General features: G+C 62.0%; 50 protein-coding genes (2 of these 50 running past the window's edge). 20 read left to right on the top strand and 30 right to left on the bottom strand.

The genetic code is table 11. The annotated features are described in order from the left end of the window. Nucleotides 1-1,404, top strand: the 3' portion of a protein-coding gene (locus ACYAS9_RS08690; RefSeq protein ID WP_463567895.1) for a DUF7844 domain-containing protein. It extends 558 nt beyond the left edge of the window; 1,404 of the gene's 1,962 nt are visible here — the last part of the coding sequence; its start codon lies beyond the left edge, outside the window; it ends in the stop codon at nt 1,402-1,404. Nucleotides 1,405-1,413: 9 nt separating this feature from the next. On the opposite strand, the gene ACYAS9_RS08685 is transcribed toward ACYAS9_RS08690, so the two are convergent. From ACYAS9_RS08685 to ACYAS9_RS08675, 3 genes are all read right to left on the bottom strand, one after another. After that, nucleotides 1,414-1,797: a helicase gene (locus ACYAS9_RS08685; protein WP_463567894.1), complete on the bottom strand. Its 384-nt coding sequence runs from the start codon at nt 1,795-1,797 to the stop codon at nt 1,414-1,416. A gap of 152 nt (nt 1,798-1,949) precedes the next feature. Then, a complete protein-coding gene (locus tag ACYAS9_RS08680; RefSeq protein ID WP_463567893.1) occupies nt 1,950-2,390 on the bottom strand; it encodes a hypothetical protein in 441 nt (146 codons plus the stop codon). A gap of 236 nt (nt 2,391-2,626) precedes the next feature. Beyond that, the gene (locus tag ACYAS9_RS08675; RefSeq protein WP_459745749.1) at nt 2,627-2,902 is read right to left on the bottom strand and encodes an HU family DNA-binding protein; all 276 of its coding nucleotides are present in this window, start codon (nt 2,900-2,902) and stop codon (nt 2,627-2,629) included. Between the two features lie 292 nt (nt 2,903-3,194). Between ACYAS9_RS08675 and ACYAS9_RS08670 the strand changes: the two genes are divergently transcribed. The 5 genes from ACYAS9_RS08670 (at nt 3,195) to ACYAS9_RS08650 (ending at nt 8,247) form a co-directional block, all read left to right on the top strand. After that, on the top strand, nt 3,195-3,755 hold the full coding sequence (locus ACYAS9_RS08670; protein WP_463567892.1) for a chorismate--pyruvate lyase family protein: 561 nt from the start codon (nt 3,195-3,197) through the stop codon (nt 3,753-3,755). After that, a complete protein-coding gene (gene ubiA / locus ACYAS9_RS08665) occupies nt 3,755-4,645 on the top strand; it encodes a 4-hydroxybenzoate octaprenyltransferase (RefSeq protein ID WP_463567891.1) in 891 nt (296 codons plus the stop codon). Before ACYAS9_RS08670 ends, ubiA begins: the two co-directional genes overlap by 1 nt. Before the next feature lie 90 nt (nt 4,646-4,735). Next, on the top strand, nt 4,736-5,425 hold the full coding sequence (gene phoB / locus ACYAS9_RS08660; protein ID WP_056840848.1) for a phosphate regulon transcriptional regulator PhoB: 690 nt from the start codon (nt 4,736-4,738) through the stop codon (nt 5,423-5,425). A gap of 84 nt (nt 5,426-5,509) precedes the next feature. Continuing rightward, nucleotides 5,510-6,796: a phosphate regulon sensor histidine kinase PhoR gene (gene phoR / locus ACYAS9_RS08655; protein ID WP_463567909.1), complete on the top strand. Its 1,287-nt coding sequence runs from the start codon at nt 5,510-5,512 to the stop codon at nt 6,794-6,796. 110 nt (nt 6,797-6,906) lie between these two features. Continuing rightward, nucleotides 6,907-8,247 (top strand): hemolysin family protein, encoded by a 1,341-nt coding sequence (locus tag ACYAS9_RS08650; protein WP_463567890.1) that lies wholly within the window; start codon nt 6,907-6,909, stop codon nt 8,245-8,247. On the opposite strand, the gene ACYAS9_RS08645 is transcribed toward ACYAS9_RS08650, so the two are convergent. The 9 genes from ACYAS9_RS08645 to ACYAS9_RS08605 form a co-directional block, all read right to left on the bottom strand. Continuing rightward, entirely contained in the window at nt 8,244-9,146 is a 903-nt protein-coding gene (locus tag ACYAS9_RS08645) for a peptidoglycan DD-metalloendopeptidase family protein (RefSeq protein WP_463567889.1), read from the bottom strand. The two genes, ACYAS9_RS08650 and ACYAS9_RS08645, sit on opposite strands and share 4 nt — an antisense overlap. A 118-nt stretch (nt 9,147-9,264) precedes the next feature. After that, nucleotides 9,265-14,346 carry a deaminase domain-containing protein gene (locus ACYAS9_RS08640; protein ID WP_463567888.1) on the bottom strand — a complete coding sequence of 1,694 codons (5,082 nt, stop codon included), beginning with the start codon at nt 14,344-14,346 and terminating at the stop codon, nt 9,265-9,267. 127 nt (nt 14,347-14,473) lie between these two features. Beyond that, nucleotides 14,474-15,349, bottom strand: coding sequence for a response regulator (locus ACYAS9_RS08635; protein WP_463567887.1), 876 nt, complete (start codon nt 15,347-15,349; stop codon nt 14,474-14,476). A gap of 252 nt (nt 15,350-15,601) precedes the next feature. Next, on the bottom strand, nt 15,602-16,363 hold the full coding sequence (gene phoU / locus ACYAS9_RS08630; RefSeq protein ID WP_463567886.1) for a phosphate signaling complex protein PhoU: 762 nt from the start codon (nt 16,361-16,363) through the stop codon (nt 15,602-15,604). Nucleotides 16,364-16,433: 70 nt separating this feature from the next. Then, nucleotides 16,434-17,267: a phosphate ABC transporter ATP-binding protein PstB gene (pstB, locus tag ACYAS9_RS08625; RefSeq protein WP_463567885.1), complete on the bottom strand. Its 834-nt coding sequence runs from the start codon at nt 17,265-17,267 to the stop codon at nt 16,434-16,436. A 35-nt stretch (nt 17,268-17,302) separates the two neighbouring features. Beyond that, on the bottom strand, nt 17,303-18,919 hold the full coding sequence (pstA, locus tag ACYAS9_RS08620; RefSeq protein WP_463567908.1) for a phosphate ABC transporter permease PstA: 1,617 nt from the start codon (nt 18,917-18,919) through the stop codon (nt 17,303-17,305). A 106-nt stretch (nt 18,920-19,025) separates the two neighbouring features. Continuing rightward, complete coding sequence (locus ACYAS9_RS08615; protein ID WP_463567884.1) at nt 19,026-21,287, bottom strand: ABC transporter permease subunit; 2,262 nt, start codon at nt 21,285-21,287, stop codon at nt 19,026-19,028. 111 nt (nt 21,288-21,398) lie between these two features. Continuing rightward, entirely contained in the window at nt 21,399-22,388 is a 990-nt protein-coding gene (locus ACYAS9_RS08610; RefSeq protein WP_463567883.1) for a phosphate ABC transporter substrate-binding protein PstS family protein, read from the bottom strand. A 156-nt stretch (nt 22,389-22,544) separates the two neighbouring features. Beyond that, nucleotides 22,545-23,834, bottom strand: coding sequence for an MFS transporter (locus ACYAS9_RS08605; protein ID WP_463567882.1), 1,290 nt, complete (start codon nt 23,832-23,834; stop codon nt 22,545-22,547). A gap of 360 nt (nt 23,835-24,194) precedes the next feature. Between ACYAS9_RS08605 and ACYAS9_RS08600 the strand changes: the two genes are divergently transcribed. Both ACYAS9_RS08600 and ACYAS9_RS08595 read left to right on the top strand, forming a co-directional pair. Further along, nucleotides 24,195-24,593 carry an acyl-CoA thioesterase gene (locus ACYAS9_RS08600; protein WP_459745774.1) on the top strand — a complete coding sequence of 133 codons (399 nt, stop codon included), beginning with the start codon at nt 24,195-24,197 and terminating at the stop codon, nt 24,591-24,593. A gap of 73 nt (nt 24,594-24,666) precedes the next feature. Continuing rightward, a complete protein-coding gene (locus tag ACYAS9_RS08595) occupies nt 24,667-25,566 on the top strand; it encodes a D-hexose-6-phosphate mutarotase (protein ID WP_463567881.1) in 900 nt (299 codons plus the stop codon). Between the two features lie 5 nt (nt 25,567-25,571). Here ACYAS9_RS08595 and ACYAS9_RS08590 read toward each other — a convergent pair whose 3' ends face one another. From ACYAS9_RS08590 to purE, 4 genes are all read right to left on the bottom strand, one after another. Next, the gene (locus tag ACYAS9_RS08590) at nt 25,572-26,105 is read right to left on the bottom strand and encodes a DUF3299 domain-containing protein (RefSeq protein ID WP_463567880.1); all 534 of its coding nucleotides are present in this window, start codon (nt 26,103-26,105) and stop codon (nt 25,572-25,574) included. A 79-nt stretch (nt 26,106-26,184) separates the two neighbouring features. Beyond that, nucleotides 26,185-26,433 (bottom strand): GlsB/YeaQ/YmgE family stress response membrane protein, encoded by a 249-nt coding sequence (locus tag ACYAS9_RS08585; protein ID WP_463567879.1) that lies wholly within the window; start codon nt 26,431-26,433, stop codon nt 26,185-26,187. A gap of 110 nt (nt 26,434-26,543) precedes the next feature. Further along, on the bottom strand, nt 26,544-27,626 hold the full coding sequence (locus ACYAS9_RS08580) for a 5-(carboxyamino)imidazole ribonucleotide synthase (RefSeq protein WP_463567878.1): 1,083 nt from the start codon (nt 27,624-27,626) through the stop codon (nt 26,544-26,546). 9 nt (nt 27,627-27,635) lie between these two features. Continuing rightward, nucleotides 27,636-28,127 carry a 5-(carboxyamino)imidazole ribonucleotide mutase gene (purE, locus tag ACYAS9_RS08575; RefSeq protein WP_459745786.1) on the bottom strand — a complete coding sequence of 164 codons (492 nt, stop codon included), beginning with the start codon at nt 28,125-28,127 and terminating at the stop codon, nt 27,636-27,638. Between the two features lie 320 nt (nt 28,128-28,447). On the opposite strand from purE, the gene ACYAS9_RS08570 reads away from it, so the two are divergent. After that, nucleotides 28,448-29,116, top strand: a complete 669-nt coding sequence (locus ACYAS9_RS08570; protein ID WP_463567877.1) for a zinc metalloprotease — start codon at nt 28,448-28,450, stop codon at nt 29,114-29,116. Here ACYAS9_RS08570 and ACYAS9_RS08565 read toward each other — a convergent pair. Beyond that, complete coding sequence (locus ACYAS9_RS08565) at nt 29,113-30,030, bottom strand: LysR substrate-binding domain-containing protein (RefSeq protein WP_463567876.1); 918 nt, start codon at nt 30,028-30,030, stop codon at nt 29,113-29,115. The genes ACYAS9_RS08570 and ACYAS9_RS08565 overlap by 4 nt on opposite strands. 164 nt (nt 30,031-30,194) lie before the next feature. Here ACYAS9_RS08565 and aspA point away from each other — a divergent pair, with 164 nt between their 5' ends. The 3 genes from aspA to ACYAS9_RS08550 all read left to right on the top strand — a co-directional run bounded on the left by aspA (nt 30,195) and on the right by ACYAS9_RS08550 (nt 34,394). After that, nucleotides 30,195-31,619, top strand: coding sequence for an aspartate ammonia-lyase (aspA, locus tag ACYAS9_RS08560; RefSeq protein ID WP_463567875.1), 1,425 nt, complete (start codon nt 30,195-30,197; stop codon nt 31,617-31,619). Nucleotides 31,620-31,922: 303 nt separating this feature from the next. Beyond that, nucleotides 31,923-33,374 (top strand): alanine/glycine:cation symporter family protein, encoded by a 1,452-nt coding sequence (locus ACYAS9_RS08555; protein ID WP_463567907.1) that lies wholly within the window; start codon nt 31,923-31,925, stop codon nt 33,372-33,374. An 18-nt stretch (nt 33,375-33,392) separates the two neighbouring features. After that, a complete protein-coding gene (locus ACYAS9_RS08550) occupies nt 33,393-34,394 on the top strand; it encodes an asparaginase (RefSeq protein WP_463567874.1) in 1,002 nt (333 codons plus the stop codon). Nucleotides 34,395-34,534: 140 nt separating this feature from the next. Here ACYAS9_RS08550 and ACYAS9_RS08545 read toward each other — a convergent pair whose 3' ends face one another. The 5 genes from ACYAS9_RS08545 to pdxR form a co-directional block, all read right to left on the bottom strand. After that, nucleotides 34,535-35,656, bottom strand: a complete 1,122-nt coding sequence (locus tag ACYAS9_RS08545) for a DUF2314 domain-containing protein (protein WP_463567873.1) — start codon at nt 35,654-35,656, stop codon at nt 34,535-34,537. Continuing rightward, nucleotides 35,656-36,567 (bottom strand): hypothetical protein, encoded by a 912-nt coding sequence (locus ACYAS9_RS08540; RefSeq protein WP_463567872.1) that lies wholly within the window; start codon nt 36,565-36,567, stop codon nt 35,656-35,658. The genes ACYAS9_RS08545 and ACYAS9_RS08540 overlap by 1 nt, the downstream gene beginning before the upstream one ends. A gap of 117 nt (nt 36,568-36,684) precedes the next feature. After that, nucleotides 36,685-37,557, bottom strand: a complete 873-nt coding sequence (locus ACYAS9_RS08535; RefSeq protein ID WP_463567871.1) for a bestrophin family protein — start codon at nt 37,555-37,557, stop codon at nt 36,685-36,687. Nucleotides 37,558-37,667: 110 nt separating this feature from the next. Continuing rightward, nucleotides 37,668-38,879, bottom strand: a complete 1,212-nt coding sequence (locus ACYAS9_RS08530; protein ID WP_463567870.1) for a YeeE/YedE family protein — start codon at nt 38,877-38,879, stop codon at nt 37,668-37,670. An 84-nt stretch (nt 38,880-38,963) separates the two neighbouring features. Then, on the bottom strand, nt 38,964-40,499 hold the full coding sequence (gene pdxR / locus ACYAS9_RS08525; RefSeq protein ID WP_463567869.1) for a MocR-like pyridoxine biosynthesis transcription factor PdxR: 1,536 nt from the start codon (nt 40,497-40,499) through the stop codon (nt 38,964-38,966). Nucleotides 40,500-40,592: 93 nt separating this feature from the next. On the opposite strand from pdxR, the gene ACYAS9_RS08520 reads away from it, so the two are divergent. From ACYAS9_RS08520 to ACYAS9_RS08510, 3 genes are all read left to right on the top strand, one after another. Then, nucleotides 40,593-41,216, top strand: a complete 624-nt coding sequence (locus ACYAS9_RS08520; protein WP_463567868.1) for an FMN-binding negative transcriptional regulator — start codon at nt 40,593-40,595, stop codon at nt 41,214-41,216. Nucleotides 41,217-41,226: 10 nt separating this feature from the next. After that, nucleotides 41,227-41,673, top strand: a complete 447-nt coding sequence (locus tag ACYAS9_RS08515) for a GNAT family N-acetyltransferase (RefSeq protein ID WP_463567867.1) — start codon at nt 41,227-41,229, stop codon at nt 41,671-41,673. A gap of 492 nt (nt 41,674-42,165) precedes the next feature. Next, nucleotides 42,166-42,843 carry a GNAT family N-acetyltransferase gene (locus tag ACYAS9_RS08510; RefSeq protein ID WP_463567866.1) on the top strand — a complete coding sequence of 226 codons (678 nt, stop codon included), beginning with the start codon at nt 42,166-42,168 and terminating at the stop codon, nt 42,841-42,843. Between the two features lie 15 nt (nt 42,844-42,858). Here ACYAS9_RS08510 and ACYAS9_RS08505 read toward each other — a convergent pair whose 3' ends face one another. The 4 genes from ACYAS9_RS08505 to ACYAS9_RS08490 all read right to left on the bottom strand — a co-directional run bounded on the left by ACYAS9_RS08505 (nt 42,859) and on the right by ACYAS9_RS08490 (nt 47,878). Next, nucleotides 42,859-43,137 (bottom strand): helix-turn-helix transcriptional regulator, encoded by a 279-nt coding sequence (locus ACYAS9_RS08505; protein WP_463567865.1) that lies wholly within the window; start codon nt 43,135-43,137, stop codon nt 42,859-42,861. Continuing rightward, nucleotides 43,134-44,459, bottom strand: a complete 1,326-nt coding sequence (locus ACYAS9_RS08500) for a type II toxin-antitoxin system HipA family toxin (protein WP_463567864.1) — start codon at nt 44,457-44,459, stop codon at nt 43,134-43,136. Before ACYAS9_RS08500 ends, ACYAS9_RS08505 begins: the two co-directional genes overlap by 4 nt. 184 nt (nt 44,460-44,643) lie before the next feature. Further along, nucleotides 44,644-46,452 carry a sodium-extruding oxaloacetate decarboxylase subunit alpha gene (gene oadA, locus ACYAS9_RS08495; RefSeq protein WP_463567863.1) on the bottom strand — a complete coding sequence of 603 codons (1,809 nt, stop codon included), beginning with the start codon at nt 46,450-46,452 and terminating at the stop codon, nt 44,644-44,646. Between the two features lie 10 nt (nt 46,453-46,462). Continuing rightward, nucleotides 46,463-47,878 carry an acetyl-CoA carboxylase biotin carboxylase subunit gene (locus ACYAS9_RS08490; protein WP_463567862.1) on the bottom strand — a complete coding sequence of 472 codons (1,416 nt, stop codon included), beginning with the start codon at nt 47,876-47,878 and terminating at the stop codon, nt 46,463-46,465. Between the two features lie 177 nt (nt 47,879-48,055). On the opposite strand from ACYAS9_RS08490, the gene ACYAS9_RS08485 reads away from it, so the two are divergent. Next, nucleotides 48,056-49,006: a LysR family transcriptional regulator gene (locus tag ACYAS9_RS08485; protein WP_463567861.1), complete on the top strand. Its 951-nt coding sequence runs from the start codon at nt 48,056-48,058 to the stop codon at nt 49,004-49,006. On the opposite strand, the gene ACYAS9_RS08480 is transcribed toward ACYAS9_RS08485, so the two are convergent. Next, nucleotides 48,960-49,184, bottom strand: a complete 225-nt coding sequence (locus tag ACYAS9_RS08480) for a PA3496 family putative envelope integrity protein (protein WP_463567860.1) — start codon at nt 49,182-49,184, stop codon at nt 48,960-48,962. The two genes, ACYAS9_RS08485 and ACYAS9_RS08480, sit on opposite strands and share 47 nt — an antisense overlap. Before the next feature lie 211 nt (nt 49,185-49,395). On the opposite strand from ACYAS9_RS08480, the gene ACYAS9_RS08475 reads away from it, so the two are divergent. Further along, nucleotides 49,396-49,713: a hypothetical protein gene (locus ACYAS9_RS08475; protein ID WP_463567859.1), complete on the top strand. Its 318-nt coding sequence runs from the start codon at nt 49,396-49,398 to the stop codon at nt 49,711-49,713. A gap of 94 nt (nt 49,714-49,807) precedes the next feature. On the opposite strand, the gene hexR is transcribed toward ACYAS9_RS08475, so the two are convergent. Both hexR and ACYAS9_RS08465 read right to left on the bottom strand, forming a co-directional pair. After that, nucleotides 49,808-50,674 carry a transcriptional regulator HexR gene (hexR, locus tag ACYAS9_RS08470; protein WP_459745822.1) on the bottom strand — a complete coding sequence of 289 codons (867 nt, stop codon included), beginning with the start codon at nt 50,672-50,674 and terminating at the stop codon, nt 49,808-49,810. Between the two features lie 129 nt (nt 50,675-50,803). Then, nucleotides 50,804-53,296: a putative bifunctional diguanylate cyclase/phosphodiesterase gene (locus tag ACYAS9_RS08465; protein ID WP_463567858.1), complete on the bottom strand. Its 2,493-nt coding sequence runs from the start codon at nt 53,294-53,296 to the stop codon at nt 50,804-50,806. A gap of 253 nt (nt 53,297-53,549) precedes the next feature. Here ACYAS9_RS08465 and uvrD point away from each other — a divergent pair, with 253 nt between their 5' ends. The 3 genes from uvrD to ACYAS9_RS08450 all read left to right on the top strand — a co-directional run bounded on the left by uvrD (nt 53,550) and on the right by ACYAS9_RS08450 (nt 57,275). Beyond that, nucleotides 53,550-55,733: a DNA helicase II gene (gene uvrD / locus ACYAS9_RS08460; RefSeq protein WP_463567857.1), complete on the top strand. Its 2,184-nt coding sequence runs from the start codon at nt 53,550-53,552 to the stop codon at nt 55,731-55,733. 160 nt (nt 55,734-55,893) lie between these two features. After that, nucleotides 55,894-56,733, top strand: coding sequence for a Tim44 domain-containing protein (locus tag ACYAS9_RS08455; protein ID WP_463567856.1), 840 nt, complete (start codon nt 55,894-55,896; stop codon nt 56,731-56,733). 134 nt (nt 56,734-56,867) lie between these two features. Then, a complete protein-coding gene (locus tag ACYAS9_RS08450) occupies nt 56,868-57,275 on the top strand; it encodes an SMI1/KNR4 family protein (protein ID WP_459745829.1) in 408 nt (135 codons plus the stop codon). A 31-nt stretch (nt 57,276-57,306) separates the two neighbouring features. Here the strand turns inward: ACYAS9_RS08450 and ACYAS9_RS08445 are convergent, their stop codons facing one another. Continuing rightward, a protein-coding gene (locus ACYAS9_RS08445; protein ID WP_463567855.1) for a cation:proton antiporter crosses the window boundary here: on the bottom strand, nt 57,307-57,433 show its end. The gene runs 1,637 nt beyond the window's last position; 127 of the gene's 1,764 nt are visible here — the last part of the coding sequence; its start codon lies beyond the right edge, outside the window; the stop codon is at nt 57,307-57,309.

The raw sequence follows: 57,433 nt of genomic DNA, 5'->3' as shown, positions 1-57,433 counted from the left end.
TATGTCGGCCGCCGCGGTGAGCGCGAGCAGAACAACGGCCAGGGCGTGCGCAGCCCGGACAGCTATGAGCTGAGCAGCCCGCTGGAATTCGTTGCGGTCAACATGGAGTATTTTCTCCTCGACCCGGCCTATGCCTGCCGCCGCCCGGCGTTGTATCGCTGGTACAAGGAGCAGTTCGACTGGGCGCCGGCCAAGCAACAAGACTGCCCGACGTATTATCCCTACCTGAACGCCGGCAACGATTTTGGCCGCGAACCGCTGGGCAAGCTGGACCCCGAGCGGGTCTACGCCGTGGATTACCTGCTGGCCGAAGCCAACCAGAACATGATGAGCCGCTGGGGCCACAGCATGCTGCGCCTGGTGATCTGCAAACCGGGCCGGCCGCGTGGCCCGGATTGTCGCCTGGACCTGGACCAGCACCTGGTGCTGTCGTACCGGGCATTTGTCGGCGATGTGCAACTGTCGAGCTGGGACGGCCTGACCGGCGCCTACCCTTCGCGGCTGTTCGTGCTGCCGCTGGCGCAGGTGATCGACGAATACACCAAGACCGAACTGCGCAGCCTGGCCTCGGTGCCGCTGAAGCTGTCACGCCAGGAGATCGACAGCCTGGTGGAGCACTCGGCCGAAATGCACTGGAGCTACGACGGCGACTACTATTTCCTGTCCAATAACTGTGCGGTCGAAACGCTGAAACTGTTGCGCAGCGGCACCTATAACCCTGAGCTGACCGCGCTGGACAGCATTCTGCCCAACGGTCTGCTTGAAGTGCTCAAGGGACGCGGCCTGGCCGACACCAGCGTACTCGACAACCCCAAGGAAGCGCTGCGCCTGGGATACCGCTTCGACTCGTACCGCGACCGTTACCAGGCCATGTTCGCGGTACTGAAGAAAAACCTGCCGATCCAGCAAAACGCTGTCGAGGACTGGCTGCAGCAACCAGCCAGCGAGCGCCGCCAATGGTTCGCCCGCGCCGACCTGCGCACCAGCGCCGCCATCCTGCTGCTGGAGCAGGCCAGCCTGCGCCGCCAGTTACTGCTGGCCCAGGACGAGGTCAAGCAGCGCTACCTGACCGCTCGTGAGCAACAGGACGGGCGTGTGTCACGCGCTACCGGCACCTTGCAGGACATTCTCGCCAACAGCGGCTTTCTCAGCCGCCCGGCCGAGTTGCTCGGCAGTGACGGTTATGGCTTGCCACAAGCCGATGAATGGCAACGACTGGAAGCGCAAAGCAGCGAGCGGCAGAAAAAGCTCAAGCGCCTGACCGGCGACCTCGACAGCGAAGTGCGTGCCCTGCTGGAGCCGGCACGCGCGGCCGAGATCAGCGCCAGCGAAGAGAACCTCAAGCAGATGAGCGAACACCTGCGCGCCCTGCACAAAGCCGCTGGCGGCCTGCAATTGCCTTGAGGTCCTTGATCAGGCGGCGGTTTTTTTCTTCTTTGGCTTGAGATAGCGGGTCAGGCCCTGGAACCAGATCACCAGCGCCGGGTTGCCCTTGATCTGGATGTGCTTGTCCTGAATCCCCTGCATGAACGCCAACTGCTTGTTACTGGCATTCAGGGTCGACAGGCCATAGGCCGCATCCTTGAAGACGATGGTAAACGCAGGATCGCTGGCCAGGCCGCCCGCACTGCGCACGCGCTGGTCGCGCACCATATAGTGCCGCGCCACCTTGCCGTCGGCGGTCTGCAACTGGAAGGTCAGCGCCTTGTCGGCCAGTTGCTGTTGAAAGTCGGGGTTGTTGCGACTGGCTCGGGCCATGAGCAGGCCCAGCGCCCAGAGAAGAAAACGAAATTTCATGAGTACTGCCTCGGCGAACATCCAGAGAAGACAAGCGCCGGCAGTCTAGCGGTTTGACACAGCCATTACCTGCGCTTTTCAGCGCAGATAACCGCCATTTCGTAGCCTCAAGACGCCAGTCGCAGCACAAGGCCACACCTGGCGCCGGACAATCAACGAATGCTGTTGATATTGCCCTTGCTGCCGGTCACTTTCACATCGACCTTCTTGAAGATGAAGTAGTCCTGAACCGTCACTTCATAACGTGGAGCCACGATCAGGTCGGCACCCGACGACTTGACTGCCTTGTAAGCAGCCGCTGCCTTGGTGGTCGAGACCGGGTCTGGCAGACCCAGGTTCAGGCCACCGCCTGCCGAGCCGCCGTAGGTCACGCCATCGGCGTACTGGGTGTCGCCACCGAAGGCCAGGAAGTTGAAGAGAATATTGGTCGAAGATTCGCCCGAGATCGGCCCGCCCACTTTGATGTCGGCCTTCAGGTCGGTCTTGACGGTGCCTTCAAGCGCGGCCGAAGGCTGGCTGACGTTGTAGCTGACGCAGCCGCTGGTGGTTGCGATCAGGGTGATGACAGCAGCAGACATCCATAATTTTTTCATTTTTTTTCCCAAGTGTAATGTGGCGTTCAAGAGGTGCAGCGGACGCGCACTTTAAGGGCAGACACTCAGGAAAAAAGTCAGGCATTTCTGTGAATAAAAGCGTTTTATTACAGATGTTTGTGGGATTTTTCCCACTTTGTCGTAAGCGATTTTGAACATAAAAAAACGGGCATTCCAGATGACCGGAATGCCCGTTCTTTTCGTGCTGCTCGCCCTGCCTCGGGCGAGGAAGCGGATCAGGGATTGACGCTGTCCTTGAGCGCCTTGCCAGGCTTGAAGGACACGGTGTTGCTGGCCTTGATTTTTACCGGCTCGCCGGTTTGCGGGTTCTTGCCGGTACGTGCGCCACGATGGCGTTGCAGGAAGGTGCCGAAGCCAACCAGGGTGACACTGTCCTTCTGGTGCAGTGCGCCGGTGATTTCTTCAAGGATGGCGTTGAGAACGCGAGTGGACTGGTCTTTGGTGAGGTCCGCTTTTTCAGCGATAGCGGCTGCTAGATCTGGTTTACGCATGTACTAAGCCTCTTGTACGGTTTTTTGTTTTTATGTCCCGCGCTACCCAATCCGAGCAGCAATCAGGTACCGCTGCGGCTCCTCGCAGCGGCAGTCGAATCGCAGAATGGCACGGCGCAAAGGCCCGCGCCAGTGGGGGTAGGCTGAATATTCAAATAAAACCGTGCCCTGGCCGACAAAATACCGGGCAATCTCCCCAACGGTACACAAGCGACAGTCGGGGCACGGCAATCCGGGACCGCAGCGGCCATGCTAAGCTCGGCGCCCCAATGATTAGCACCCATGACTTGCCGTGACCCAGCCTACCTCTGCCTGCCTGCCCGATCAGTGGCTCGAATGCGAACGCCTGGCGCCAGTGCCTGAGCCTTTGACGCTCGACTGGCTGTTCAATCAGGACTCCCTGACCCGTCGCCTGACCCGCCTGTCCAGTAACGGCTTCAGTGTCACGCCGGTCTTCGAAGGCTGGCAAAGCCTGCGCGACGATGAATGCGCAGCCCTGGGCCTGCCTGCCGACAGCCAGGGCTGGGTGCGCGAGGTGTACCTGCGCGGGCAAGGCGAAAAATGGGTCTTCGCCCGTAGCGTGGCAGCGCGTGATGCCTTGCTGGGCAGCGGCCTGCACATGGATGAGCTGGGCACCCGCTCGCTGGGCGAACTGCTGTTCAGCGACCCGGCGTTCGATCGCGGGCCGCTGCAGGTGCGCGAGTATCCACGCCAGTGGCTGCCGGATGCCGACCGCATCGATGGCCTGTGGGCACGGCGCTCGTGCTTTAGCCGCGGCGCCCTGAGCATTCTGGTCGCCGAAGTATTTTTGCCCGCTTTCTGGCATGCGCTCCACACCGAGGACCACCGCTGATGTACCTGTCGCTGCTTAAATCCCTCAATCGCCTTAATCCCCGCGCCTGGGACTTCGTCCAGTTGACCCGCATCGACAAGCCCATCGGCGTTTACCTGCTGCTGTGGCCGACGCTCTGGGCGCTGTGGATTGCCGGCAAGGGCAGCCCGTCGCTGGCCAACGTGCTGATTTTCGTGATTGGCGTGTTCCTGATGCGCGCCGCCGGTTGCGTGATCAACGACTTTGCCGACCGCAAGGTCGACGGCCATGTAAAGCGCACCCAGCAGCGTCCGCTGGCCAGCGGCAAGATCACCCCGCGAGAAGCGCTGGTGCTGTTCGCCGTGCTGGTGACCTTGAGCTTTCTGCTGGTGCTGCTGACCAACCCGACAACCATCTGGCTGTCGTTCGGCGGCCTGGCGCTGGCCGCCTGCTACCCGTTCATGAAGCGCTACACCTATTACCCGCAAGTGGTACTGGGCGCCGCGTTCTCGTGGGGCATGCCGATGGCGTTCACTGCCGAGACCGGCGACCTGCCGGCAGCTGCCTGGCTGCTGTACATCGCCAACCTGCTGTGGACGGTGGCTTACGACACGTATTACGCGATGGTCGACCGCGACGATGACCTGAAGATCGGGGTCAAATCCACCGCCGTGCTGTTCGGCGACGCCGACCGCACCATCATCCTGACCTTGCAGGGCCTGGCCCTGGGATGCCTGCTGCTGGCCGGCGCCCGCTTCGGCCTGGGCACGCCTTTTCATCTGGGCCTGCTGGGCGCGGCCGGCTGTTTTGCCTGGCAATGGCACAGCACGCGGACCCGCGACCGGGACGCTTGTTTCAAGGCATTTCTGCACAACCACTGGGCAGGGCTGCTGATCTTTGCTGGCATTGTGGCCGACTATGCGTTGCGTTGAACAACACCGGCGATGGACAGATGTCACACGACTGCAATAATTCCGTTATCTAATGCGCCCCAAGACAGTTAAATGACAAGAGGTTCGAGCATGGTTGGCAGGAGCATTCTGATCGTTGACGACGAAGCGCCCATTCGTGAAATGATCGCCGTTGCGTTGGAAATGGCCGGCTATGACTGCATCGAAGCCGAAAACTCGCAACAGGCGCACGCGATCATCATTGACCGCAAACCCGACCTGATCCTGCTCGACTGGATGCTGCCCGGCACCTCGGGCATCGAGCTGGCCCGGCGCCTCAAGCGTGACGAGCTGACCGGCGATATTCCGATCATCATGCTCACCGCCAAAGGCGAAGAGGACAACAAGATCCAGGGCCTGGAAGTCGGCGCCGACGACTACATCACCAAGCCGTTCTCGCCACGCGAACTGGTGGCCCGGCTCAAGGCCGTGCTGCGTCGCACCGGCCCGACCGACGGAGAAGCGCCGATCGAAGTCGGCGGCCTGCTGCTCGACCCGATCAGCCACCGCGTGACCATCGACGGCAAGCCGGCCGAGATGGGCCCTACCGAATACCGTCTGTTGCAGTTCTTCATGACCCACCAGGAACGCGCCTACACCCGCGGTCAGTTGCTCGACCAGGTCTGGGGAGGAAACGTCTATGTCGAAGAACGTACCGTTGACGTACACATCCGCCGCCTGCGCAAGGCGCTGGGCGATGCGTACGAAAACCTGGTGCAGACCGTGCGCGGCACCGGTTACCGGTTCTCGACCAAGAGCTGAACGCCGTTCCCCGCTCGCACTGCGGTACCGACAAGGATGTACCTTTAATTGAACCCGAACTGGCACGGCACCCTGATCCGCCACATGCTGCTGTTGGTGACCGTCTGCCTGGTGGTCGGCCTGATCAGCGGCGAATATGGCTGGAGCCTGTCGGTCGGGCTGGGCCTGTACCTGGCCTGGACCCTCAAGCAACTGCTGCGCCTGCACGCCTGGCTGAGCAGCCACAAGGCCGACGAACCGCCACCGGACGGCTACGGCCTGTGGGGCGATGTGTTCGACAGCATTTATCACCTGCAACGCCGCGACCAGCGCGTGCGCGGGCGCCTGCAGGCGGTCATCGACCGTGTTCAGGAATCGACCGCCGCCCTGCGCGATGCGGTGATCATGCTCGACGCCGAAGGCAACCTTGAATGGTGGAACCGCGCCGCCGAAACCCTGCTGGGCCTCAAGACCCCGCAAGACAGCGGCCAGCCGGTGACCAACCTGGTGCGCCATCCGCGCTTCAAGGAATACTTCGCTCAAGGCAACTATGCCGAGCCGCTGGAAATCCCCTCGCCCGGCAACGACCGCATCCGCATCCAGATGCTGATTACCCGCTACGGCAACAACGAGCACCTGATGCTGGTACGCGATGTCACGCGTATTCACCTGCTGGAACAGATGCGCAAAGACTTCGTGGCCAACGTATCGCATGAATTGCGCACGCCATTGACGGTGATCTTTGGCTATCTGGAAACCCTGCTCGACAACTGCGAAGAGGTAAACCCGCGCTGGGTGCGCGCCTTGCAGCAGATGCACCAGCAAGGCAGCCGCATGCAGACCCTGCTCAACGACTTGCTGCTGCTGGCCAAACTGGAAGCCACCGACTATCCCTCCGACAGCCAGCCGGTGGCGGTCAACGCCCTGCTCAAGACCATTACCCACGATGCCCAGGCGCTGTCGGGCAACAACAATCACCAGATCACCCTGGACATCGAGAGCGACACGGGCCTCAAAGGCAGTGAAAGCGAGCTGCGCAGTGCGTTCTCCAACCTGATTTTCAATGCCGTCAAATACACCCCCGCCGCCGGCACGATCCGCATTCGCTGGTGGCGCGACATCCGTGGCGCGCACCTGAGCGTGCAGGATTCAGGCATCGGCATCGAAACCAAGCACCTGGGACGCCTTACCGAACGCTTCTACCGGGTCGACACCAGCCGCGCCTCCAACACCGGCGGCACCGGCCTGGGCCTGGCCATCGTCAAGCACGTGCTGCTGCGCCATCGCGGCACCCTGGAGATCAACAGCGTCACCGGCAAGGGCAGCGTCTTTGTCTGCCACTTCGCGCCCGCCCAGCTGGCGGACCTTGACGATGAGTTCGACGATTTCTGATACACGTTGTCATACTTATGCGCAGCCGCTACATTGCCCTGCTCATGGCCTTACTTGCTGAAAGGTCAAACGCCCTCTCTCGATCAAAACGGACACTGTAAAACTCCATCATGGACCCTTCCCCCGCTATCGATCTGGCTTCTATTTTCGCCGATTTCGGCATGATTCTCTTTGCTCTGGTACTGGTACTGCTCAACGGCTTCTTCGTGGCCGCCGAGTTCGCCATGGTCAAGCTGCGCTCGACCAAGGTCGAGTCCATCGCTGGCAAACACGGCTGGCGCGGCAGTATCCTGCGCAAGGTACACGGTCAACTGGACGCCTACCTGTCGGCTTGCCAGCTGGGCATCACCCTGGCTTCGCTGGGCCTGGGCTGGGTCGGTGAACCGGCCTTTGCCCACCTGCTGGAGCCGCTGCTGGCCGCTGCCGGCGTCGACACCCCGGAAATCATCAAGGCCGTGTCGTTCTTTACCGCCTTCTTCATCATTTCCTACCTGCACATCGTGATCGGTGAGCTGGCGCCCAAATCCTGGGCCATCCGCAAACCCGAACTGCTGTCTCTGTGGACGGCGGTGCCGCTGTACCTGTTCTACTGGCTGATGTACCCGGCCATCTACCTGCTCAACGCCAGTGCCAACGCCATCCTGCGCATCGCCGGCCAGGGCGAGCCCGGCCCGCACCACGAACACAGCTACAGCCGCGACGAACTGAAACTGATCCTGCACTCCAGCCGTGGCCAGGACCCGAGCGACCAGGGCATGCGCGTGCTGGCCTCGGCGGTGGAAATGGGCGAGCTGGAAGTGGTCGACTGGGCCAATTCGCGCGAAGACATGGTCACCCTGGACTTCCATGCGCCGCTCAAGGAAATCCTCGCGCTGTTTCGCCGGCACAAATTCAGCCGCTACCCGGTGCTCGACGCCGAGCGCAACGAATTCGTCGGCCTGCTGCACATCAAGGACCTGCTGCTGGAGCTGGCGGACCTTGAGCACATTCCCGAGTCGTTCAACCTCGCCGACCTGATCCGCCCGCTGGAGCGCGTTTCGCGGCACATGCCGCTGGCGCACCTGCTGGAGCAGTTCCGTCAGGGCAGCGCGCACTTTGCCCTGGTCGAAGAAGCCGACGGCAAGGTGATCGGCTACCTGACCATGGAAGACGTGCTGGAAGTGCTGGTCGGCGATATCCAGGACGAACACCGCAAGGTCGAACGCGGCATCCTCGCCTACCAGCCCGGCAAACTGCTGGTGCGTGGCGACACGCCGCTGTTCAAGATCGAGCGCATGCTGGGCATCGACCTTGACCATATCGAGGCCGAAACCCTGGCCGGCCTGATCTACGACTCGCTCAAGCGCGTGCCCGAAGAAGAAGAGCAGATGGAAGTCGAAGGCCTGCGCATCATCATCAAGAAGATGAAAGGCCCGAAAATCGTCCTGGCCAAGGTGCTCAAGCTGGATTAATTACCGCCCACCGCAAAGTCGGGCAGGTTCTGCAGGGGCTGGGCGAACTCGTAAGGGATCGACACCAGCGCCTGGCCAGTATTGCGCTGCACCACAAAGTGCAGATGGGGCCCGGTGCTGTTGCCGGTATTGCCCGAGCGCGCCAAAGCGTTGCCGACGCTGACCCGCTGGCCTTCCTTGACCACCACCGAACCGCGCATCAGGTGCAGGTACACGCCCATGGTGCCGTCCTCGTGCAGGATCCGGACAAAGTTGCCCGAGGCGTTGGAGCCGCGCCCGCTCTGGTCGTTTTCGATCTTGACCACCGTACCGCCGCGCGCCGCGATGATCGGCGTGCCCTCGGGCATGGCGATGTCCATCGCATAACGGCCCTTGATGTCGGTATGGCTGTATTTGCCGCCCGGTCCCTGAGTCAGCCGAAACGGCCCGCCGACCCACGGTAACGGGTAGCGGTAGGCATTGATGGCCAGGTTCGGGGCACCGAGGGTCGAGGTCAGTTTCGAGCTGTAGCGCATGGGCTGACCGGCCTGCTTAGGGCTGAGCACCAGCAACCGCTCGTTGCTGCGCGCCGCCACGGTGCGGCGCAGGGTCGTCGACTCGCCCTCGACGCCCAGCACGTTCTTCAACCCCGACAGGCGCAGCTCGATCTCGACCGGCGCATACAGGTCATTGCGCACATACAGGCTGTCTGCGCCCTTGTCCTTGCGCACATCGAGATGCACCTGGCGCTCGATGCGCTCGACCATGCGGTCCCTGAACACCATCACCGCCGCGCCCGGGGTTGGCCGGTCGCTGAACGACACCACGCCATCGGCGTTGGTGGTTTTATAGATAGTGATTGCCGCTGCGGTCTGGGTAGCCAGCATCAGGGCGCTCAGGATCAACAGGCGTTCAAGCATCGGCATCATCAAGGCGGGTGGGCAATGGGCAGCAAGCCTAGCAGTGTTACTGGCAAATGAGCACTCAACGGTCTCAATCGGGTCATGAACAAGCGTCAATAAACACACGCCATGGCCGTCAGGACAAGGTGTAATCCTTCAGATACGTCACGCTGAACTGCGCCTGAGGAAAATCGAGCTTCAGGCGCGGCAAGACAAACCCGCCACAGGAGCGACATGCGTCCAGCAAGGTAAAGAACCTGATATGGCTCAATGGGGTAGCCGCCATGTCCTGCTTGAGCACGGTCGCAATCAGGCGCTCCGAATCGAGTTGCCGGCCAAACTCGCGCACCACGACCTGATCGGCACTTCTGACCACCGGCAAGCTGGTAAACGCAGGGTCCGGCAGCCGACCGGCCATGCGCGCCCGGGCATCGCGAAAGATCACTCCATTGATGACCTGTTCGCTGCCCCCGGCACTGTCGAGCTGCAACCTGAGGCTTCTGGCTTTCTCGCCGCCCGACAATGCGTAATACACCACCCGCTCCTCGGCCTGGGTATAGACCTGCACGAAAGACAGGTTGGCCCCTTTGATTTGCCCAAGGATATTGCGGATGGCGCGAGGCGTTGAAATCGTGGCCAGGCTCAGTGCCTGCCAGGGCGACGTCGAATCCTGAACCGGCAACAGAGCGTTAAGCACTTCAATAATATGTTGCTGCTCGGGCACCGTGCGCTCGGCAACTTTCTTGAAGTTCGGGATGCTTTGCCTGGCGAGCTCGACGAATTTTTTCTGAATGTCGTCACCTGTCAGAATATTGATCGAAATCCTCATCAGCTCATTCGGCTCTCCCTTGGCGATGCACATCGCGGCATAGTCGTCATAGGTGATGAACTCCTTGCCCCAGGAAACGCGCCACGGTTCACGCTCGGACTCATCGAGCAGATCAAACAGCAACCGGGCAATGTTCTTCTGATCGGTGACCACTCCAGGCCGCTCCCGGACCAGCCGGTATTGCTCGGACAGCCGAATGAATTCATTGATTTCAGCCGCCTCGGTCACACGGGAAAAATGCAGGTCGGTGGTGATCGTTTTCGGCGTAAGCGCTTTGTAAAAGACGCCCGTGTCGGGCTCGATGAAGATCCAGTCCTCGTCCGTCGGCTGCAACCGGATGCCGCGTAACGTACGGGCATCATCGATACCTGTAGCCACCGGCCCAAGCTCGATGACCGGGACATATTCATAAATCGTCGAGGTGTCGAAGCCGGTAAAGTTTTCCGGCAAACCAAACACGCCATCGATGGCCAGTTGGCCCTTCAGAACCGGCAGATAGTCCGGGGATTCAGGCAGCGTGAAAAGCGCCCGCTCCTGCTCCGACAGCGCGACGACCTGCTTGTTTTCCGGTCTGTGTATCGACGCCGAGGCCATCGCCTCGGACGGCTCGGCCCATTTGCAGAACTTGCCTTCATAGACAAAGACATCCGCCTGCAGCACGGCATCACCGGCATTGGCAGACAGCCGCGCCAGGGTGAAAGCGCGTGCATCCATGGCATGGCTTGGGTATTTGCCGGTGAGCTTGGGCGAAAGAGAACCCGCTGTAATGGGCTCGGGGGTTGGCGTGACAAGCCTCACACCCGTCGCGCAAGGCACCGGTTCCAGATTGCGGCGCACCCTGCACAGGTTGCCGATTTCACTCAGGCCCTCGCTGCGCGAAGACAGCGTGGCGACCGACAGCTTGCGCAAGGCGGCATCTGGCGCATTGGCATCCAGATGGTAAACCTGGCCATCGATGAGCAGATCGAATACCCCTTCCTCTCTTTCGATGGCATGCACCCGACACGCCTGAGCAATACGTATTTCATGCATGCCCTCGGCGCCGGAGGTCACCGGCAAGACCGCCGGATAACGCTCAGGGCCAATACTGTCGGCGGCCGACAAGCCTGAAAACTCCAGCGGTTCTGCGTGCGCAATCGGGGTCAGGCGTTTGCCGAACGGGCTGCCGGACTCAGGATCGAGCAGCCTGAAGTCCGGCGCCTCGGCAGTACCGGTATTGCACACAGCCACATCGGGGCGGCCATCCACCACCGCGCGGACGATCAGGCGGGCATCGCCCCTTGGCACCCTGACCGAAGAGAACAGCCGCTTCAGCACCGGCACCTCTTCCAGTAACGTCGCCCAGCCCAGCCCGCCCAGTTTCAACCCCAGCCTGCCGACATCGCGCACTGCAAACACCACGCTCTGCTCTGCCATACCGACAATCAGGCGCCCGACGGCCTTGCCGGTCGACTCGATCACCGACAGCACGCTCATTTCACCGGCGCGCAGCACAATCCGCGCTGTGGAGCCTGCAAACTGGCCAAACGGAATCAACGTAAAAGCGACGTCGACTACGCAGCCGACGATCACCCCCGCAGAATGCTTGCCGGCGGCAAGGTCGCTGATGCAACCGTAGAACGGAAGGGTTAAACGTGCCGCCATGTCCGCGTACGCACGCTCTTGCGCCCAGACCTGCTCCCATTGGGTTTCATGGCGGTGGTTGAAGCGGGTCTGCTCCACAAACGTCGCCAGCAAATGCGCGGCGCCAATGCGGGCAAAGGCATCGAGCCGGGTTTGCTCACTGCCCTGCGGGGAATAAATCAGCTCGGCGCAAGGAATCAACGTGCCTTTGAGCGGGTGTGGATAAACCGTAGAGGCACGAGAGGCTGCGCCTTGCAGATAACCATCGCTGTCGAAGGGCAATAAAGGGGTCACCAAGGCATCGGCTTTGCGCCTGGCATTTCGCCGGTCCTTTTCAACGGTTTCGACGATATTGCCGCTAAAGCCGTGGTCCAGCCTGGGCCTGTAATCAAAGCGCTGAACAACCCGGCGCACGACGCCACTGGCCGGAATGATTTCCAGGAACACTTCGTCAGCAACCGTATGGTCATGAAAATCAGTCCGATGGTCGCCCGGCTGGCAGCGGACAAACAACCCTTGGGCGCCTTGCTCTTTATCGAACAGCACCCGGCTCACTTCGCAGGTCGAGCCCAGCAGCACCGTGCGATTGCCCGGGCTCATTTCGGACAAAAGACGGCTGATAACCGGACCTTGTGCCTCCAGCAGCGCGTGCCGATACAGCTCAAATGCGCTGGCGTAGACCTCGGGTACCGTCGGTTTTTCGGCCATGTAGGCCTCGCCCATCATCACCAGCTCGACAATCGTCGCCTGCGGGCGGCCTGCCGCCAGCAAGCGGTCAAGGGAATAAGTGTCCGCGAGGGTGAAGCCGTGCTCCTGAAGAATGGGCCAATGCTCAACCTTGATGGCAAGGTCCCACGTTCGGCGATCCATCTGCGCCTCGGTCAGCATGTGCTGCGCCAGTTGCTTGCGGTCCGGCGGCCTTATCGACAGCAAGGCATTCAGCTCGCGGGCATGCAGCACTTGCTGGCCCTTGAGGGAGGTCAGCGCCTGACTGATTTGCGCAGCACTGGCCCGATCAATATCCACCGCACCCGCCCATTCAATGGCGCCGTGGGCAGTGGCATAGCGCAGCGCCGGCACGATCAGGGTCCGGGCCCACAAGGCGTGAACACCGGGATCGCTCGATTGCGTCAGGGCCGCACTGACGCTGATGACGTCATCGAAACGCAGTGCAAGCGGCTGCCCCTCGCGCAGGCCTTCAACCAGTGCCACGCCCTGCAACAACGCCACGCTTTGCAGCGACCGCCCGTATGGCAGGTGATCGGGCACGTCTTCGACCAGCAGCTCCGGCAGCGTTTCGCGCAGCAACAGGTAATACAGCAGCGCCAGAGTGCTTGATGAAGCATCGGGCTGGCGGGCCTGAATATCGGCACGAATCCTGGTGCACAGTTCTGCATGGCTGTAATCGGCGAGCCACGCGCCGCGTAATGTGATTGCCAGCGGTTCGGCAAAGGCCGGCGTCGCGCCCAGAAAGTAATCCACCACGGCACGGCCTGCCAGCGCCTGGGTAACCTGCGCCGAGGCGTGTTGCTGCGGCCCGCCGGTGTACCACTGCATGTGCGTCAACAATGGTGTAAACACGGCGGCAAACTGAGTGGTCTGCATCAACATCTGCCAGGTGCGCGCGGCTGGCCAGCGCAGCACGTTCGCCGCGCCGTCGGGCCGGCACAGCACACCGACACCGGCCTGGCGGAACAGCTCATTGGCGTTACGCAGCGGGCTCCAGGTCTCAAGCGCCGGCACCTGCACATTCAGGGTCCGGGCCGTGGGCAACGTCTCCGTCGGCTCAATCCCCAACTGCAGCCCCAACTGCAGCCCCGGCCGCAACAGCAATGTGGCCAGCGCCATGGCCGGCTCGAACTTCAGCCGCGCATGTTGCACATGCAGGGCGCTCGCCAGCGACAGTATCTGCAGGCCCGGCGCCTGACGCGCGCTGGCGATGGCAACCGCCAGCCACTCCTCATCGCCAGGGTTGAGCACATACACCGCGACCTTGCGCAAAAAGCCGGCCCGGCTGTCGATGGACGTCGGCGTCAGGGTATCGAGTTGCAGGCGGCTGTCGGGACACGCGGCCTCGGGAATCGCCTTCAGGTCGGAAAAGATCGCCCGCCATGTCGCGAGCGAAGCCAATGCCTTGGCAAACGCGCCCGACACGGCCTTGTCGTGGTATTCGTCCGGCGGCAGCAGGGGCGCAACCACATCGCACAGCACATCCAGCGCCGGGCGCGTGGCCTCATGGCGCGGTGCAAACAGGCCGTTGTACAGCGCACGACCGTTACTGAGTGCAATCCACTCGCCGATCGGCATCAGGCGCCCGCCACGCTTGAACTGCATCATCCAGTCGCGCACATCCTGCTGCTGCGCACGCGCCGCTTCGCTGGCGATCACCGACTCATCCAGCCAGGCAATGCGTGCGAAAAACCTGTGCATCAGCCAGGGCGTGATTTCGGATAGCGGGGTATCCATCGTATCGGCATACAGCTGCCGGGCTTTTTCGCCTTGATAAAGCTGCGCCAGCTTGTGTTCTTGAGCCGCATCAACCAGCGCGGGGTTGGCGCTACTGAAGCCGATGTCATTGCCCAGCAAGTGAATCAGCACCCGCCTGGCGATATCGAAGTGATTCTGCGGCGAGACAGCCTCGGTGCACGAGGTGCCTTCTGCACAAACAGAGTACGCAACGATACCCAGCGCACGATCAATGTTGAAAAACAGTTGATAGGTGCTGATTGTTTCAATCGTCAGCGGTTGTAGCACGGTGGCAGTCATGGGCAGTTCTTCCAGTCATTGAGAAAGCGACTGGTGGAACGCAATAGACATTACCCGGCCTGTGCAATCGGACAGGCCGGATTCATGACGTAGGAAAGGTCAGCGCACGTTTATGCAGCAGCCGGCATCAGGCGCCGGGGATGAACTGCTTGTGGCTGGTGCCACGCGCAATCAGGCGCGACAGGTAGTCGAGCTTTTGCGTGTCCTGGTCGACGAAGCGGAAGGTCACTTGCAGCCACTCGCTGTCCGGCTTGGGTTCATGGGCCATGATGGCGTGAACATAGCCGTTCAGGCGTGCCACTTCATTGCTTTCGCCCTGTTCCAGGTCCAGCACTGCGCTTTCCAGGATTTGCGGCAGCTTGTCGCTGCGGCGAATCACCAGTTGGCCTTCCTTGAGGGTCAGGCTCTTGATCACGCACGTCTGGTTACCGCTGGGCAGGCGCAACTGGGCCTGGCTGCGGCCATTGAGGCTCTGGCTGCCGACCGGCGCTGCACTGTTGGCGGCTGGCGCTGCTGCCGGGCGAACCACCTCGGCGCGCCCGCCGGTCAGGGCATTGAGCGAGTCGTTCAGCGGCGAACTGGCGCGCACCGGCCCCGTGGACATCACCGCCTCAAGCTTGCCGGCCTTGACCAACGCTTTCTTGACCTTGCCGAGCAGTTGCTCGTTGGTGAACGGCTTGCCAATGAAGTCCGAGACACCGGCCTGGATCGCCTGCACGACGTTTTCCTTGTCGCCACGGCTGGTCACCATGATGAACGGCACGGTCTTGAGGTGATTTTCCTGCTGACGGCACCAAGTCAGCAGCTCAAGGCCCGACATCTCCGGCATTTCCCAGTCGCACAGAATCAGGTCGAAAGACTCGCGACTCAGCATCAACTGGGCCTTGCGGCCGTTTACGGCTTCATCGGTGTGAATACCCGGAAAATAATTGCGCAGCCCTTTTCTCACCAGATCACGAATGAAGGTCGCGTCATCCACGACCAATACACTGACTTTACTCATCGACGCTCCTGCGGACGTATTCACCTGTCGGGTGAACTGCGGTATGCCAGCACGCCCCTGTTCCGGCAAGCATACCGTTGACGCATGGCCAACGGCCACATTGAATGACTGAACCCTTGGTATCGGGTTTTCTACAACACTCATCGAACGGGGTGCGACGAGGCACAAAGCCGGCACCTGATGCCGACGGCAGATAGTAATACCCACAATGCAAAACGCCCAGCGCGTGCTGGGCGTTCAGGGCAGGCAATCTTATTTATCGTCAGTTACGTCAGGAACATGAGGACTTTCGCTGGAATGGCCCTGCACTTCTTCACGCATGCGCTTGAGGCCCAGGTGCCGCACGTCTGTACCGCGCACCAGGTAAATCACCAGTTCCGAGATATTGCGCGCATGGTCGCCGATCCGCTCCAGCGAACGCAGCACCCAGATCACGTTGAGCACCCGCGAAATCGAACGTGGATCTTCCATCATGTAGGTCGCCAGCTCGCGCAGCGCGGTCTTGTACTCACGGTCGATGGTCTTGTCGTACTGCGCGACCGACAGCGCCAGCTCCGGGTCGAAGCGGGCAAACGAGTCCAGTGCGTCGCGCACCATGTTGCGCACCTGGTCACCGATATGGCGCACTTCCACATAGCCACGCGGCGCTTCGCCTTCTTCGCACAACTGGATGGCGCGACGGGCAATCTTGGTCGCTTCGTCACCGATGCGCTCAAGGTCGATCACCGACTTGGAAATGCTGATGATCAGACGCAGGTCGGAAGCTGCCGGCTGGCGACGGGCCAGAATGCGCAGGCATTCTTCGTCGATATTGCGCTCCATCTGGTTGATGCGCTCATCGACCTCGCGAACGCGCTGGGCCAGGCCCGAGTCGGCTTCGATCAGCGCGGTCACGGCATCGTTGACCTGCTTCTCGACCAGGCCGCCCATTTCGAGCAGGTGGCTGCGCACGTCTTCGAGTTCGGCGTTGAACTGTTGAGAGATGTGATGGGTGAGGCTGTCTTTGTGGATCATGCTGGGTGTCCTTGAAACGTCCGGTTGATGCGAAATCGCAGCGGTAGCTCAGGCCTGACAACCCCTGGCCCTAGCCATAGCGACCAGTGATGTAATCTTCTGTGTGTTTTTTTGCCGGATTGGTGAACAACGTGTCGGTATCACCGAATTCGACGAGTTTGCCCATGTGCATGAACGCGGTGTAGTCCGAGACCCGCGCCGCCTGCTGCATGTTGTGAGTCACGATCACAATGGTGTATTTGGATTTCAGTTCGTAGATCAGCTCTTCGACTTTCAGGGTCGAAATCGGGTCCAGTGCCGAACACGGCTCGTCGAGCAGCAGCACCTCGGGCTCGACCGCGATGGTGCGGGCGATGACCAGACGCTGCTGCTGGCCACCGGACAGCCCCAGCGCCGACTCATGCAGGCGGTCCTTGACCTCATCCCACAGCGCGGCGCCCTTCAAGGCCCACTCGACCGCCTCGTCGAGCATGCGCTTCTTGTTGATGCCCTGGATGCGCAGGCCATACACCACGTTTTCATAGACCGTCTTGGGAAACGGGTTGGGCTTCTGGAACACCATGCCCACGCGCCGGCGCAGCTCGGCGACTTCCTCGCCCTTGCTATAGATGTTGTGCCCGTACAGCTTGATCTCGCCCTGCACCCGGCAACCGTCGACCAGGTCGTTCATGCGGTTGAAGGTGCGCAACAAGGTTGATTTGCCACACCCGGACGGGCCGATGAACGAGGTGACTTTCTGCCGCGGGATATCCAGGCCGATGTCGAACAAGGCCTGTTTTTCACCATAGAACAGATTCAGGCCCGCCACCTCGAACGCGACGGCCTCGGGGGCCAGGGGCGAGCCGTCCCTGCTGCGCCCAAGGGCGTTGAGCGTGGCGCCCCGGTTTCGGCTATCGTGCTGCATGCATGGCTCCTGATGGAACGATTGGGTTCATGGGGTCAGTTATCCAGCGCCTTGTACTTCTCACGCAAATGATTGCGGATGGCGACCGCCGACAGGTTGAGCAAGGCAATCACCAGTACCAGCAACAGCGCGGTGGCGTACACCAGGGGCCTTGCCGCCTCGACATTCGGGCTCTGGAAACCGACGTCATAAATATGAAAGCCCAGGTGCATGATCTTCTGGTCCAGATGCAGGTACGGGTAATTGCCGTCCACCGGCAGCGCCGGCGCCATCTTGACCACACCCACCAGCATCAGCGGCGCCACCTCGCCGGCGGCGCGGGCCACGGCCAGAATCAGGCCGGTCATGATTGCCGGGCTGGCCATCGGCAAGACAATCTTCCACAGCGTCTCGGCCTTGGTTGCGCCCAGCGCCAGCGAGCCTTCGCGCAGGCTCAGCGGAATACGCGCCAGCCCCTCTTCAGTCGAGACGATCACCACCGGCACCGCCAGCAGCGCCAGGGTCAACGAGGCCCACAGCAGGCCCGGCGTGCCAAAGGTCGGCGCCGGCAAGGCTTCGGGGAAAAACAGCCGGTCCAGCGAACCGCCCAGCACATAGACAAAAAAGCCCAGGCCGAACACGCCATAGACGATAGCCGGTACACCGGCCAGGTTGTTCACCGCGATGCGAATCAACCGGGTCACCACGCCCTGACGGGCATATTCGCTGAGGTACACCGCTGCCAGCACGCCGAACGGGGTGACGATCACCGCCATGATCAGGGTCATCATCACCGTGCCGAAAATAGCCGGAAAAATACCGCCCTCGGTGTTGGCCTCACGCGGGTCGTCGCTGAGAAACTCCCAGAGCTTCTGGAAATAGAAGCCCAGCTTGGCCGCCACGCCCATGGCGTTGGGCTGGTAGGCATGCACCACCTTGCCGAGGTCGATCTCGATCTGCCGGCCCTCGCCATCGCGCACGGTCAGGCTGTCGCGTGAAATGGCCTGGCGCAGTTCGGCCAAGCGCGTCTCGGCATCACTGTAGCGGGCTTGCAGTGCAGCGCGCTCGACAGCCATGTCAGCCTGAGCGACGGCATCCAGACCGCCGTCGATCTCCAGTTGCCGGCTTTGCAGGCGCAAGCGCTCGAAACCGTTGTTGATGGCGACGATGTCTTTCTTTTCCAGACGGTGCAGCTCGGTGTTCAGCCCCTGCACACGCTGCAGGCGGGCGCGCAGCTCGGGCCAGGCCGCCTCACCGTTGGCCAGCACCCGGCCACTTTCCTTGACGTTGACCAGATAGCCATAGAAGTTGCCCCATTCGCGACGCTCCAGGGTCATCAGCTCCGGCGGCTCTGCGCGCTGGGTCAGCCATTCGCTGACCACCCAGGTGAAGTCGCTGCGGGTCAGGTCGCGGTTGCCGACCTTGAACAGCTCGCGGGTCATGAACGGTGATCCTTCGGCCGCCACCGGCACGCCAGCCCCCAGCACGCGCGCGCGCGGCACCTGCTCGTCCTCGACCCGCTCACCGATCAGCACCTGCGGCGCCTGGCCCGGCACGCTGTACTGCGCGCGCACCAGATCGGCCGGCCAGAAATGCCCCAGCCCGCGCACGGCCAGCAACGCCAGCAGGCCGATGGTCAGGATGACGGCGATGGACACCGCGCCCGCACTCATCCACACGCCCGGTGCGCCGCTTTTGATCCAGCCTTTGAGCGAGCCTTTGGCAGGGGCCTTCAAGGCGCCCTTGTGATAGATCCGGTTCACGTGAGTCCTGGCTCCCTCAAAGCGACGAGTATTTCTTGCGCAGGCGCTGACGAATCAGTTCCGCAAGGGTGTTCATCACGAACGTGAATATCAACAGCACAAGCGCCGCCAGAAACAGCACGCGATAATGACTGCCGCCCACTTCCGACTCCGGCATCTCCACGGCGACGTTGGCCGCCAGGGTGCGCATCCCCTCGAACAGGTTCATGTTCATAATCGGTGTATTGCCGGTGGCCATCAGCACGATCATGGTTTCGCCCACCGCCCGGCCCATGCCGATCATCAGCGCCGAAAACAGGCCGGGGCTGGCGGTCAGCAGCACCACACGGGTCAGGGTTTGCCAGGGCGTTGCGCCCAGCGCCAGCGAACCGAGGCTCAGGCTGCGAGGTACGCTGAAAATGGCGTCTTCGGCAATCGAATAGATCGTCGGGATCACCGCAAACCCCATGGCCAGGCCGACCACCAGCGCATTGCGCTGATCGTAGGTAATGCCCAGTTCATCGTTGAGCCAGGCGCTCATGTCACCGCCGAACAGCCAGCCTTCCAAGTGTGGACTGACCGCCAGCGAGCCCCAGCCCACCAACAGCACCACCGGAATCAGCAAGGCACTTTCCCAGCCCTCGGGCACCCGCAGGCGCAGGGCGTCCGGCAGCCGGTGCCACAAGAAGCCCGCCAGCAGAATGCCCAGCGGTGTCAGCAGCAACAGGCTGAAGATGCCGGGCAAATGCGCCTCAAGATACGGCGCCAGAAACAGCCCGGCGAAGAAGCCGAGGATCACCGTCGGCATGGCTTCCATCAGCTCGATGACCGGCTTGACCTTGCGGCGCATGCCCGGCGCCATGAAATAGGCGGTGTAGATCGCCGCCGCAATGGCCAGCGGTGCGGCCAGCAACATGGCATAAAAGGCCGCCTTGAGCGTGCCGTAGGTCAGCGGCGCCAGGCTCAGCTTGGGTTCGTAGTCGCTGTTGGAAGCGGTCGATTGCCAGACATGCCGGGGTTCGTCATAGCCTTCGTACCAGACCTTGTCCCACAGCGCGCTCCAGGAGATTTCCGGGTGCGGGTTGTCGATCGTGATTGGTTGCAGCATGCCGCCGGCTTCGATCAGCACGCGGTTGGCGCGGGGCGACAAGGTGGCCAGGCCTGCGCTGTCGAGCACTTTTTCGATCAGCAACGTGCGCTGCGCGGTGCTGTGAAACACCCCAAGCCGGCCGCTGCTGTCCAGGGCGACAAAGCCCTTGCGGCGCTGCTCGGCCCTGATCTGCACGATCGGTGCGGCATCCAGATGGAAATCGCGGATGCGCATGAAGCGCGGCTCTTCGTCGGTGTCGCGGGCCATGAACCACTGGCTGATCCCGCCCCTGGAGTCACCGAACAGCAACGACACGCCGCCGGTCAACTGGGTGCTGGCGGTGATCTCGGCGTTGGCGTTTTCCAGCAGTTTGTAGCGGCCATTGAGGGTGCGATCGAGCAGGCTGAACACATCGGCCTGGGCCCGACCGTTGATCACGTATAGCCATTGCTGGCGCGGGTCGATGTACAGCGCTTTGACCTCGGCAGACAACTGCGGCAGCTCGATGCGGCTTTGCTCGCGGGTGACCTCGCCGGTCAGCGGGTTCTCGCCCATCTCCAGCGCCTGCACATGCAACTGCGTGCCGCTGGAGCCGGCCAGGCGCAGGTGGTTGCCATTGACGCTGACCGTGACATGAGTGATGGCCTGGCCCTGCTCGTCCAGTACAAACGGCGCCTCGCCATAGGGCCAGGCAATGGCCGGGGTAATCAGCTTCTGGTTATCGGGATAGGTGATCTGGTAAGCGTGGCGAAACACCAGCACCTGACCATTGGACAGCCCCACCGCAATCAGCGGCGTGCCCGGCTGGTCCTTGCCGAACGAGGTGACGCTCACTCCCGGCGGCAGCGGCAGGTCGACCCGTTTCAACTCGGTGCCGTCGGCCGCATCGAAAAATATCACCTGGCCCAGGTCGGAAACGCGCATGCCGACCTGGTTCTGCTCCTCGATGCTGATCATCAGCGGCTGCCCGGCATCCTTCAGCCAGGCCGGCTGCAAGGGCTTGGCCAGCTCCAGGCTGGCGCCCTTGAACAACGGCGCGACCACCCAGGCCAGATAGAAGAAGATCAGGGTAATGGCGGCCAGCACGGCAAGGCCGCCGACGGCGACATACCAGCCGGTCAGACGGTCCTTGAGCGCCCGCAGGCGGCGCTTGCGCTGCATCGCGGGGGTATTGAAGTCAATGCCTTCGGGAGCTGAACTACGATTCATCTGATCCTGTTCGACGGGTTCTTTGCGCCTGCGCGCTGCATGACAGAAAGATTGCAGAATTTTGACAGCAACATGCCGTTATTTACCCGGCAACGCCTGACCTGCTTCACCTTAGCGGCTGCCAGGTGCTTGCAGGCCAAGATCGGCCAGTGCCTTTACCACCACGCGTTCAGGCAGCGGAATGTAACCATCCTTGATCACCACTTCCTGGCCCTGTCGAGACAGGATCAGCTTCAAAAACTCGGCTTCCAGCGGCGCCAGAGGCTTGTTCGGTGCCTTGTTGACATAGACATACAGAAAGCGCGACAGCGGGTAGCTGCCATTAAGCGTATTGGCCTCGGTCTCTTCGACAAAGTCGCCACCCGCCTCACGGGCCAGTGCGACCGGCTTGACGCTGGAGGTCCTGTAGCCGATACCCGAATAACCAATGCCATTGAGCGAACTGCTGATGGCGCTGACCACCGAAGCCGAACCCGGCTGCTCGTTGACGCTGGCCCTGAAGTCGCCTTTACACAGCGCTTCTTCCTTGAAGTAACCGTAGGTGCCAGACACCGAATTGCGCCCGAACAGCTGGATCTGCTTGCCGGCCAGGTTACCCGTCACGCCGACATCGCCCCAGCGCAACGCTTCGCCCTTGGCGCCGCACAGGCGGGTGGCCGAGAAAATCGCATCGACCTGCTGCAGGGTCAGCCCCTTGATCGGGTTGTCCTTGTGCACGAACACTGCCAGCGCATCGACCGCCACCGGCACCGCCGTCGGCTTGTAGCCGTACTTCTGCTCGAAGGCGGCGACCTCGCCATCTTTCATTCTGCGGCTCATCGGCCCAAGGCTCGCCGTGCCTTCGGCCAGCGCCGGCGGTGCCGTGGAAGAGCCTGCGGCCTGAATCTGAATATTTACGCCCGGGTATTCACGCTTGTAGGCCTCGGCCCACAGGGTCATCAGGTTGGCCAGGGTGTCGGAGCCGATGCTCGAAAGCGTCCCGGAAACACCACTGATACGGGCATACGGCGCAATCGAAGGATCCACGGCCGCCACCGCTTGAGTGGTGCTCGCGAAGACCGCTGCGAACGATAAGGCCGCGATGCAATGCTTGAGTGTCATGCCCCGCGCTCCCGGCAAGTGCCCACCAATCACGCCCTGCTTATAGGGCGGATGACTACTGTATGAACTGATTATGACAATAAGATGAAAAAGGCCACCACCTTGACAGATGACGGCCTTTTTCAGAAATGCCCTACAGGTGCAGCGTCGGGTCGATCAGCGCTTCCTGGCCAGCAGGAAGACGCCGAGCCCGATGCCCAGCACGCTGAGGGCCGCGACATACCACGAAGGCCCCATCGGACTCTGCTTGACCAGCAAGGTCACGATCATCGGAGTCAGGCCGCCGAAAATCGCATACGCCAGGTTGTAAGAGAACGACAGACCCGAGAAACGCACCACCGGCGGGAAGGCCTTGACCATCACATACGGCACCGCGCCAATGGTGCCGACAAAGGCGCCGGTCACCGCATACAGCGGGAACAGCAACTCGGGATGCGCGCTCAGCAAGTGATAGAACGTCCAGGAGCTGACCAGCAGGCCGGTGCTGCCGATGATGAATACCCAGCCCGCACCGAAGCGGTCAGCCAGCATGCCGGCCACCACGCAACCGATGCTCAGAAAGACGATGGCCAGGCTGTTGGCCTTCAGCGCTGTGGCGGCCGGGAAGCCGTAGCCGGTCTGCAGGAAAGTCGGGGTCATCAGGATGACCACGACGATGCCCGCCGACAGCAGCCAGGTCAGCAGCATCGACAGCGCCACCGAACCACGGTGCTCGCGCAATACGGTCTTGAGCGGCACCTCGGCAGCCAGCGCCTTGCGCTGCTGCAACTCGGCGAACACCGGGGTTTCGTGGAGCATACGGCGCAGATAGACGCCCATCAGGCCGAAAACACCGCCCAGCAGGAACGGAATCCGCCAGGCGTAGTCCGAGACCTCGGTGGCGGAGTAAATGCTGTTGATCAAGGTCGCGACCAGCGAACCGAGCAGGATGCCCGCCGTCAGGCCGGCGGTCAGCGTGCCGCAGGCGTAACCCACATGACGGGCCGGTACGTGCTCGGCAACGAACACCCAGGCACCCGGCACTTCACCGCCGATGGCGGCACCTTGAATCACGCGCATCAACAGCAGCAGCATCGGCGCCCAGAGGCCGATCTGTGCATAAGTGGGCAGCAAGCCCATGATCAGCGTCGGCACGGCCATCATGATGATGCTCAGGGTGAACATCTTCTTGCGGCCCAGCAGGTCGCCGAAGTGCGCCATCACGATGCCGCCCAGCGGCCTTGCCAGATAACCGGCGGCAAAAATGCCGAAGGTCTGCATCAGGCGCAGCCACTCGGGCATGTCGGGCGGGAAGAACAGCTTGCCGACGACGGCAGCAAAGAATACGAAAATGATGAAATCGTAGAATTCCAGGGCACCACCGAGGGCTGACAGCGACAGGGTCTTATAGTCGCTGCGGGTCAAGGGGCGCGATGGCGGCGCGGAATTCGGAGTTACAGAGGACATGACAAGGCTTCTCTCGGGTACTTTCTATCTATGAGGGGCAAGCGACGGCAACGCTGACTGCGATGCGGTGGCGCGCAGAAGCGAAAGTCCGGGGCAATCGGTGCGGATGGGCATCAAAATTGCCTGTACGAGTAGTCTTGTTACCGGTACGGGTGCAGCAAGATAGCAAAATGTTGCAAAAAACTCATTGTAACGAGAGATGGCTGTTACAAATCAGGACTCAGCGGTCGTCGCACAGGGTAACGACCGATATACTCCCCGCACGCTGGGGACATTGCGCCAAAACGTGTCTGGGACGTGGTTTTGGCAGAATTTCCCTTTAGCAACTTATGAGAGTCATGGGTCAGAGGCACCCCAGGCATGATCGAGCTTGAACAAGAAGATCCAACCCCGCAGGGCGACCTGGCGTTGCAAATCACTGCATTGCCACGTGAAACCAACGGTTTCGGCGATATCTATGGTGGCTGGCTGGTGTCGCAGATGGACCTGGCAGGCACGGCGATGGCCAGCAAGATTGCCGGCGGCCGGGTAGCGACCGTGGCCATCGACCGTATGGCATTCCTGGTACCGGTGGCGGTTGGCGAACAGCTGACCTTTTACACCCGCACCCTGGAAGTGGGCCGCACCTCGATCAAGATGCAGGTCGAAGTCTGGAGCGACGACCCGCTGACCAGCGAATGGCGCAAGGTGACCGAGGCCGCTTTCGTCTTCGTGGCCATCGACGTCAACGGCCGCACGCGCTCGGTGCCCCGGCGCTGATAGCGATCAGCGGTCACAGCGGCAGCAGTTGGCGCTAAACTCAATGGCTTTATTGCCCTTGAGAGAGCTTCCCATGCCGACGCCCCAGGTTGAATCCGTTACTTTCGATGAGCTGAACTGCTGGCGCATCCGCCATGGCGCCGCCGAACTGCTGGTCGCCCAGCAAGGCGCGCACATTCTCAGTTACCAGGTCGACGGCCAGGAGCCGCTGGTCTGGCTCAACGATGGTGCGGTGTTCAAGCACGGCACGCCAATCCGCGCCGGCATCCCGGTGTGCTGGCCATGGTTCGGTAATCTGGCGCGCAATCCCGACAGCGTGCAGGCCATGCGCAACAGCGCAGAACCCGCCAACGCCCACGGTGAAGTGCGCATCCTGGACTGGCAACTGCTGGGTATCGGCGAAGATGGCGATGCCTTGCTGATCGAATTCATTCTGCCGCAGGCGGAGGGCCAGTTGCCCGGCTGGCCGCACAACGTCGCCCTGAAACTCAGCATCCGCCTGGACCAGGCGCTGAGCGTCAGCCTGGTCAGCTACAACAGCGGCACTGAAACCGTCACCCTCAGCCAGGCGCTGCACACCTACTTCAGGGTCAGCGATGTACGCCAGGTCAGCCTGCAAGGCGTGGACGGCCTGCACTACATCGAAACCCTCGACAACTGGGAAGAGCGCGAGCAATCGGGCGACCTGACCTTTGCCGGCGAAACCGACCGCATCTATCTCGACACCCCGAATGTACTGGCCATCAACGACCCGGGCTTCAACCGGCGCATCCTGATTCAGACCAGCGGCTCGAATTCGGCAGTGGTCTGGAATCCATGGGAGGCCCGCGCCAAGGCACTGCCCGACATGGCCGACGATGGCTGGCAGCGCATGCTGTGCGTTGAAACCGCGAATGTGATGAGCGACGTGGTGACACTGGCGCCGGACGAAATGCATGTCCTGAGCGTCAGCCTGTGGAGTGAAGCGCTCTAAACCGTCTAAAGGTCCGAGTCGACCACGACCCGGACCTTCGAAGCGTCCATGGCATAGGCGGCATCGGCCATATCGTTACTGATCTTCTCGACCTTGAGGGTGCCAACGACCCACAACGGCGTGTAGATGTCGTCCAGCTTCAGGCCTTTGGGGTAGCGCACCAGCACCAGTTGATTGGGCGGCGGTGGCGGCACGTGAATGCAGGCGCCAGGGTAAGGCACCAGGAAAAACAGCGTGCTGTGGCCTTTGGCGTCGGTTTCCAGTGGCACCGGATAACCGCCCAGACGGATGGTCTTGCCGTTCATGGCCGCCACGGTCTTGGCCGAATACATCACCGCCGGCAAGCCCTTGCTCTGCTTGAGCCCGCCCTTGCTGTCGAAAGTGCCCTGATTTTCCGGCGAGTCATGCTCGATTTCCGGCATCGCTTCGAGCGCGCGCTGATCCGATGCCGGCATCAGTTCCAGCCAGTCGGTTTCAGGGAGTTCGGCGCAGGCCAGTGTGGATACCAGCAGCAGGGGCAGCAACAGGAAGCGGCGCATGAAGGGCTCGGCAGAAGGATGGAAAGCCGCGCATTCTAGCCCTCTGCATCACCGAAGCAGAGGGCCGGGACGCCTGGTTTCATGATTTCTTTTTAATGAAACCGTAGATCACCAACAAAATGATCGCGCCGACCAGCGCGCCGAAAAAGCCTGCGCCCTCGCCCGCCCGGTAGATGCCCAAAGCCTGGCCGCCGTAAGTGGCCGCCAGAGAGCCTGCAATACCCAGCACGATGGTCATGATCCAGCCCATGCTGTCATCGCCCGGCTTCAGAAAGCGCGCCAGCAGGCCCACGATCAAGCCGATAACAATAGTCCCGATAATCCCCATAGCGTTTTCCCTCTTCATGAGTTGCACACGCCAACCCCGGATAACGGCGTTGGCTTACCGCTATCTGAGGATGGGGGAGGCAGATGGTTCCGGGGAACGACCGACGGGGATCAGGACTTGACCAGTGCCTGAACCTGTTTGACCTGACGATCCAGAATCGTCAGGTCAGCGCTGCGCACAGTGGCATGGCCGACTTTGCGACCGGCCTTGAATGCCTTGCCGTAGTGGTGCAGGTGGCAATCGTCCACCGCCAGCACCGCTTCGACTGCCGGCACTTCGCCGATGAAGTTGATCATCGCGCTCTCGCCCACCTTGGCGGTGGAGCCCAGCGGCAGGCCGGCCACGGCGCGCAGGTGGTTCTCGAACTGGCTGCACTCGGCGCCTTCGGTGGTCCAGTGCCCGGAGTTATGCACCCGTGGCGCGATTTCGTTGGCTTTCAGGCCACCGTCGACCTCGAAGAACTCGAACGCCAGCACGCCAACGTAATCGAGCTGCTTGAGCACCCGGCCTGCGTAATCCTGGGCCAGCGCTTGCAGCGGATGATCGGTGCTGGCGATCGACAGGCGCAAGATACCGTTGTCGTGGGTGTTGTGTACCAGCGGATAGAAGCGCGCTTCACCATCACGACCGCGCACGGCGATCAGCGACACTTCGCCGCTGAACGGCACAAAACCTTCCAGCAGGCACGGCACGCTGCCCAGCTCGGCAAAGGTGCCGGTCACATCGGCCTGGCTGCGCAGGACCTTCTGGCCCTTGCCGTCATAGCCCAGGGTGCGGGTCTTGAGCACCGCCGGCAGGCCGATACGGGCCACGGCAGCGTCGAGGTCGGCCTGCGACTGGATGTCGGCGAACTCAGGCGTCGGGATGCCCAGGTCCTTGAACATGCTCTTCTCGAACCAGCGGTCACGCGCGATGCGCAGCGACTCGGCACTCGGATAGACAGGCACGAACTGCGACAGGAAGGCCACGGTTTCAGCCGGCACGCTTTCGAACTCGAACGTTACCAGGTCGACTTCGTCGGCCAGCTGGCGCAGGTGATCCAGATCGCCGTAATCGGCACGCAAGTGCTCGCCCAAAGACGCCGCACACGCATCCGGCGCAGGATCGAGAAACGCGAAGTTCATCCCCAGCGGAGTGCCCGCCAGCGCCAACATGCGGCCCAGCTGGCCGCCACCGATAACACCGATTTTCATGGAAAAACCTCAGGCGTTGCGCGGGTCCGGATTGTCCAGGACGGTTTCTGTCTGCTCGGTACGGAACTGCTTGAGCGCGGCATGGAACTGCGGGTGCTTGGCGCCCAGGATGCTGGCCGACAGCAGGGCGGCGTTGATGGCACCGGCCCGGCCGATGGCCAGGGTTGCCACCGGAATACCGGCCGGCATCTGCACGATCGACAGCAGCGAATCGACACCCGAGAGCATGGAAGACTGCACCGGCACGCCCAGCACCGGCAGGTGCGTCTTGGCAGCGCACATGCCTGGCAGGTGAGCGGCGCCACCGGCACCGGCGATGATCACTTCGATGCCACGGCCCTCCGCCTCTTCGGCGTACTGGAACAGCAAGTCGGGCGTGCGGTGCGCAGACACCACCTTGACTTCGAAAGGAATGCCGAGCTTTTCCAGCATATCGGCGGTGTGGCTAAGGGTGGACCAATCGGACTTGGAGCCCATGATCACGCCAACCAGTGCACTCATCGTCGTGCCTCTTCATCGGGCGCCCGCAGGCGCGTCTAAAAACAACAAGCCACGCAGGGCTACCGGCGTGGCTTGTTGTACGAAAAATGACCGGTCGGGCCGGCCAAAGGCCGCGCAGTATAGCGCAAAGTAGGAGAACAAAAGCACCCCGTTTTGCGCCGGACATCGGCGTTGTGCGCTCCTACACGGTGCATCGGCATCGCCTACAGAGGCTGCTGGCTTGAGGCACTGCCAATGTGCGTGCCGATTCGATTAGTTGAGTTGTGAAGCCGGACCTTTCGTCCGGCATTTGCCACGTTCAACGAATGGAATCATGAAGCATGAAAATCAAAGGATTGAGCCTGTTGCTGTGCCTGACATTGCTGGTGTGCAGCGGCATCCGGGCAGCGCCTGAAGAACCCGGCACCGACAGCGTCGATGCCGGCTCACTGCCGCCCATTGTCCTGACTCTGTTCATTCACGACCAGCTCGACCCCAGGGAAGTCGCGGGCATGGGGCCGGACTATATGGAATGGTTCATCAAGGAGGTGACGCACATTACCGGTCGTCGGGTCAGCGTGATTCGCATCACCCGTATGCCGGGCATGACCGACCTCGGCTATCGGCAGGAAGATGGCATGCACGCCATGAGCGAATGGCACAAACGTGTGCTCGATTACATCGAGACCCACAACCTGCCCCTGTCGACCAAACGCCACAAATACATCCTGGTCACCCGCCACAATCTGGCCAAGGATGTCCTGGGCATGTCCTTCGGCAGCCGAGGCGTCGCCATCGCCTCACTCAAGGCCTACAACACCATCGGCCATGAAGTCGGCCACCTGCTGGGTGCGACCCACGAGAATGCCGAGACCAGCTTTGCCCACGGCCTGCCGTGCCGGACCCTGATGTACCCGGAGCACACCGCTCTGATTGCCAACTGCTACGTGTTCAGCGACAAGAACCGCCAGGCCATCGTTGACTACATGAACGACACAAACCAGCCCTAGGCCTGCGCTTCAGGCTGAACCATGCCGCCCTCAAGCTTGCGCCATAGCAGTCGCACATTGGCCTTGCGCACCAGCGCGCAGCGGTACAGGCGGATCTCCAGCGGCACATGCCACTGCGGTCCGCCACACACCACCAGCTCGCCGCGCTCAAGCTCGGCGCGCATGCTCAGGCGCGGCACCCAGGCGACGCCCAGGCCTTCCATGGCCATGCATTTCAGGCTTTCGGCCATGGCGGTCTCGTACACCGTGGTAAAGCGCAGGTTGCTCTGGCGCAGCAACAGGTTCACCGAACGGCCCAGAAAGGCGCCGGCACTGTAGGCCAGCAACGGCAGGCTGGCGCCGGTGTCCAGGTCATAAAGGGGCTGGCCCTGCTCGTCGGCGGCGCACACCGGCAGCATTTCGCTGTGCGCCAGGTGCAGCGACGGGAAGATCTCGGCATCCATCTGCAAGGCGGCATCGGGGTCGTAGAAGGCCAGCATCAGGTCGCAACCGCCCTCACGCAGGGCATGCACTGCCTCACCGACGTTGGTGGCAACCAGGCGGGTGGCGATATTCAGCCCGTCGTTGCGCAGCTGCGCGATCCAGCGCGGAAAGAAACCCAGTGCCAGCGAATGCGCCGCCGCCACCTGAATCACCTCGCCCTGCCCGCCTTCCAGATGGTGCAGATGGCGCACCACTTCACCCAATTGCTCGACCACCGTGCGCGCCGTGACCAGAAACAGCTGCCCGGCGGCAGTCAGCTCAATCGGGGTTCGCGAGCGGTTGACCAACACCAGCCCCAAGGCCGCTTCAAGGCTGCGAATGCGCCGGCTGAAGGCTGGCTGGGTCACAAAACGACGTTCGGCCGCCTGGGAAAAACTGCGGGTCGCGGCCAGTGCGCTGAAATCCTCCAGCCATTTGCTTTCCAGGTTCATCGAGTCCTCCGGACATCGTTGGAGACGCATACAAGGTCAAGTCACATGACATTATGCCGTTGTTGCATGGGGCAGTGTGTAACAGCATTAGTCAAGAATCGCGCAGAGGCCCACTATCGCGCTGTTCCGGCATCATTCATGCCTTTCCTGAGATGAGTTCTATCATGTCCTCGCCTGCATCATCGCGTATCGAAAAAGACCTGCTGGGTGTTCTCGAAGTACCGTCCAATGCCTACTACGGTATTCAGACCCTGCGAGCGGTGAACAACTTTCACCTCTCCGGCGTTCCTCTTTCGCACTATCCGAAACTGGTCGTGGCCCTGGCCATGGTCAAGCAGGCGGCAGCCGACGCCAACCACGAGCTGGGTCACCTCAACCAGACCAAGCACGCGGCCATCAGCGAAGCCTGTGCCCGCCTGGTGCGTGGCGACTTCCACGACCAGTTCGTGGTCGACATGATCCAGGGCGGCGCCGGCACCTCGACCAACATGAACGCCAACGAGGTCATCGCCAACATCGCTCTGGAAGCGATGGGCCATGAAAAAGGCGAGTACAAGTACCTGCACCCCAACAACGACGTGAACATGGCGCAGTCGACCAACGACGCCTACCCGACGGCCATCCGCCTGGGTCTGCTGCTCGGTCACGACGCCCTGCTGGCCAGCCTCGACAGCCTGATCAACGCCTTCAGCGCCAAGAGCGAAGAATTCAGCCATGTCCTGAAAATGGGCCGCACCCAGTTGCAAGACGCGGTGCCGATGACCCTGGGCCAGGAATTCCACGCCTTCGCCACCACCCTGACCGAAGACCTCAATCGCCTGCGCAGCCTGGCGCCGGAGCTGTTGACCGAAGTCAACCTGGGCGGCACCGCGATCGGCACCGGCATCAACGCCGACCCGCGTTACCAGAACCTGGCCGTGCAGCGCCTGGCGACCATCAGCGGCCAGCCGCTGGTGCCGGCCGCCGACCTGATCGAAGCCACCTCCGACATGGGCGCCTTCGTGCTGTTCTCCGGCATGCTCAAGCGTACCGCGGTCAAGCTGTCGAAAATCTGTAACGACCTGCGCCTGCTGTCCAGCGGCCCGCGCACCGGCATCAACGAGATCAACCTGCCGCCGCGTCAGCCGGGCAGCTCGATCATGCCAGGCAAGGTCAACCCGGTGATCCCGGAAGCGGTCAACCAGGTGGCATTCGCCATCATCGGCAACGACCTGGCCCTGACCATCGCGGCCGAAGGCGGCCAGCTGCAACTGAACGTGATGGAGCCGCTGATCGCCTACAAGATCTTCGACTCGATCCGCCTGCTGCAACGCGCCATGGACATGCTGCGCGAGCACTGCATCGTCGGCATCACCGCCAACGAACAACGCTGCCGCGAGCTGGTCGAGCACTCGATCGGCCTGGTCACCGCACTGAACCCTTACATCGGCTACGAGAACTCCACGCGCATCGCCCGTATTGCCCTGGAAACAGGTCGCGGCGTCCTGGAGCTGGTGCGAGAAGAAGGCCTGCTGGACGACGAAGTCCTGGCCGACATCCTTCGCCCGGAAAACATGATTGCCCCGCGCCTGGCGCCGCTCAAAGCTTGAAATCACTGCTGAACGTACATCGATCACCAGGCTGAGGGTCTAGACACCCCTCTTCCTTTTGAGGGTCTGGAGCTGTTGCTTCAGACCCTTTTTTTAAACGCCGAATACCGACTTTCAAGGAGGAAAACCAAATTTCGGCAAGCCGCTTTCGTACACCCCTTACGAAAGCATTCGTCCCAGGGCCGCAGATGAATTTTTAGATACACAAGAAAGCGGCTACAGACGTTGACTATTTGCACCGGTATAGTGCGCCCCCTCAAAAAGTAGCGAGGAAATAATAAGATGCTGGAATTCATGAACCACGTGCTGGAAGTCACCAACGACTTCCTCTCCGGAAAAGTACTGATCGTACTGATCGTTGGCCTTGGTGGTTACTTCACTGTCCGCTCGCGCTTCGTGCAGTTCCGTCACTTCCTCCACATGTTCGCGGTGTTCCGCGACAGCCTGCGCAGCAGCTCCGGTCAACTGAGTTCGTTTCAGGCACTGATGCTCAGCCTCGCCGGCCGTGTCGGTGCGGGCAACATCGCCGGTGTCGGCCTGGCCGTGACCCTGGGTGGTCCGGGCGCCGTTTTCTGGATGTGGGTCACCGCGCTGGTGGGCATGTCCAGCAGCTTCATCGAGTGTTCCCTTGCCCAGCTGTACAAGCGCAAGGACTCTGAAGGCCAGTACCGTGGCGGCCCGTCGTATTACATCCAGCATGGTCTGGGCAAGCGCTGGCTGGGCAAGGTCATGGCGGTTCTACTGCTGGTGACCTTCGGCTTCGCTTTCAACGGCCTGCAATCGCACGCGGTCACCGACTCGCTGAACAGCGCCTTCGGCATCGACCACAAAGTCACCGGCATCTGCCTGGCCGTGCTGCTGGGCCTGGGCTTCATCGGTGGCATCAAGCGCATCGCCGCCATCTCTGACCTGCTGGTGCCGGTCAAGACCCTGATCTACATCGCCGTGACCCTCTACGTCATTGCCATCCAGATCGAACACGTGCCCGGCATGCTGATGACCATCGTCAAGAGCGCCTTCGGCCTCGACCCGGTGTTCGGCGGCCTGATCGGCAGCGCCATCGTCATGGGCGTGAAACGTGGCGTGTTCGCCAACGAAGCAGGTCTGGGCAGTGCGCCGAACGTGGCCGCCGTGGCTCAGGTCGAGCACCCGGTTTCCCAGGGTGTGGTCCAGGCCTTCAGCGTCTTCCTCGACACCTTCGTGATCTGCACCTGCACCGCCTTGCTGATCCTGCTGTCGGGCATCTATGACGTCGGCTACAGCGGCAACGGTATCGTGCTGGCGCAAAACTCGCTGGCGGCTGTCGTGGGTGACTGGGGCCGGATCTTCATCAGCGTCGCGCTGGCGTTGTTCGTGTTCACCTCGATCCTCTACAACTACTACCTGGGTGAAAACAGCCTGCGCTTCCTGGTCGGTGAGAAGGTCAAGGCCATCGTCGCTTACCGCGTGTTCGTGCTGGTGCTGATCCTGTGGGGTTCGATGGTCAACCTCAACACCGTGTTTGCCTTCGCCGACATCACCATGACCCTGCTGGCGTTCGTCAACCTGATCGCCCTGGCCCTGCTGTTCAAGGTCGCCATGCGCATCCTGCGCGATTACGATGACCAGCGTAAGGCCGGCATCAAGACCCCGGTGTTCGACTCCAGCAAGTTCCCGGACCTGGACCTGGACCGCAATGCCTGGCCGGCCAACCCGAACCAGACACCGCAGGTCAAGACCGGCGAAACAGCTGACCCGGTCCCAAGCGCCCGTTAATCGACAAGGAAAAGAACCATGACGCCTGACACTCATCAACCCGCTCTGCGCGTGATGGTTCTTTACACCGGCGGCACCATCGGCATGCAGGCCAGTGCCAACGGCCTGGCACCGGCCTCCGGTTTCGAGGCGCGCATGGCCGCCCAACTGGCTGAACTGCCTGAGCTGGTCGTGCCGCAATGGCGCTTTCGCGAGATGGCGCCACTGATCGACAGCGCCAACATGACCCCCGCCTACTGGCTGCGCCTGCGTGCAGCGGTGATCGACGCGGTGGACGAAGGCTGCGACGCGGTGCTGGTGCTGCATGGCACCGACACCCTGGCCTACAGCGCGGCAGCGTTAAGCTTCCAGTTGCTGGGCCTGAACGCACCGGTGGTGTTCACCGGCTCCATGCTGCCGGCAGGCGTTGCCGACAGCGATGCCTGGGAAAACGTCAACGGCGCCTTGCAGGCTCTGGGCGGCGGTCTGCCAGCCGGTGTGCACCTGTACTTTCATGGTGAACAGCTGCAGCCGACCCGTTGCGCCAAGGTCCGCAGTTTCGGCCGTCACCCGTTCGCCGCGCTGCAACGTTCGCGTGGCGGCGCGCCGGTGACGGATTTGCCTGAGGCGCTGCACTACCGTCAGGCGAAAACCGAAGCGTCGATTGCCATCGTGCCGCTGTTTCCGGGGCTGGGCATCGCCCAACTGGATGGCGTGATCGACAGCGGCGTGCAGGGCCTGGTGCTGGAATGCTTCGGCAGCGGCACCGGTCCCAGCGACGACCCGGCCTTCCTCGCCAGCCTTGCGCGGGCGCAGGACCAGGGGATTGTCGTGGTCGCCATCACCCAATGCCATGAAGGCGGTGTCGAGCTGGATGTGTACGAAGCCGGCAGCCGCCTGCGCGGTGTGGGCGTGGTGTCCGGCGGCGGCATGACCCGCGAAGCGGTAGTGGGCAAGTTGCAGGCCCTGCTGGGCAGCGGCTTGCCGGTGGACGACGTCCGCCGCCTGGTCGAACTCGACCTGTGCGGCGAACTGCGTTAACACTGTTTTTTTGCCTGAACCCGGCCCCGTAGGAGTGAGCGCCAGCTCGCGAAGAGTCCAGTATGACCGACCTGTTTTTATCGTCTGGTCGGCCGCATTCGCGAGCTAACGCTCACTCCTACAAGGTTCGCGTTAAGCGCTCAGAATCCGCGGACGTAGGCCTGCAACTGGTCATGCAGCACAAACGCCAGCAGCAACCCCAGCAGCATCGCCCCCAGATCCAGCGCACGCGATTTACCCAACATCGGGGTACGCTCGCGCAAATGGAAATACCAGGGCCCGGTACACGACACCAGGCCCATTCCTAACAACAGCACCGCCCCCACAAACGGCATCGGGCCGTCGATGCTGACGCCTCGCTGGCCGCCCCAGAAGCTCTGCAACGGCTGCCACACCAGAAAGTACAGCCAGCCCAACGCCGCCAATACCAGCGCCAGGCCAATCGGCCACAGCGGAAAACCTTCTTGCAGCGCATCGATCAACCGTGGCCAGCCGGCCATCTTCGCCAGCATCAGCGGCGTATGACCGTTGCGGTTCGGCGCCTTGGTATCGGCCCCCTGTTTAGCCAGCGCGCGCACGAACTCGAAGTTGCCGGCCAGCACCTCGCGGTGCAGCAGCGTCCAGCCCTCATCGTCGAAATCCTTGACCAGCGTCGGGTCCTGGCGCAGGCCTTCCTTGACCTTGTCCAGCGTGTTGACGCTCATCGGGTGCTCGCTGCGTTCCAGCGTCGCCAGCGCTGCCTGATCGGCCGGGCTGTCGAGGTTACGGCTGAAAAACACCGGCGGGTCTTGCGCCACCAGCGCGATACGCCCGACCTCGCCGAAATCCAGCCCCCAGGCCTGGTCATGCTCATCACGCTCGGCAGGTCCCATGCCGCTGCGCAAGGCATCGACGGTGAAGCCGCCGTAAACCCGGCCGCAGGTCACGTAGATCCAGTCGTTCAAGTCCGCCACCGGCACCGTGACCGGGTCGCCGGCGCGCAGCGAACCGACCCACTGCGGCTCGTTCATCAATACGCCGTGCAGGTTCTGGCCATCGAAATCGATGTCGGTCACCCACATGTTCTCCACCGACGGCGTCGACGGATCGTTTACATCGACTGCAAACGACACCTTGACCGCCGCCAGGTCGAGACCCGGCACAATCCGCCGCCGCTCCCAGGAAATCTCGCGCCAGAGAAACTTGAAGGTCGCCTGGGCGCTGGCCACGGCGGCAGAAAAATCCTCGCTGGCGTCTTGTGTGTAGATGAGTTGCTCAGTCATCAGGCCAGTACCGGTTCGGCAGGTGCAGGTTGCGGATGCTCGTTATGCAGCAGCACATCCAGGCTATTGAGGAACAGGTCATGGCTCATGATCGCGGTAGCCACCGCCGAGAACAGCGGCTTGCCGGCCTCATCCTTGATCACGACCTTCTCGGTCCAGCGGTTCAGGTCGACGCTGCGCAGTACCGACACCGGCACCTGGCGGCCCTGGACTTCCAGGCCATCGCGGCTCAGGTGGATCGGCTGGGTGGTGACCTTGAGGAAGTTGCCGGTGATGCGCTTCATCCACAACTGGCCGGTGCCGATGGCGTTGAACGTCACCTTCTGGCCGGCTTGCAGCGCATTGATCACCACCGGCAAGCGTGCGTTCAGGTACAGCTCGCGCACCTGTTGCTGGAAGTCTTCGAAGCCCTTGAGCGATGCCGTCACCCGGCGGAACGCTTCACTGGCGTTGCGACGGTAAGCGACGTTGGTCACCAGGCCGCTGGTGGCGGTCTGTCCCGAACCGAACAGGTACAGGTCTTCGATCTCGACATACGGCACATAGTCCTTCTGCGAGCCGGTGATCTGCGCGATGCCGTGCTCATAGACCTCGTACACCGGCGTGCGAAGCTTGCGCTGCGAGACATAGATCGCAAACAGGCACACCGCCACAAACGCCAGAAAGGCGCTGGTGCAGTAGATCATCATGCTGTGGCTGGAGAAATGCAGGGTCATGCTGCGTCGGCCGGACGACTCGATGACCACCGGGCCCGTATCGGCCACCGGCAGGATGGTTTGCAGGTACAGGACAAAGGCGGCCAGGCCCAGCATGAAAATGCCGAAGCCCAGGGTAAAAACCAGAAACCCCTTGCCGTGCCTGTAAGTGGCGATCAATTGACCCGGAGCCAACGCAGAAGAGGACGATTGCATGGTGATTTTGCTTCCCTGTAAGACTGTCTGAAGGCCTTTATGAGCCCCGAACGCCGGCTTGGTTCAGCGCTCAGGGCTCTGCGCCGCAGGTTTGTGACCTGCGTCTCAACCGTGTCCTCAGTTGACCCGGCTTTCGATCTCGACACCGTGCCGCATGGAGTCCAGGTTGCGCTCGATGTTCTCGCACAGCGCCTTCATCTGGATTTCATGCTCGCTGGCGCGGAACGGACTCTGCAGATCGGTACCGATCTTTTCGATGGCCAGCAACATGAAGCCCACCACGGTGGAGGCCAGCGGCGTGAACCATTCCAGGGTCTCGACCAGGCCAATCGGTACGATCAGGCAGAACAGGGTGATGAACAGCCGTGGAAAAACCACGTAGGGATACGGCAACGGCGTGTTGGCGATCCGCTCCATGCCGCCCTGACAGTTGGAGATGTCCACCAGCGTCGACTCGATGCGCGCCAGGCGGATGCTGTCCAGGCGCCCGGCCTGGTATTCGCGGGCGATCAGCATCGCCGAGACGCTGAGCAGGTCATTGGGAAAGTTATTGGTCGCATGCCGGCGTTCGAACTCTTCCGGCGAGATCAGCTTTTGTACGTCTTCGCCGCACATGTCGCCCTTGAGGTGCGCCGACAGGCACTTCACATATGCCACATGCCGGTGCAACAACACCGCCTTGACCGGGTTGGGCCCATCGTCGTCTTCGATCAGGGTCAGTACCTGACGGGCGAAGCTGCGCGAACTGTTGACCAGCGCGCCCCACAAGGTCCGCGCCTCCCACCAGCGGTTATAGGCGCTGGAGTTGCGAAAGCTGGTCAGCACCACCAGCGCCGAACCCAGCAGGGTCAGCGGCATGGCCGGGAACGAGTATTTGTAATCGAGGAACAACATGAAATCGACAGTAACGATCACGTCCCAGATCAATAACCAGAACAGCGACCAGCCGACATAGCCAAAGGTCTGGCCGATAAACCTGAGCTTTCCCATGATCATCTTTTGCAAAGGCCACCCCGCTTATCGATAAGTGCGCGGGGCGTCAGTCAAAGCCCCTCGCGATTGCAAGAGACTTTGAATACAAAATGATCAGTTGGTTCGTTTCAGCAGCCGCTGAGTGTCGACTGTGGACGTTCGCCGGGGAAGAAAAACGGCCGCAGCGCGACGCCGATGCAATTGCCCATGTAGGCCGCGATCAGCCACAGCCAGCCATGCAGGCTGCCCGAAGCAATGCCGCTGAAATAGGCGCCGATGTTGCAGCCATACGCCAGGCGCGAGCCATAGCCCAGCAGCAGGCCGCCGATTACCGCCGCGATCAGCGAGCGCCGGGGAATGTCCAGGTTCGGCGCAAAGCGACCGGCAAGCCCTGCCGCCAGTAACGCACCAATCATGATGCCGATGTCCATCACGCTGGTGATGTCCTGCCACACCGGCGCAGCCAGCGCCTTGGCATTACCGGCGCTTTGCCAGAACGGCCAGCTGGCGACATCCAGCCCTGCCGAGGTGGCGATCTTTGCGCCCCACAAGGCGAACGCCGAAGTGATGCCCCATGGCCGGCCAGCCAGTGCCAGGGTCGCATAGTTCAGCAACGCCAGAGCCACTGCGCCCCAGACCAGCAGCCAGGGACCGCGCACCAGCCGTTGCCAGCCGCGATGTTCACTGGTGACCGGGCCTTCAAGCTGGCCATGACGGCGCTTTTCCAGGCGCACCGACACCCAGGCAATCAGGGCAAAAATCGTCAGGTTAAGCAGCAGCGCCGGCACCCAGCCCAGGCTCTTGACCATGGAGATGGCCGGCATGGACGGCAGCGAGAACCACCAGTGCACGTGATGGGTGGCGATCAGCGAGCCGAGAATGAAGAACGCCAGGGTCACCAGCATCCGCGCATTGCCGCCGCCGGCGGTGAACAGCGTGCCGGACGCACAACCACCGCCCAGTTGCATGCCGATGCCGAAGATGAACGCCCCGACAATCACCGAAACCCCGGCCGGCGCCACCAGGCCATTGACCGGCTGGCCGAACAGCGTGCCGGCCGCCAGGGTCGGGAAAAACAGCACCACGGCCACCGCCAGCATGACCATCTGCGCCCGCAACCCGGCGCCACGACGCTCCAGGATGAACACCCGCCAGGCCGAGGTGAAACCGAAGGCGGCGTGATACAGCGTCACCCCGAGCGCGGCGCCGAGCAGCAACAACAGCACCTGGCGCATGCCGACGCTGAGCAGCAGAAACTGCGTGCCCATCAGCAGCAGGAACAGCGCGGCCAGGGGCGCACCCAGCCGGCGGCCCGGCGTGGCCGAAAGCGAATTACTCATGGATTTTTCCAAGCCTGCAAAGAAAGGTCGCGCAGTATAAATACGCTGCCGCTCTGCGGCGCGAAATTAACGTTTTTCCGACAATTACGCCCACGCTTTGCGCAGCCGCACCAGCGCCTCGCTGATCGCCGCTTCCGGCACGGCGGCAAAGCCCAGCACCAGTCCTGCGCGGTCATCCGCAGGCGTGGTCGATTCCGGCAACCAGTAGTCGCTCAGCGGATTGATCTCGACCCCCACCGCGGCCGCCTGGGCAACCAGTTGTTGCTCGCGGGCCAGGCTGTCGACCTTGACCGCCACATGCAGGCCCGCCACCGCACGCGGCATCGGCGCACAACCTGGCAATGACTGCGGCCAGCCGGCCAGCAAGGCGTCGCGGCGGCTCAGGGCCGCGCGGCGCATGCGGCGGATGTGCCGCTGAAAATGCCCCTGGGCGATAAATTGCGCCATGACCGTCTGCGTCACGCCCTCGGAATGGCGCATGTCCAGCGCCCGCCGTTGCCCGAAGGCTTCGACCAACGCCTGCGGCAACACCAGATAACCCAGGCGCAGTGCCGGAAAGACGATCTTGCCGAACGTGCCGACATACAGCACCCGACCCTGACCATCCAGAGCCGCCAACGGTGCCAGCGGCGCGCCGCTGTAACGGTACTCGCCGTCATAATCGTCCTCGACGATCCAGCCATTGCACCGGTGCGCCCAGGCCAGTAATTCCAGGCGCCGCGCCAGGCTCATCACCACCCCGGTGGGGTATTGATGCGAGGGCGTGACATACGCCAGCGTGCAGCCAGTGGCCTCAAGGTCGGTGCAGCACATGCCTTCGCTGTCCACCGGCATGCCCTGCAATTGCGCCCCGGCGATGGCGAAGGCATTGGCGGCGGCGCGATAGCCCGGGTTTTCCACCGCCACCGCATCGCCGACGTCGAGCAGCAATTGTGCACAAAGGCTTATGGCTTGCTGTGCGCCACTGGTGATCACAATTTGCTCAGCGGTACACGCCAGGTCGCGTGAAGAACGCAGGTACAGCGCAATCAGCTCGCGCAGGCGCCGGTCACCGGCAGGCTCCCCGTAACCAAGCTGCTGCAGATCCGGTTTTCGCCAGAAGGCCCCGTACAACTTGCCCCATGTCGCAAAGGGAAACAGATCGAACGCCGGCACACCGACACGAAACGCGCGAGGCTCGCCGCTTCTGGGCGTTGGCAAACGATGCTTTTGCAGACGATCCAGCGCCGTGCTGTGGATAACTTTTTCAGGTGATGGCGCCGGTTTTTTAGAGAGTTTTGTGGATAAACCTGTGGTTAACCTTGTTGATAACCCTGTGGACAACTGAGTGGATAACTGTTTGGTCTGGCTGGGCAAACGCGCCACATAGGTGCCATCGCCCACCCGTCCTTCAGTAAAACCCTCGGCATACAACTGATCGAAGGCACGCATCACGCTGTTGCGCGAGATGCCCAGCGCGGCGGCCAGTTCACGACTGGCAGGCAAGCGCGTGCCGCTGGCCAGCTGCCCGTCGAGAATGCGCTGGCGCAGCCACTGATACAGCTGGCGGCTCAGGCCCTGATTGCGGTCAAGCTGAATGCCGGCCGGGTCGAAAGGAAATACCGAAGGATCAAGAGTCACCTGAATTGGCCTTATCAAATGACTGATTATTGGCTCTTACCAAGAACCAATAGCCTGCCTAGGATTCGCTCATCCGCCAAGGAGAGAATTCGCATGTACGTACCCGCCGCCTTCAAAGACGAAGACCTGCACAGCCAATGGCAGCAGATCGAACACTGCCGCCTGGCGCTGCTGGTGACCCACGGCGAGTCGGGCCTGATCGCCACGCACCTGCCGCTGCTGTTACGCCGCGACCAGGGACCGCACGGCACACTGTACGGCCACCTGGCCAGGGCCAACCCGCAGTGGCGCGAACTGGCAGGCGACACTGAAGTGCTGCTGGTGTTTGCAGGCGAAGATGCCTATGTCAGCCCGTCGTTCTATCCCAGCAAGGCCGAGCACGGCAAAGCCGTGCCGACCTGGAACTACCTGTCGGTGCACGCCTGGGGCCGCCCGCAACTGATCACTGAGGCGGCGCCCCTGCGCGAACTGCTTGGTGCCCTGAGCGAACGCCATGAGGCCGGCCGCGACCAGCCCTGGTCCATCGACGATGCACCGGCCGACTACATCGACAAGATGCTCGGCGCCATCGTCGGCTTTTCTCTGCCCATCGAGCGCCTGCAAGGCAAGCGCAAGCTCAGCCAGAACCGCAGCGCCGCCGACATCGACGGTGTGCGCGAGGGCCTGGCGGCCAGTACCGACCCACACAATCAACGCATTGCTCAGTTAATGAGCTAAAGGAGCTTGCATGACCGACATCCAGATTCGTCCCGTCAGCGCCAACGACCATGCCGCCTGGCTGAAGCTGTGGCAGGCATACCTGCACTTTTACCAGACCGAACTGGCCGACGACGTCACGGCCTCGACCTGGCAGCGCCTGCTCGATAATCAGGAACCGACCCATTCGGCGCTGGCCTGGCAAGGCGACACGGCCGTCGGCATGGTCAACTTCATCTTTCACCGCTCCAACTGGAGCATCGGCGACGCCTGCTATTTGCAGGACCTGTTCGTCGACCCGCAGCAACGCGGCGGCGGCGTTGGCCGGCAGTTGATCGAATACGTCTACGCCCGCGCCCAGGAACAAGGCAGCCACAAGGTCCACTGGCTGACCCACGAAACCAACGCCACAGCCATCAAGCTGTACGAGCGCCTTGCCGAGCGCGGCGGTTTCATTCAATTTCGCAAAGTGCTTTGACCCGATACCTTTAGGAGCCCGCTTGCCGTGGGCCGCACCCGGACGACCGGCTGCGTTAGCAGTCGTAAACTTTCAGCGTTTCATGGATTTCTGTGAGCGCTTCGCACTCAATCGCGGGCAAGCGCGCTCCTACGCCAGCCCACCCACTCAGGAACGTTTCGCAAAGCTCTCTGACACGATACCTGTAGGAGCCCGCTTGACGTGGGCCGCACCCGGACGACCGGCTGCGTTAGCAGTCGTAAACTTTCAGCGTTTCATGGATTTCTGTGAGCGCTTCGCACTCAATCGCGGGCAAGCGCGCTCCTACGCAAGCCTACTCTGGGACGTTTCGCAAAGTGCTTTGACCCGATACCCGTAGGAGCCCGCTTGCCGGCGACCGGCTGCGTTAGCAGTCGTAAACTTTCAGCGTTTCACCGATTTCTGTGAGCGCTGCGCACTCAATCGCGGGCAAGCGCGTTCCTACGCCAGCCCACCCACTCAGGAACGCCGCTCATGTCTGATGCCCTGTTGAACTGGCAACCCGCAAGCCTGCCGACCGTCCAGCCGCTGGAAGGCCGCTTCATTCGTCTGGAAAAACTCGACCCGGCGCGCCATGGCGATGACCTGTGGGCGGCGCTCGAAGGCCCGGCCTCGGACCGCAAGCTCTGGGACTATCTGCCGTATGGGCCTTTTCAGGCACGCGGCGACTTTGATACCTGGCTACAAGGCCACGCCGCCAGCAGCGATCCATGGTTCTACAGCGTGATCGATCGGGCCAGCGGCAAGGTCGAAGGCATCCTCAGCCTGATGTCCATCGTCGCCGCACAAGGCCGCATCGAAATCGGCCACGTCACCTTTGGCGCCGCCATGCAGCGCACGCCCAAGAGCACCGAGGCCATTTACCTGCTGGCCCGCGAGTCCTTTGCCCTGGGCAACCGCCGCCTGGAATGGAAGTGCAACGCCAACAACGCCCGCTCGGTGCGCGCCGCCGAGCGCTTCGGCTTCAGCTTCGAGGGCACCTTCCGCCAGCACATGGTGATCAAGGGCGCCAACCGCGACACCGCCTGGTTCTCGATCCTCGACAGCGAATGGCCGGCCCTGCAACAGGCCTTCGAGCACTGGCTGTCGGTGGATAACTTTGCCGATGGCCAGCAACTCAAGACCCTCGAAGCCCTGCGCAGCGAGGCTTGAAACCTGCGTCGGGCGTCAGCTGATTTGCCGCTGCCGCCTGACCACACCCATCTGCAAACCAAAGGGGCGAAACAGCGCATTCAGCGATTTGAGTGTCGGATTGCCTTCGCCCTGCTCGATCTGGATCAGCGTGCGGACCGAAATCTTGCACAGCCGCGCATAGTCGCTCTGGTGCATCTTCGCGCCCTCCACGCGCAGGCGCTTAACCGCCTCGCCCAGTTGCAGGCTGCCGTCGGCAATGTCTTGCTGGATGCTTTCGATCAGCAGAATGCGGGCATCGATGGACAGCGTCATAGCAGGTTCCAGTCACGTAAACGTTGGTCGAGATGACTCAAGGCAATCGCCGGGTGATTGAAGGCCGCCGCCGGCAAACCGCTGTCGTGCAGCAGGTCCGGCAACGCGCGCAATACCCCGGCGTCCTGACGCAACCGCTCGAAGGCCTGTTGCGGATCGACACTGTTCGCCAGTGCCGCACACGCGCCACGCCAGTCGACTTCACCGGCACGCTCGATGGGCCTGGGCCATTTGCTGCTGCGGGTCACGCCTTCGGCATCCATGACCATGGGCGCAAGGTCATAGATCGGCGCCAGCCTGTAACGGCTGTCTTCACGAATGATCGCGGTGTTGCGGCCATGGTTGTCCGAGTTGCCGAGGATTTTGTTGATCAGGTCACGGCGCAGATAATCGGCCACCAGTTCCGGCACCTCGGCCTGCTGGCCGGCCTGCGTCCACAGCCTGGCCAGGCGTTCGATCACCTGCACATGGTCCATCGGGCTGCCCGGCACCGTGACGCCTGCCAGTGAATACACCGACTCGACCGCCAGCCGCTCGACACCCTGCGCCGTCACCCGGCGGTCGAAGCGCTTCAGCCACAGGCTCGGCTTATTGGCCTGCTCCAGCGCCATGTCGGCAGTGGCCACCGTTTCGATGCCCAACGCCTGCAACGCGCGGTAGTAGAGAAATTCGCAGCGCAAAATGTCCTGGTCATTGTTCAACGCCTGATGACGCGCGAACTTGATGAACCAATGCGCCCGCGCCTGCTCATCGGCCAGCACCGCATCGGGGTACAACAGACCGTCGGGGCCTTGGGTCATCAACAGCTTCGGCGCCTCGCCGCCCGCCCCGGTCGCCCCGCCAATCGCCGCGCCCTGCTCATAGGCGTACTCCAGGAAACGCTGGTCACGGCTGACCACATCCTGCCGCGTAAACCCCAGCGGCCGGTCCTCTTGCAGCGCCGCGAACGATTCCTTGATGCGCAAGTGACCGATCGGCGCCGGCGTGCTGCGGCCCAGCAGATACAGATCGTCACTCATGCCTTCGGGTTTATCGGCGGCAAAAAACTTCAGCAGAAAGCGCTTTGCGGCACCGGCCGGTGCAATGTCATACAAGAAAGCCGGCGCCTGCCTTAACGAAACAGGCTCGAAATCCACTGGCAGGCACGCGCTGACCGCGTTGACGAACGGGCTTTCGAATGCCTGCGGATGAGCATGCACATAGCTGGATTTGTAGGCGATACGGCACGGGCTGCCGAATCCCTTGGCAGGATCGCTGAAGGACAGGCTCATAGCGTCCTGCCAAGTGCCGTCAGTGAAGAGTTGAAGCGTAAGGTTGTACATGCCTGACCTGCATTTTAATGCACTCGGCAAAGGGCTGAGCCGGGCCTATCTGCACTATAGTGCATTTTTCGTAGCATAGCCGGAATACGAAATGCATTTTAATGCAGATCTTTTTTGGCTGACATAAAAAAGGGGAGCAATCATGCTCCCCAATGAGGTTAACCGTTGAATCTGTGCGGGGCTGTCAGCCTTCGATCTCGATCAGGATTTCGCCCGGGTTGACCCGGTCGCCCTTGGCCACATGAATCGCGGCGATCTTGCCGGCAATCGAGGCCTGGACTTCGGTTTCCATCTTCATTGCCTCGGTGATCAACACTGCCTGGCCGACCTTGACTGTGTCGCCTTCCTTGACCAGCACATCGACGATGTTGCCCGGCATGGTGGTGCTGACATGGCCCGGCGCGCTGGCCTGACCGCGCTTGCTGCCGCCGCCGCTGACGAATTCGTTGAGTGGCTCGAACACCACTTCTTCGGGCATGCCGTCGATCGACAGGTAGAAATGGCGCTTGCCTTCAGCCTTGACGCCGACACCGGTGATGTCGACGCGATAGGTCTCGCCGTGCACGTCGATGACGAACTCGGTCGGCACGCCTTCGCCACCGGCGCGGGCCACGCCGCCGGCCTCGGGAATCGGCAGCAGGGCTTCGGGCGTCAGGGTGCCAGCGGCGCGTTCTTCGAGGAACTTGCGGCCAATGTCGGGGAACATGGCGAACGTCAGCACGTCTTCTTCAGACTTGGCCAGGGCGCCGATGTCGGCACGCAGCTTGGTCATTTCCGGCTTGAGCAGGTCGGCGGGACGCACATCGATCAGTTCTTCGTTGCCGATCGCCTGACGCCGCAGTTTGTCGTCGACCGCGCCCGGCGCCTTGCCGTAGCCGCCTTGCAGGTACAGTTTCACCTCATTGGTGATGGTCTTGTAGCGCTCGCCGGCCAGCACGTTGAAGAACGCCTGGGTGCCGACGATCTGCGAGGTCGGGGTCACCAGCGGCGGGTAGCCGAGGTCCTTGCGCACCCGCGGAATCTCGGCCAGCACTTCGCTCATGCGGCTCAGTGCGCCCTGCTCTTTCAGCTGGTTGGCGAGGTTGGAGATCATGCCGCCCGGCACCTGATTGACCTGCACACGGGTGTCGACGGCGGTGAATTCGCTTTCGAACTGGTGGTATTTCTTGCGCACGGCATAGAAGTACAGGCCGATTTCCTGCAACAGCTCAAGGTCCAGGCCGGTGTCGAACTCGCTGCCTTTTAGGGCCGCGACCATCGATTCGGTGCCCGGATGGCTGGTGCCCCAGGCGAAGCTGGAGATCGCGGTGTCGATGTGTTCGGCACCGTTCTCGACCGCCTTGAGCTGGCACATCGCGGCCAGGCCTGCGGTGTCGTGCGAGTGAATGAAGATCGGCAGCGACTGCTCGGCCTTCAGCGCCTTGACCAGCTCGCCGGTGGCGTACGGGGTCAGCAGGCCGGCCATGTCCTTGATCGCCACCGAGTCGCAGCCCATGGCTTCCATCTGTCTGGCCTGGGCCACGAACGCTTCGATGGTGTGCACGGGGCTGGTGGTGTAGGCGATGGTGCCCTGGGCGTGTTTGCCCGAGGCCTTGACCGCCTCGATGGCCACGCGCAGGTTACGCACGTCGTTCATGGCGTCGAAAATACGGAACACATCGATGCCGTTGACCGCCGCCTTGGCGACGAACGCCCTGACCACGTCATCGCTGTAATGCCGGTAGCCGAGCAGGTTCTGGCCACGCAGCAGCATCTGCAGGCGGGTGTTGGGCAAGGCGGCGCGCAGTTGGCGCAGGCGCTCCCACGGGTCTTCCTTGAGAAAACGCACGCAGGCGTCGAAGGTCGCGCCGCCCCACACTTCCAGCGACCAGTAGCCGACCTTGTCGAGCTTGTCGCAGATCGGCAGCATGTCTTCGGTGCGCATCCGGGTCGCCAGCAGCGATTGATGAGCGTCACGCAGGATGGTGTCGGTTACAAAGATCTTCTTGGACATTCTTATCTCCTTACAAGCCGGCGTGGGCGGCGATGGCGGCGGCGATGGCCAGGGCCAGCTCTTCGGGTTTGCGCTTGATCGAGTAGTTGGTCAGTTCCGGGTGCGCTTCGACGAAGCTGGTGTTGAACTGGCCCGTACGGAATTCAGGGTTGCGCAAAATTTCCTGGTAATAGGCGGCGGTGGTCTTCACGCCCTGCAAACGCATGTCGTCCAGCGCCCGCAGGCCGCGGTCCATCGCCTCTTCCCAGGTCAAGGCCCAGACGATCAGCTTCAGGCACATCGAGTCGTAATACGGCGGAATGGTGTAGCCGGTGTAGATCGCCGTGTCGGTGCGCACGCCCGGCCCACCGGGTGCGTAGTAACGGGTGATCTTGCCGAAGCTGGGCAGAAAGCCGTTTTTCGGGTCTTCGGCGTTGATCCGGAACTGCAACGCAAAGCCGCGGTGAATGATGTCTTCCTGCTTGATCGACAGCGCCAGGCCCGAGGCGATACGGATCTGCTCGCGGACGATATCGATGCCGGTGATTTCTTCGGTGATGGTGTGCTCGACCTGCACCCGGGTGTTCATCTCCATGAAGTACACCTCGCCCTCGGCGAGCAGAAACTCCACGGTGCCGGCGTTCTCGTAACCCACCGCCTTGGCCGCGCGCACCGCCAGGTCGCCGATGTAGGCGCGCTGTTCGGGGGTCAGTTGCGGGCTGGGGGCGATTTCGATCAGCTTCTGGTTGCGGCGCTGGATCGAGCAGTCACGCTCGAACAGGTGCACGACATTGCCGAAGCTGTCGCCGAGGATCTGCGCCTCGATGTGCTTGGGATTGACGATGCATTTTTCCAGGAACACTTCGGCCGAACCGAAGGCCTTGGTCGCCTCGGAAATGACCCGTGGAAAGGCCTGCTCCAGTTCTTCACGGCTGTTGCAACGGCGAATGCCGCGCCCGCCGCCGCCGGAGGTGGCCTTGAGCATCACCGGGTAACCGATGCGCTCGCCTTCGACCAGCGCTTCGGCGATGTCGGCCACGTTGCCTTCGGTGCCCGGCGTGACCGGCACGCCGGCCTTGATCATGCTGCGCCGTGCTTCGGTCTTGTCGCCCATGCGGCGGATGACTTCAGCCGACGGGCCGATGAACTTGATCCCGCGCTCGGCGCAGATATCGGCAAGCTCGGCGTTTTCCGAGAGAAAACCGTAGCCTGGGTGCAGGGCATCACACCCGGTTTCAACGGCCAGGTTGACCAGCTTGCGCGGGTTCAGATAACCGGCAAGGGGTTCGGCGCCAATGCTATAGGCTTCGTCGGCGCGTTTGACATGCAGCGCATGTCGATCAGCATCCGAGTAGATCGCCACCGAGCGAATGCCCATCTCGGCGCAAGCGCGCACGATACGGACGGCAATCTCTCCGCGGTTGGCGATCAGAATTTTTTTGATCACTGGCTTTTCCTCGATCATTGGTACAGACCGCATTGTTTTTGTAACAGCACATGTGACGCGTCGACGCACTGCCACCCTATGCGGGATCGGGAATAAACAAAAATCAGTAAAAATTGGGTGAAGCATAAGCAAAGACTTATAGTTGGCCATCACTCAGGCGGGACCAAGGCCAGGTAAATGCGTAAGTCATTGATGCGTATGACATTAAAACAACTTCGTACTTTTAACGAAGTCTGCGATTTGCGCTCTTACAGCCGCGCGGCCGAAGAAATGGCCCTCACGCAACCGGCTGTCAGCTTGCAAATGCGCCAGCTGGAAGAGCTGATTGGCCAGCCACTGTTCGAGTACGTCGGCAAAAAGCTTTACCTGACCGAAGCCGCTGAGGCCCTGCGCCATGCCAGCCGCGATATTTTCGGCCGGCTGGAGAACCTCGACATGCAGCTTTCGGACATGCAGGGCTCGCTGCAGGGCCAACTGAAACTGGCCATCGAGTCGAGCTGCAAATACTTCATTCCGCACCTGTTCGCCGCGTTCAAGCGCCAGTACCCGGAAGTCAGCCTGGCGCTGGCCGTGGTCAATCGTGCGCAGATCATTCGTCGATTGGCAGACAACCGCGACGATCTGGTCGTGATGTCGATGGTTCCGCAGGATATGGACCTTGAGTTTCTGCCCTTCCTGAATAACCCGATCGTGGCCGTGGCGCCGAACGATCATCCGCTGTGCGCGCAGCCGCAACTGGCGCTCAAGGACCTGGAGCCGTGGCCGTTGCTGGTTCGTGAAAATGGTTCAGGCACACGCAAGGCCTGCGAGGAGTATTTCAAGGAGAAGCGTGTTCACTTCAACCAGACCCTGGAAGTGTCCTCCAGCGAAGCCCAGCGTGAGTGTGTGGTGGCGGGGTTAGGCCTGGCCATGCTGACCCGTCATGCCGTCAGCGCAGAGCTGGCCGCCGGCACGCTCACCGAGCTGCCGGTGGCCGAGTTGCCGCTGTACCGCAGCTGGTGCGTGGTTCAGGCGCGCGACAAGCGTCTGTCGCCGGTCGCGCATGCGTTCCTGAACTTCATCCGCACCGAGCGGGCGCAGATCAGCCGGCTGGTCGAGCGTTTCGACGGTCGGAAGAAGACGGGCTGACCTGCCAGTGCTGGTCGGGAAGGCTGTCGAGGTCCAGATAGTCGGAGAGCTTCTGATTCAGACGCCGCTCTTCAGAGTAACTCTCGATCGCACGGCGAAACTCCATGCGGCGCTGGTCTTCCTGCTGACGGCGAGTCTTGACTGAACTGTGCTGCAAATCATCGTAGTGCCGAGCCATTTCCTGTACTCCCAATACGTTGTGCGGGACATACAGAGTGGCCTTGGGCAATGACGAAAACGCGGCAAAAGCGTGACAAGTTGGTGACGATTGACCCGCGATTTCAGGGTTTGAAAAAAATAGATATGTACCGTTTCAAGGCATCGACTCTTCGAGATAGTGGGCTTGCAGGACGCAATGGTCATTCCGGCCACAATCAAGGAGAAACACCATGTGCATGATTAAAAGCGGTTACGCCTACGACAACAGAATGCCAGGCACAGATACCCAGGCTAACAAACTGAGCGTCAAGGCCGTCGTGACGGTAGGTAACACAGCGATCGAACCGGTTCTGGTTCTGAGCGACAAACCCGCTGCGGGCAATACGGTCAATCTGGAGTTGAAGCTGGACCTGGACGGCATTGGCCTGACGGTCCTCAATGACAAGGAAGTGCATTACACGCAACCCAGCGGGGCCGATATCAGCTGCGTGAACATTTTCTTCAATGACAAGATGCTGATCAGCATCGACGTGGAAGTTGTTGTTTGATGCACGCCTGATCGCATGCGCTTTGCCAGAGACCTTCGGGTTTCTGGCATTCAGGCGTGAAGCATGCACCGCTCAGGCAAGGCCTTGAGCGGTGTCAGTCGTCGTGGTTCTTGATCGACTTGGGCGACAACCGCAGGCTGCGCAAGCTGCGTTTGACACTTTTCAGGTGGTTGACCAGGCTCGGCCCACGCGCCATGGCCACGCCCATCGCCAGCACGTCGATGACCACCAGGTGCGCGATGCGCGAAGTCAGCGGGGTATAGATCTCGGTGTCTTCGTGAACATCGATGGCCAGGTTGATGGTCGACAGTTCGGCCAGCGGTGTCTGGCTCGGGCACAGGGTGATCAGCGTGGCGCCGCTCTCGCGGACCATGTTGGCGGTGATCAACAGGTCCTTGGAGCGTCCCGACTGGGAGATGCACACCGCCACATCCGCAGGCTTCAGAGTCACGGCCGACATGGCCTGCATGTGCGGGTCCGAGTAGGCGGCGGCGGTCAGCAGCAGGCGGAAGAACTTGTGCTGGGCATCGGCTGCCACGGCACCGGAGGCACCGAAGCCATAGAACTCCACCCGCGTGGCGCCGGCCATGGCGGTGACGGCCAGTTGCAGGGCGTGCGGGTCGAGGTTTTCGCGCACTTCCATCAAGGTGTGCAGCGTGGTGTCGAAAATCTTCAGGCTGTAGTCGGCGACCGAGTCGTCTTCATGAATCGCGAACTGGCCGAAACTGGCACCCGCCGCCAGGCTTTGCGCGAGCTTGAGCTTGAGGTCCTGAAAGCCGGTGCAGCCGATGGCGCGGCAGAAACGCACGATGGTCGGCTCGCTGATGCCGACGCTGTGCGCCAGATCGGCCATTGAACTGTGCATCACGGCCGCAGGATCGAGCAGCACATGATCGGCAACTTTCAGCTCCGACTTGCGCAGCAGATGACGGGACTGGGTGATGTGTTGCAGCAGATTCACGGGCAGGACTCGATCAAGGAAGCGTTGGCGGGTATGTAGCTGGCTTGTAGTTATACTACATGACCCGCAAGTCGCCCAGTCAGCGCGCCGCAAAAGGTCACAATCACGTACCTCCATGACGTGTCTGTTTCAGGTGACAGGCGTTAACAACCCTTCCATGGCATGAGCCTCCACCGGCCGGCTGATCAGGTAACCCTGAATCTCGTCGCAGCCTTGCAGCTTGAGAAACTCCAGCTGGGTCTGCTGCTCGACACCTTCAGCCACCACTTTCAGGTTCAGGCTGTGGGCCATGGCGATGATCGCCTGAATGATCGCCGCGTCGCCGGAGCCTTCGTCGAGGCCGCGAATGAAAGTCTGGTCGATCTTCACGTAGTCCACCGGGAAGCGCTTCAGGTAGCTCAGCGAGGAATAGCCGGTGCCGAAATCGTCGATGGCCAGCTTCACGCCCAGCCCGCGCAATTGCTGGAAGGTGGCGATGATGTATTCGACGCTGTCGAGCAACTGGCTTTCGGTCAGTTCCAGTTCCAGGCGGTGCGGGTCCAGCCCGGTCTCTTCAAGCACCTGGCGCACCAAGCTGACCAGCTTGCCCTGGCGTAGCTGGTACACCGACAGATTGACCGACACCCGGATCGGCTCCAGGCCCTTGCGCTGCCATTCGCACGCCTGCCAGCAAGCCTGGCGCAGGACGAACTCGCCAATGGCGCCGATCAGCCCGGTTTCTTCGGCCAGCCCGATGAACTCACCGGGCGGCACCAGACCGCGCTCCGGGTGCATCCAGCGCACCAGCGCCTCGGCGGCGTCCAGGCGCCCGCTGCTCAGGCACAGGCGCGGCTGGTAATAGACCCGCAACTGGTTGTCGTCGATGGCCTTGCGCAGCTGGATTTCCAGTTGCAGGCGCTCCAGGGTGCTGGCCTGCAGGTTGTCGGTGAAGAACTGGAAGTTGTTCCCGCCCAGGTGCTTGGCGTGTTTCATCGCCATGTTGGCCTGGCTGACCAGCGAGGGAATATCACGCGCCGAGTCCGGCAGCAGGCTGATGCCCACCGAGGCACTGACCACCAGCTCGTGTCCGGCCACCATCACCGGCGTGCGCAGTTTGGTGAGCATGCGACTGGCCACCCGCGCCAGGCTCGACAGGCTGGCGTAGTTGTCGAACAGCACGGCGAACTCGTCGCCGGACAAGCGGGCGATGGTGTCGGCCTCCGGCAGGGCGCTGGACAGCCTGCGGGCAACATGTTGCAGCAACTGGTCGGCGACCTCGTGGCCCAGGCTCTCGTTGAGCAGCTTGAAGCGGTCCAGGTCGACATGCAGCAAGGCCAGGCTGCGTCCCCCTTGCCGTACACGTTGCTGCGCCTGATTCAGACGCTCCTTGAACAGCGACCGGTTGGCCAGCCCGGTCAATTCGTCGAAATGCGCCAAATAGCGCAAGCGCTCCTCGGACTCGCGGCGGGCCGACAGGTCGGTAAAGAAGCCGACGATATGGCTGGCTTTGCCCGCAGGATCGCGCACCAGGCTCAGTTGCAGCCATTGCGGGTACAGCTCGCCGTTCTTGCGCGCCTCGACCAGTTCGCCCTGCCAATGGCCGGTCTGCTCCAGCGCTTGATGAATGGCCTGAAAATGCCGCTGCGCATCGCGGCTGCTGGCGATTTCCATGACCTGACGGCCGACCAGTTCTTCCTGGGTATAGCCAGAGACCCGGCTGAAGGCCTGGTTGATGGTCAGAATCCGGTAGTCGGGGTCGAAGATGACAATGCCTTCGCTGGCCGAGGCCAGCACCGTGGCGGCCAGCGGCGGCGGGCTCTTGCTCAGCGCCTGACGCGCCTGCTCCAGCTCCTTGGTGCGCTCGTCCACACGGGTCTGCAGGCCGGCCTGGGCCTTGCGCAGATAGCGCTCGGCATGCCGGCGTTGCTCGACCTCCTTGCCCAGTTCCTCGTTGAGCTGATCGCTGCGCGCCTGGGCCTGTTGCAGGTGCTCGATCAGTTTCTGGTTCTGGAAGCGCTGGATCAGGCTGCGGCGCAACAGGCGATTGATCTGCAAGGCCACCACCACCAGCGCCAGCAATAGCAGCAGGCCCAGCCAGCCCCAGCCACGCAGCGGCACATCCGGCCCGAAAAACAGATAGAGGATCGGCGGCACCAGGCACGACAGGCTGAAGGTCAGGAACGCCGGCAGGCTCACCGCATAGGCCACGCTGGCCGATAAAGTCGCCACGCCGATCATGCCGAAGACCCAGGCCTGCTGCTCGAAGTTGGTCACCGGCACCAGCAGCATCGCGGCGCAGGCCAGGGTCAGGCCGCTGACACAGGCGCCCAGCAGAAAACGCTGGCGCCACACCGGCAGCGCCTGGCGCTCGACCGGGGCGGCGGTAAAGGCCTTGACCTGCACCAGGCGCAGGCCGACCAGCGCCGTCAGCCAGACCAGCCACACGCCCACTCGCCAGTCATGCGCAGGCGTCCACAGCAACCAGGCGCACACCAGACCATTGATGAACATGAACAGGGTCGGCAGCAGTGAGCCCTGATAGAGCAAGCGCGTACGCTCGATCTCCAGCTGGCCTGCAAACTGCTGGCGAATGTCCCGGCGGCGAGTGCCGCAAGCATCGCGCCGGTTGAAAGAGTGAGTCATGGCATCATTCTTATTGGTTCTTGTGCGGGAAGCCTTGAGCGAGTGCGAGCATACACAAGCCGGCCGCCGTACCAAACAGTCGGGGCGTAGAAAAATAGCACCCTGCCATATCTCTGACAGCCTTGATCCAGACGCATCGCAGGCCTTTTATCGGATTTGCGGGGGTGCGCAATCGTTTGCCCGTTCGCCGTTTTTACACCGTTACACGCACGCATGGTTTGCCCGGCGTCAATCAGCCCCCTAGAATGCGCCCATGCACGATGACCTCTCTTTTTTGCTCAATTCCCTCAACGACGCCCAGCGCCAGGCCGTAGCCGCCTCCCTGGGTCGTCAGTTGGTCCTGGCTGGCGCCGGCTCCGGTAAAACCCGCGTGCTGGTGCACCGCATCGCCTGGCTGATGCAGGTCGAGCACGCCTCGCCGCATTCGATCCTGTCGGTGACCTTCACCAACAAGGCCGCCGCCGAGATGCGCCACCGCATCGAACAGCTGATCGGTATCAGCCCGGCCGGCATGTGGGTCGGCACCTTCCACGGCCTGGCGCATCGCCTGTTGCGCGCGCACTGGCAGGAAGCCGGGCTGATGCAGACCTTCCAGATCCTCGACAGCGACGACCAGCAGCGCCTGGTCAAGCGGGTGATCCGCGAGCTGGGGCTGGACGAGCAACGCTGGCCGGCACGCCAGGCCCAGTGGTTCATCAACGGCCAGAAAGATGAAGGCCTGCGCCCGCAGCATATCCAGCCCAGTGGCGATCTGTTCCTGACGACCATGCGCGGCATCTACGAAGCCTACGAGGCCGCCTGCCAGCGCGCCGGCGTCATCGACTTTTCCGAATTGCTGCTGCGCGCCCTGGACCTGTGGCGCGACCATCCGGGCCTGTTGCAGCACTACCAGCGGCGCTTCCGTCATGTGCTGGTCGACGAGTTCCAAGACACCAACGCCGTGCAGTACGCCTGGTTGCGCCTGCTGGCCCAGGGCGGCGACAGCCTGATGGTGGTCGGTGACGACGACCAGTCGATCTACGGCTGGCGCGGCGCACGTATCGAGAACATCCAGCAGTATTCGTCGGACTTCCCGGACGCCGAGGTCATCCGCCTGGAGCAAAACTACCGCTCCACGGCGAGCATCCTCAAGGCTGCCAATGGTTTGATCGTCAATAACAGCGGGCGCCTGGGCAAAGAGCTGTGGACCGAAGTCGGCGACGGCGAGCTGATCAGCCTGTACGCCGCCTTCAACGAACACGACGAAGCGCGCTATGTCGTCGAAACCATCGAGAGCGCGCTGAAGACCGGCCTGGCACGCAGCGATATCGCCATTCTGTATCGCTCCAACGCCCAGTCGCGGGTGCTTGAAGAGGCGCTGCTGCGCGAGCGCATTCCGTACCGTATCTATGGTGGCCAGCGCTTCTTCGAACGCGCCGAAATCAAGAACGCCATGGCTTACATGCGCCTGCTCGAAGGCCGTGGCAACGATGCGGCACTGGAACGGGTAATCAACGTGCCAACCCGCGGCATCGGCGAAAAGACCGTCGAAGCGATTCGCGAGCATGCACGTGGTGCGCAGATCTCGATGTGGGAAGCGATGGTTTTGCTGGTCAGCAACAAAGGCGTGACCGGCCGTGCCGCCAGCGCCCTGAACGGCTTTATCGAGCTGATCGACAACCTGGCCGCCAAAGTCAGCGACATGCCGCTGCACCTGATGACCCAGACCGTCATCGAGCAGTCCGGGCTGATCAACTATCACCAGCAGGAAAAAGGCGAAAAAGGCCAGGCCCGGGTAGAAAACCTTGAGGAACTGGTCAGCGCCGCGCGTAACTTCGAAAACACCGACACCGAAGAAGACCTCACGCCGCTGGCCGCCTTCCTTGGCCACGCTTCACTTGAAGCCGGCGACAGCCAGGCCGACGAGCACGAAGACAGCGTCCAGTTGATGACCCTGCACAGCGCCAAGGGCCTGGAATTTCCGCATGTGTTCCTGGTGGGCATGGAAGAAGGCCTGTTCCCGCACAAGATGAGCCTGGAAGAACCCGGCCGCCTTGAAGAAGAGCGTCGCCTGGCCTATGTCGGCATCACCCGCGCCATGCAGAACCTGGTGATGACCTACGCCGAAACCCGTCGCCTGTACGGCAGCGAGACCTATAACAAGGTGTCGCGTTTCGTGCGCGAGATTCCCTCGGCCCTGATCCAGGAAGTGCGCCTGTCCAACAGCGTCACCCGGCCTTTCGGCGGCATGCCCAAAGCCAACGACAGCCGCCTGTTCACCGGCACCAACATCCCTGAAACACCGTTCACCCTCGGCCAGCGCGTGCAACACGCGGTGTTCGGCGAAGGCACCATCCTCAACTTCGAAGGCTCAGGCGCCCAGGCCCGGGTGCAGGTCAACTTCGAAGAAGGCAGCAAATGGCTGATGATGGGCTATGCCAAGCTGGTGGCGCTGTAAACACCTCCTCGCAGGAACGGCCAATCGGCCGTTCCCACGCAACCTGCTGAAATTTCGTACAGGTTTTGTGTAAAAACCCGAAACACACGCGTGCTAGCCATCAGCCTGCCCCCTGTGCAACATGGCGCGCGTGCAATTCATAAAAACGGGAATCCCCTCTATGCAACGTTTTCTTAGCATCGCCATGGCCCTGTGCCTCAGCCTGACGCTGAGCCTGGACGCCAGCGCCGCACGTTTCGGCGGCGGCAAGAGCAGCGGCTCGGCGCCGGTTCACCAGACTCGCCAGGCCGCCCCTGCCACACCGGCTGCTGCCCCTAACGCCGCTGCCCGTCCACCGGCAGCCAGCGGTGCCTCGCGCTGGCTCGGCCCATTGGCCGGTATCGCCGCTGGCGGCATGCTCGCCGCCATGTTCATGGGTGACGGCTTCGACGGTATCCAGCTGTTCGACATCCTGATCATGGCCCTGATCGCCTTCCTGATCTTCCGCTTCATCGCCCGTCGCCGCGCGCAACAAGCGCCGACCATGGCCGGTGCCGGTGCGCCGTACCAGCGTGAAGCCGCGCCTGCCGGTCAGAATCCGATCTTCGGCTCCTCTGCCGCACCTGCCGCTGCACCTGCGATCAACGCGCCGGCCTGGTTCAACGAAGAGCGCTTCCTGGAAGCCGCTCGCGGCCACTTCCAGGCCCTGCAGCAGCACTGGGACGCCAACGAAATCGACAAGATTGCCGAATTCGTGACGCCGACCATGCTGCAATTTCTGAAAAAGGAACGTGCAGAGCTGGGCGACGCCTTTCAGTCGACCTACATCGACAACCTGAGCGTGCAGCTTGACGGTGTCGATGACCGTGCTGACCGCACCATCGCCACGCTGACGTTCTCCGGTATTTCCAAGTCCTCGCGTTTCGACAAGGGCGAAGCCTTCAGCGAAAGCTGGAACATGGAGCGTCAACCGGGTGAGAACCAGCCATGGCTGGTTGCGGGTATTCGCCAGAACGGCTGAACTACCGCCCACCCTGTGTGATCGAACCCCGGACTTGTTCCGGGGTTTTTTGTTTACCCGCCCGGATAGTTATTTTTGAAAGCGGCTTTCGGCTACTGTATAACCCGCGCCATCTAGCTCAGAGGATCCCCGCCGTGGAAGAAGTCATCGAAGAACTGCGTGAAAAGAACGAGCCGGTCCCGGTTCCGCTCGAACTGCCTGACGAAGACCAGTTGGTCGAGATCGAAGAGCAGTTGTTCATCAACATCCCGTTCGTGTTCAAGGAGTTTCTCCTGACCGTCAGCGATGTGGTTTACGGCAGCCTGGAACCGGTCACCGTGACCGATCCGCAGTCGCACACCTACCTGCCGGACGTGGCTGCCAATGCCTGGGACGAAGGTGTACCGCGCGAGCTGATTCCGCTGTGCCAGGACGGTGACGATTATTACTGCGTCGAAGAAGACGGCACCGTGGTGCTGTGGTCCGGCGAAGAAGAACTGGTGGTCGAAGAGAGCTGGGAATCTGTGTGGCACTGGGCCCGGGATGTCTGGCTGGAAAGCTGAGTTTCCAGCCAGCACCTGTCAGGTCGGCAGATCAATGCCCTGAGTGTTCCTGGTTATTACCCAGGGTTTCCAGCAGGGCAATCTGCATCCGCGAATGCACGCGGATAAACCAGCGCCAGAGCAACGCGGCCACCCCGGCCGCGACCAGCAGGATCACC

Source organism: Pseudomonas sp. HP_08 (assembly GCF_055284095.1).
The sequence above is the reverse complement of the archived record's forward strand: the minus strand, read 5'-3'. Positions and strand labels throughout refer to the sequence as shown.

Coding starts and splice junctions, on each gene's coding strand:
- ACYAS9_RS08645 (WP_463567889.1), bottom strand. CDS start 9,146: ATGCTTGAACGCCTGTTGATCCTGAGCGCCCTGATGCTGGCTACCCAG.
- ACYAS9_RS08540 (WP_463567872.1), bottom strand. CDS start 36,567: ATGCAATCGTCCTCTTCTGCGTTGGCTCCGGGTCAATTGATCGCCACT.
- ACYAS9_RS08580 (WP_463567878.1), bottom strand. CDS start 27,626: ATGAAAATCGGTGTTATCGGTGGCGGCCAGCTGGGCCGCATGTTGGCG.
- aspA (WP_463567875.1), top strand. CDS start 30,195: ATGTCCTCGCCTGCATCATCGCGTATCGAAAAAGACCTGCTGGGTGTT.
- ACYAS9_RS08455 (WP_463567856.1), top strand. CDS start 55,894: ATGCAACGTTTTCTTAGCATCGCCATGGCCCTGTGCCTCAGCCTGACG.
- ACYAS9_RS08585 (WP_463567879.1), bottom strand. CDS start 26,433: ATGGGGATTATCGGGACTATTGTTATCGGCTTGATCGTGGGCCTGCTG.
- ACYAS9_RS08680 (WP_463567893.1), bottom strand. CDS start 2,390: ATGAAAAAATTATGGATGTCTGCTGCTGTCATCACCCTGATCGCAACC.
- ACYAS9_RS08510 (WP_463567866.1), top strand. CDS start 42,166: ATGTCTGATGCCCTGTTGAACTGGCAACCCGCAAGCCTGCCGACCGTC.
- pstA (WP_463567908.1), bottom strand. CDS start 18,919: ATGAGTGCGGGCGCGGTGTCCATCGCCGTCATCCTGACCATCGGCCTG.
- ACYAS9_RS08595 (WP_463567881.1), top strand. CDS start 24,667: ATGCCGACGCCCCAGGTTGAATCCGTTACTTTCGATGAGCTGAACTGC.
- ACYAS9_RS08480 (WP_463567860.1), bottom strand. CDS start 49,184: ATGGCTCGGCACTACGATGATTTGCAGCACAGTTCAGTCAAGACTCGC.
- ACYAS9_RS08615 (WP_463567884.1), bottom strand. CDS start 21,287: ATGAATCGTAGTTCAGCTCCCGAAGGCATTGACTTCAATACCCCCGCG.
- ACYAS9_RS08545 (WP_463567873.1), bottom strand. CDS start 35,656: ATGACTGAGCAACTCATCTACACACAAGACGCCAGCGAGGATTTTTCT.
- phoR (WP_463567909.1), top strand. CDS start 5,510: ATGCTGCTGTTGGTGACCGTCTGCCTGGTGGTCGGCCTGATCAGCGGC.
- purE (WP_459745786.1), bottom strand. CDS start 28,127: ATGAGTGCACTGGTTGGCGTGATCATGGGCTCCAAGTCCGATTGGTCC.
- ACYAS9_RS08610 (WP_463567883.1), bottom strand. CDS start 22,388: ATGACACTCAAGCATTGCATCGCGGCCTTATCGTTCGCAGCGGTCTTC.
- pstB (WP_463567885.1), bottom strand. CDS start 17,267: ATGCAGCACGATAGCCGAAACCGGGGCGCCACGCTCAACGCCCTTGGG.
- ACYAS9_RS08640 (WP_463567888.1), bottom strand. CDS start 14,346: ATGACTGCCACCGTGCTACAACCGCTGACGATTGAAACAATCAGCACC.
- ACYAS9_RS08505 (WP_463567865.1), bottom strand. CDS start 43,137: ATGACGCTGTCCATCGATGCCCGCATTCTGCTGATCGAAAGCATCCAG.
- ACYAS9_RS08465 (WP_463567858.1), bottom strand. CDS start 53,296: ATGACTCACTCTTTCAACCGGCGCGATGCTTGCGGCACTCGCCGCCGG.
- ACYAS9_RS08520 (WP_463567868.1), top strand. CDS start 40,593: ATGTACGTACCCGCCGCCTTCAAAGACGAAGACCTGCACAGCCAATGG.
- uvrD (WP_463567857.1), top strand. CDS start 53,550: ATGCACGATGACCTCTCTTTTTTGCTCAATTCCCTCAACGACGCCCAG.
- ACYAS9_RS08565 (WP_463567876.1), bottom strand. CDS start 30,030: ATGAACCTGGAAAGCAAATGGCTGGAGGATTTCAGCGCACTGGCCGCG.
- ACYAS9_RS08570 (WP_463567877.1), top strand. CDS start 28,448: ATGAAAATCAAAGGATTGAGCCTGTTGCTGTGCCTGACATTGCTGGTG.
- ACYAS9_RS08515 (WP_463567867.1), top strand. CDS start 41,227: ATGACCGACATCCAGATTCGTCCCGTCAGCGCCAACGACCATGCCGCC.
- ACYAS9_RS08590 (WP_463567880.1), bottom strand. CDS start 26,105: ATGCGCCGCTTCCTGTTGCTGCCCCTGCTGCTGGTATCCACACTGGCC.
- ACYAS9_RS08650 (WP_463567890.1), top strand. CDS start 6,907: ATGGACCCTTCCCCCGCTATCGATCTGGCTTCTATTTTCGCCGATTTC.
- ubiA (WP_463567891.1), top strand. CDS start 3,755: ATGTACCTGTCGCTGCTTAAATCCCTCAATCGCCTTAATCCCCGCGCC.
- phoU (WP_463567886.1), bottom strand. CDS start 16,363: ATGATCCACAAAGACAGCCTCACCCATCACATCTCTCAACAGTTCAAC.
- ACYAS9_RS08550 (WP_463567874.1), top strand. CDS start 33,393: ATGACGCCTGACACTCATCAACCCGCTCTGCGCGTGATGGTTCTTTAC.
- ACYAS9_RS08485 (WP_463567861.1), top strand. CDS start 48,056: ATGCGTAAGTCATTGATGCGTATGACATTAAAACAACTTCGTACTTTT.
- oadA (WP_463567863.1), bottom strand. CDS start 46,452: ATGTCCAAGAAGATCTTTGTAACCGACACCATCCTGCGTGACGCTCAT.
- ACYAS9_RS08530 (WP_463567870.1), bottom strand. CDS start 38,879: ATGAGTAATTCGCTTTCGGCCACGCCGGGCCGCCGGCTGGGTGCGCCC.
- ACYAS9_RS08635 (WP_463567887.1), bottom strand. CDS start 15,349: ATGAGTAAAGTCAGTGTATTGGTCGTGGATGACGCGACCTTCATTCGT.
- phoB (WP_056840848.1), top strand. CDS start 4,736: ATGGTTGGCAGGAGCATTCTGATCGTTGACGACGAAGCGCCCATTCGT.
- ACYAS9_RS08475 (WP_463567859.1), top strand. CDS start 49,396: ATGTGCATGATTAAAAGCGGTTACGCCTACGACAACAGAATGCCAGGC.
- ACYAS9_RS08605 (WP_463567882.1), bottom strand. CDS start 23,834: ATGTCCTCTGTAACTCCGAATTCCGCGCCGCCATCGCGCCCCTTGACC.
- ACYAS9_RS08675 (WP_459745749.1), bottom strand. CDS start 2,902: ATGCGTAAACCAGATCTAGCAGCCGCTATCGCTGAAAAAGCGGACCTC.
- ACYAS9_RS08500 (WP_463567864.1), bottom strand. CDS start 44,459: ATGTACAACCTTACGCTTCAACTCTTCACTGACGGCACTTGGCAGGAC.
- ACYAS9_RS08600 (WP_459745774.1), top strand. CDS start 24,195: ATGATCGAGCTTGAACAAGAAGATCCAACCCCGCAGGGCGACCTGGCG.
- ACYAS9_RS08685 (WP_463567894.1), bottom strand. CDS start 1,797: ATGAAATTTCGTTTTCTTCTCTGGGCGCTGGGCCTGCTCATGGCCCGA.
- ACYAS9_RS08535 (WP_463567871.1), bottom strand. CDS start 37,557: ATGGGAAAGCTCAGGTTTATCGGCCAGACCTTTGGCTATGTCGGCTGG.